This is a genomic window from Burkholderia sp. Ac-20345 (assembly GCF_017104825.1).
GTDB classification, from domain to species: domain Bacteria; phylum Pseudomonadota; class Gammaproteobacteria; order Burkholderiales; family Burkholderiaceae; genus Burkholderia; species Burkholderia lata_B.
The window spans coordinates 1-54,734 of sequence record NZ_JAAGPO010000061.1; the positions used below are offsets into that span (position 1 = coordinate 1).

Here is a 54,734-nt window from a genome sequence, read left to right on the forward strand (position 1 = left end):
TCTCGACGCGCGCCTCACCGACCTGCTCGCAACGCCGGCCGGCACGGTCGCGCCGACCGAGGACCAACTGAAGCGCGCGCTGCGGCAACTGCGCGCAGAGGCATTCGGCGCGGTCGCGGAACGCGACCTGCGCGGGCGGGCGGACGTCGCCGAGGTGACGGGCGCGATGACCGATCTCGCGGAAGTGGCCGTGCAGCGCTCGCTCGCGCTGCTGTCGGCCGAGCTCGAGGCGCAGTACGGCGAGCCGCGCGGCGCCGACGGCCAGCGCGTCGTGCTCGGCGTGGTCGGGATGGGCAAGCTCGGCGGCCGCGAGCTGAACGTGTCGTCGGACATCGACCTGATCTTCGTCTACGAGGACGACGGCGAGACGACCGGCGGCGCGCGTTCGCCGCTGTCCACGCAGGAATACTTCACGCGGCTCGGCCGGCGGCTGATCGGCGTGCTGTCCGAGGTCACGGCCGATGGCTACGTGTTTCGCGTCGACATGCGGCTGCGCCCGAACGGCGATTCGGGGCCGCTCGTCTGCAGCCTCGGGATGCTCGAGGAATATTTCTATGTGCAGGGGCGCGAGTGGGAGCGCTATGCATGGATCAAGGGGCGGCTCGTGTCGGAGGGCGACAGCGAAGCGGCGCAGCGGCTGGAGTCGCAGCTCGAATCGATCGTCAAGCCGTTCGTGTACCGCCGTTATCTCGATTACGGCGTGATCGGCGCGATCCGCTCGCTGCACCAGCAGATCCGGCAGGAAGCCGCGCGCCGCGCGTCGATGCGGCCCGACAAGGCCGACGACATCAAGCTCGGGCGTGGCGGGATCCGCGAGATCGAGTTCAGCGCGCAGGTCTTCCAGCTGATCCGCGGCGGTCAGGATGCCGAGTTTCGCGTGCGGCCGACGCTCGCGGTGCTGCGTCACGCGCAGGCCCGCGGGTTGATCGGCGAGGACGTGCGCACGCAGCTGACCGACGCTTACAACTTCCTGCGTACGCTCGAGCACCGACTGCAGTACCGCAACGACGCGCAGACCCACGCGATGCCGGTCGAACCGGACGAGCGCGCGGCGCTGGCCGAGTCGCTCGGCTTTGCCGACTATGCGGCGCTGATGACGGTGCTGGACGGCCACCGGACCTTCGTCGAGGCGCAGTTTCACCAGATCTTCGCGGACAAGGTGAAAGGCAGCCCCTGCGCGGCCGGCGACGACACGGCGGCCGCGTGGATCTGGAGCGGCGCGCTGGCCGACGACGGCGAGGACGACGCACTGGTCGCGCGCCTCGACGGCTTAGGCTTCGCCGATCCGGCCACCGTGCTCGCGCGGCTGCGCGCGATCTGGCAGTCGTCCCGCTACACGGGCCTGCCGGAAAAGAGCCGGCAGCGTTTCGACAGCGTCGCGCAGCGGGCGCTCGAGGCTGCGCCGAACATCGACGCCGCGCGCCGCGACGACACGATCGTGCGCTTGTTCGACCTGCTCGAGACGGTCAGCCGGCGCGGTGTCTATCTCGCGCTGCTGACCGAATATCCGGCCGCGCTCGACCGCGTGCTGTCGGTGCTCGGGGCGACGCGCTGGGGCGGCGGCTACCTGATCCGCCACCCGCAACTGCTCGACGAGCTGCTCGACGACGAGGCGATCGCGAGCCCGTTCGACTGGCCCGCGTTCAAGGACGCACTGCGCGCGCGCCTCGCCGCGGCCGACGGCCCCGAGCAACAGATGGACCTGCTGCGGCACGCGCAGCACGCGGAGGTGTTCCGGATCCTGCTGATCGATCTGGCCGGGCAACTGTCGGTCGAGCATGTGAGCGACCGGCTGTCCGAGCTGGCCGACGCGGTGCTCGACGTGACGATCGAAGTCGTCTGGTCGCAACTCGCGAAGCGTCATCGCGACGTGCCGAAGTTCGCGGTGATCGCGTACGGCAAGCTGGGCGGCAAGGAGCTCGGCTACGCATCGGATCTCGACCTGATCTTCCTGTACGACGACGCCGACGAGCGCTCGGCGGACGTCTACACGACCTTCACGAGGCGCCTGATCACGTGGCTCACCACGGCGACCGGGGCGGGCGCGCTGTTCGACATCGACCTGCGGCTGCGGCCGAACGGCGAGGCCGGGCTGCTCGTCACCGATCTCGACGCGTTCCGCCGCTACCAGCTGCGCGAGGGCGATGCCGCGAATACCGCGTGGGTGTGGGAGCACCAGGCGCTGACGCGTGCCCGCTACAGCGCGGGCGACGCGCAGGTCGGCGCGGACTTCGAGGCGATCCGCCAGCAGGTGCTGACGACGCCGCGCGACGGCGGCGTGCTCGCGAAGGAAATCGTCGACATGCGCGGCAAGGTGTTTGCCGGCCACCCGAACCAGACCGAGCTGTTCGACCTGAAGCACGATCGCGGCGGGATGGTCGATATCGAGTTCATCGTCCAGTACTGGGTGCTGCTGCACGCGTCGAGCGACGCCGAGCTGATCCGCAACACGGGCAACATCGCGCTGCTGCGCGAGGTCGCGCGCTTCGGGCTGATGGGCGAGGACGAGGCCGAGCGCGTCGGCGCGGCGTACCGCAAGTACCGGAAGCTGCAACACAAGCTGCGGCTCGACGGGATGGAGAAGGCGCGGGTCGATCCGGCCGTGGTGGCCGACGAGCGTGAGGCCGTGACGGCGCTGTGGACGCGCGTGTTCGGGGCGGTTGAAACGGACAGTTGAAACGGCCGTTCGATGCGGTGCGGCAGGGTGGACGCGATTGCGCCACCGTGCCAAAAAAAGACCGGCGCGTGCGCCGGTCTTTTTGCGTTCGGTGAACGGATAACGGGTGGCCGGCGTCAGGCCGCCAGCATTTCCTTCGCGTGCTTGCGCGTCGTGGCCGTGATCTCGAGGCCGCCGAGCATCCGCGCGACTTCCTCGATCCGGTTGGCGCGGTCGAGTGCGACGACGGTCGACACCGTACCGCCACGGTCGTCGGCGCCTTTTGCGACCTGGAAGTGATGGTCGCCGCGCGCGGCGACCTGCGGCAGGTGCGTCACGCACAGCACCTGGCGATCGCGCCCGAGCTGGTGCAGCAGGCGGCCGACCACTTCGGCGACGCCGCCGCCGATCCCCGTATCGACTTCGTCGAAGATCAGCGTCGGCGTCGGGCTCGCCGCGCTGGCGATCACCGCGAGCGCGAGGCTGATCCGCGCGAGCTCGCCGCCCGACGCCACCTTCGCGAGCGGCCGCAGCGGCACGCCAGGGTGCCCGGCGACCCGGAATTCGACCTGCTCGAGCCCGTGCGGGCCGCCATCGGCGAGCGGCACGAGCGCGACTTCGAAGCTCCCGCCCGCCATCGACAGTTCCTGCATGCCGGTCGTGACGGCCGTGCCGAGCGTCCTGGCGGCCTGCGTGCGTGCCTTGGACAGGTGTTTTGCGTCGGCGAGATAGGCTTCCCGCGCCTTGGCCTGCACCGCTTCGAGCGCGCCAAGATCGGCCGCCGCATCCAGCGCGGCGAGCTGCGCGCGGCGTGCCGCGTGTTCTTCGTGCAGCGTGTCGGGCGGCAAGCGGAACTTGCGGGCTGTCGAGTGCAGCGCATCGAGGCGTGTTTCGACCTGCGCGAGCCGTTCGGGGTCGAGATCGACGCGCTGCGCATAGTGCGACAGCGAATAGACGGCTTCCTGCAACTGGATCTCGGCCGGCTCCAGCGACGCGAGCGCATCGCCGAGCGTGGTGTCGTAGTCGGCGAGGCTGCGCAGCTTCGACACGATCGCGCCGAGTTGCGCGAGCATCGCGTCGTCGGACTCGGACAGCGCGTTGAGCGCACCGCGCACGCCTTCGATCAGGTTCGCGGAATGCGACAGGCGCTTGTGCTCGTTGCTGACTTCGTCCCATTCGCCGGGCTGTGGCGCGAGCTTGTCGAGCTCGGCGAGCTGCCAGGCGAGCTTTTCGCGTTCGAGCTGCAACTCGCGCTCGTGCGCTTTTGCCACCTCGATCGCCTGCGTCGCGTCGCGCCACACGCGCCATGCGCGCGCGACGTTCGCCGCATCGGCGACGAGCCCCGCGTGCGTATCGAACAGCTCGCGCTGCGCGTCGGGCCGCATCAGCAGCTGGTGCGCATGCTGGCCGTGGATGTCGACGAGCATTTCGCCGAGCTCGCGCAGTTGCGCGAGCGTCGCGCTGGTGCCGTTGATGAACGCGCGCGACCGGCCGCTCACATCGATCACGCGGCGCAGCATCACGGTGTCCTCGGTGTCGAACGCGTGTTCGTCGAGCCAGCGCGCGACGCGGTCGTGCGGCGTGAATTCGGCGGTGATGTCGGCGCGGCCGCAGCCAGTGCGCACGACGCTCGCGTCGGAACGTTCGCCGAGGGCGAGGGCGAGGGCGTCGATCAGGATCGATTTCCCGGCGCCGGTTTCGCCGGAAAAGACGGAAAAGCCGCTGTCGAATTCGAGATCGAGCGCGGCGACGATGACGAAGTCGCGGATCGAGAGGTGGCGGAGCATGGTGTCGGGCGGAGCGGCGTCAGGACGCCTTGTCGTCTTCGTTCGAGGCGTGTTCGTTCCAGTGCAGCTTCTTGCGCAGCGTCGCGTAGTAGCTGTAGCCGATCGGGTGCAGGAACGGCACCGTGTGCTTCGAGCGGCGCACCTCGATCGTGTCGTTCAGCTCGAGCGCGGTGAACGACTGCATGTCGAAGTTCACGTTGACGTCGCGCCCGCCGACGATCTGGATCGCGATTTTCGAATCGTCGGGCAGCACGATCGGCCGGTTCGACAGCGCGTGCGGCGCGATCGGCACGAGCACGATGCCCGCCAGCTGCGGATGGAGGATCGGGCCGGCCGACGACAGCGCGTAAGCGGTCGAGCCGGTCGGCGTGGCGACGATCAGGCCGTCCGAACGCTGGTTGTACATGTACCGGCCGTCGACCGATGCGCGCAGCTCGACCATCCCGGAGAAGCCGCTGCGGTTCACGACGACGTCGTTGAAGGCGATCGCGTGGTAGATCGGTTCGCCGTCGCGCATGATCCGGGCTTCGAGCAGCGCGCGCTCCTCGCGCTCGAACTTGCCCGACAGGATCACCGGGACGAGCGCCTGCATGTCGGCCGCCGCGATATCGGTGATGAAGCCGAGCCGCCCGTGGTTGATCCCGATCAGCGGTGTCTTGTACGGCGCGAGCTGACGGCCGATGCCGAGCATCGTGCCGTCGCCGCCCAGCACGACCGCCACGTCGGCGCGCGCCCCGATTTCGGCCGGGGTCAGCGCCGGGTAGCCGGTGATGCCGATCTCGCGCGCGGTCTCGGCTTCGAAGACGACCTCGAAGCCGCGCTTGGCGATGCAGGCGGCCAGCGTGGCGAGCGGCTCGGCGATGTTGGGCGTGTTGCTCCGGCCGACGAGCGCGACAGTGTTGAACTGATTACCGGTTTTCATGCCGGCATTACACCATAGCTCGTTGACGAAAAGAACCGGCTGTGCGGAGACGGGGCCGGATCGGGCCGGGCCGCGCATCGGTGGCCGCGCCACTCGCCGCGGTCGCGCGGTTGCGCTAAAATTTTCCACCATGCTAGATCCTCGCGCACGAACCCTCCTGAAAACCCTGATCGAACGGTATATCGCCGACGGTCAGCCAGTCGGATCGCGCACGTTGTCCCGTTACTCCGGGCTTGAGCTGAGCCCGGCGACGATCCGCAACGTGATGTCCGACCTGGAGGAGCTCGGCCTCGTGTCGAGCCCGCACACGTCGGCCGGCCGCGTGCCGACACCGCGGGGCTACCGGCTGTTCGTCGACACGATGCTGACGGTCGAGGCACCGATCGACGCCGAAGCCGTCGCGCGGCAGGTGCAGAACACGCTGCAGGCCGGCGAGCCGCAGCAGCGGGTCGTGGCGGCCGCCGCAAGCGTGCTGTCGAACCTGTCGCAGTTCGCGGGTGTCGTGCTCACGCCGCGCCGCAGCCACGTGTTCAAGCAGATCGAGTTCATGCGCCTGTCGGACAAGCGCATCCTGCTGATCATCGTCACGCCCGAGGGCGACGTGCAGAACCGGATGCTCGCGACGCCGCGCGACTACTCGCCGTCGCAGCTGACCGAGGCGTCCAATTACATCAACGCGCATTTCGCCGGGCTGTCGTTCGACGAGGTACGCCGCCGCCTGCGCGACGAGATCGACCAGTTGCGCGGCGACATGACCGCGCTGATGCATCTGGCGGTGACGGCCAGTACCGAGGTGCCCGACACCGAGGACACCGTGCTGATTTCCGGCGAGCGCAACCTGCTCGAGGTGGCGGATCTTTCCTCCGACATGGCTCGGCTGCGCAAGCTGTTCGACGTATTCGACCAAAAGACGGGCCTCCTGCAACTGCTCGACGTGTCGAGCCACGCCCAGGGCGTGCAGATCTTCATCGGCGGTGAATCGACGCTCGTGCCGATCGAGGAAATGAGCGTCGTCACCGCGCCTTACGAGGTGAACGGGCAGATCGTCGGCACGCTCGGCGTGATCGGCCCGACCCGCATGGCGTACAACCGCGTGATACCGATCGTCGACATCACCGCGCGCCTGCTGTCGCTCACGCTGAGCCAGCAGTAGCCTGCGATCGCCAGCCCGATCCCGCCCCGTCATCGTGCCGCGGCACCGCGCATGCCGGCAGTCGGCCGAACGGCCAGCCGACCGGCGCGAAGCGGCCCGCTATAATTGAGAGCCGTCCGGTCCCGTGCCCCGAGCACGTAATTGCCCATGCGTTTCGATCTTGAGCCGCCTTCGAGCATCGCGGCTGCCCATCGCATCGGCGTGCTGCTGATCAATCTCGGCACGCCCGACGCCCCTACGCCGCGCGCGGTGCGGCGCTACCTGGCCGAATTCCTGTCGGATCCGCGGGTCGTCGAGATTCCGCAGGCTGTCTGGCAGGTGCTGCTGCGCACGCTGATCCTGCCGCTGCGCGGCCGCGCGTCCGCGAAGAAATACGCTGCGGTCTGGATGCCCGAGGGCTCGCCGCTGCGCGTGTACACGGAGCGCCAGACCGACAGCGTGCGGCATCTGCTCACGTCGAACGGCTATCACGTGATGGTCGACTACGCGATGCGCTACGGCAGCCCGAACATTTCGCACGCGCTCGCGCAGTTCAAGCGCGCGGGCGTCGAGCGCGTGCTGCTGATGCCGATGTATCCCCAATACTCGGCGTCGACCACGGCCACCGCCTTCGACGCCGCCTTCGACGCGCTCGCACGCATGCGCAACCAGCCGGAAGTACGCACGGTGCGGCATTACGCCGACCATCCGGCCTATATCCACGCGCTGGCCGAGCAGGTGCGCCAGTACTGGGCGCAGCACGGCCGGCCCGACTTTGCGTCCGGCGACAAGCTCGTGCTGAGCTTTCACGGCGTGCCGAAGCGCACGCTCGACCTTGGCGACCCCTATCACGATCAGTGCCAGCAGACGGGCGCGCTGCTGATGGCCGCGCTCGGGCTGTCGACGACCGAGTGCCGCGTCACCTTCCAGTCGCGCTTCGGCAAGGCCGAATGGCTGCAGCCTTACACCGCGCCGACGCTGCGCGAGTTCGGCGAGGCCGGCGTGCGGCGGGCCGACGTGTTCTGTCCCGGTTTCACGGCCGACTGCCTGGAGACGATCGAGGAGATCGGCATGGAAGTGCGCGACGAGTTCCTCGCCGGCGGCGGCAAGGCGTTCCACCGCATTCCTTGCCTGAACGGCGCGCCCGCGTGGATCGGCGCGCTCGGCGAGATCGTCGCCGAGAATCTGCAGGGCTGGCCGGTCAGGGCCGCGCAGCCCGAAACGGTGAGTTGAGATGAAACGATCCCCACGCTCACTTCGTTCACTGCCCCCCGAGGGGGCGGTCAGCCTCCTTGGGGCGGCCCGGCGGAGGCTGCGATGAATTTCAAGATTTCGACCGAACCGGGCGCGAAGCTGCGCATCGACAAATGGCTGTGGGCGGCCCGGTTTTTCAAGACGCGCTCGCTCGCGACCGATGCGGTCGACAAGGGGCACGTGAAGATCGGCGGCGCGGCGGTCAAGCCGGCGAAGGAAGTGCGTGTGGGAGACGAGGTCGAGATTGCGATCGACGGCATCGTCTGGCACATTGCCGTGCTCGGCGTGTGCGACGTGCGCGGGCCGGCGAGCGTCGCGCAGACGCTTTACGCGGAAACGGAAGCGGGGCGGGCCGCGCGGCTCGCCGAACTGGAGCGGCGCCGCACGTATCGCGAGCCGGCGGCTGAATTGCACGGCCGGCCGACGAAGCGCGACCGGCGCATCATCGACAGATTTTCTGGTGGGAGCTGAACATCTGGTCGAACGTCGCCCGCGCGCTCCCGTATTCGGTCGTGCGGTCGGTGACGGCTCCCGACAGGCAGATGGTGGTGGTGCCGGCAATGAGTACCAGCGCGACCACCGATATCGCAAAGGTCAGTTTCACGGTACTCCCCTCGAGAAGACGGGTGAAAGTGGCGCCAGGTGGATGTCAGGCGACGGTCAGCTAGGGGTAAACACGCTTTTCCGACGCTTGAGTGGAGTGTAGTGCAGCGGGCCTGTGCCAAGCTAGTACTTGCCAGGTAAGCGTTGTTACAGCCCGTTTCGCCCGAACTGGCGGACTATGCGGGCGATGCCCCGGCGTGAAGCGCGGTTGTTTCGCGGCATTGGAGAATGCCGGCGAATAACCCTCTTGAAATCGTAGTTTTCACCCTTATTTGCACCAGCAATGTGCGGTGCTGCCGGGTATACGGTCCGGCGGTTGCCGATTTGGCTTCAACCTCTAATCGACTTTCAGCGACATGGAAAACACGCAAGAGAACCCGGCTACCCAATCGGCCGAAGACATCGGCAGCGAGAAGCAGGCGGCGCAAGGCGCCGCTCCCGCCGCCGAAGCAGCCGACGCGGCGCTCGCGGAGGCTCAAGCCAAGGTCGCCGAGCTGCAGGAGAGCTTCCTGCGGGCGAAGGCCGAGACCGAGAACGTCCGCCGTCGCGCGCAGGACGACGTCTCGAAGGCGCACAAGTTCGCGATCGAGAGCTTCGCGGAGCACCTGCTGCCCGTGCTGGACAGCCTGGAAGCGGCCGTCAGCGATACGTCCGGCGACATCACGAAGGTGCGCGAAGGCGTCGAACTGACGCTGCGCCAGCTGACGAGCGCGCTCGAGAAGGGCCGCGTCGTCGCGCTGAACCCGGTCGGCGAGAAATTCGATCCGCATCAGCACCAGGCGATTTCGATGGTACCGGCCGATCAGGAGCCGAACACCGTCGTTGCAGTGCTGCAAAAGGGCTACACGATCGCCGACCGCGTGCTGCGTCCGGCGCTCGTCACCGTCGCGCAGCCGAAGTAAGGCCGTCGCAATGGTGCCTGCCGGCGTCGATCCGGCCGCGTTTGACGCGTTCGACATGCAGGCGCTGGACGCCGGCACGTTCGACGCGGCGATCGACGGCGCGGGCGACGCACTCGCGGTGGTGTTCTTCTGGGGCGTCGACTGCTTCAACTGCGAGATCGCGAAGAAGGCGATGCTCGCGCAGCCCGACGCGATCCGCGCGCTGGACCTGAAGTGGTTCCATTGCAACGTGTACGAACACCACCAGCTGGGGCGCCGCTTCGGGCTGCACGGCGTGCCGACGTGGTTCTTCTTCCACCGCGGCAAGCGGCTCGGCCGCGCGACGGGCTGGCATGGCCTCGCGCAGTTCCAGGCAGCGGTGTCGGCGGCACGCGCGAAAATCGCCGCGGCGGGCGGCGATCCGCCGGGCGGCGATCCGCTAGCCGGCGGCGATTGAAAAAATTTAATATCCGCATCGCTCGTCGGGTCTTGAAAACGGACCGGACGGACGCATTTCGGGAACAGAGTTGAATTCTGGCGCGCGAAACCGCCCCAAAACGCGGGGTTTTGCGCAGCAAACAAGCATTTCTGGAGATTAGGAAAAAATGGGAAAGATCATCGGTATTGACCTCGGCACCACGAACTCGTGCGTCGCCATCATGGAAGGCAACCAGGTCAAGGTCATCGAGAACTCGGAAGGCACGCGCACCACGCCGTCGATCATCGCCTACATGGACGACAACGAAGTGCTCGTCGGCGCGCCGGCCAAGCGTCAGTCGGTGACCAACCCGAAGAACACGCTGTTCGCGGTGAAGCGCCTGATCGGCCGCCGCTTCGAAGAGAAGGAAGTCCAGAAGGACATCGGCCTGATGCCGTACACCATCGTCAAGGCCGACAACGGCGACGCATGGGTCGAAGCACATGGCGAAAAGCTCGCGCCGCCGCAGGTTTCGGCGGAAGTGCTGCGCAAGATGAAGAAGACGGCCGAAGACTACCTCGGCGAGCCGGTCACGGAAGCCGTGATCACGGTGCCGGCGTACTTCAACGACAGCCAGCGCCAGGCAACCAAGGATGCCGGCCGTATCGCGGGCCTCGAAGTCAAGCGGATCATCAACGAGCCGACCGCAGCCGCGCTCGCGTTCGGCCTCGACAAGGTCGAGAAGGGCGACCGCAAGATCGCCGTGTATGACCTCGGCGGCGGTACGTTCGACGTGTCGATCATCGAAATCGCGGACGTCGACGGCGAAATGCAGTTCGAAGTGCTGTCGACCAACGGCGACACGTTCCTCGGCGGCGAGGACTTCGACCAGCGCATCATCGATTACATCATCGGCGAGTTCAAGAAGGAGCAGGGCGTCGACCTGTCGAAGGACGTGCTCGCGCTGCAGCGCCTGAAGGAAGCCGCTGAAAAGGCGAAGATCGAGCTGTCGTCGAGCCAGCAGACCGAAATCAACCTGCCGTACATCACGGCGGACGCGTCGGGCCCGAAGCACTTGAACCTGAAGATCACCCGCGCGAAGCTGGAAGCGCTGGTGGAAGACCTCGTCGAGCGCACGATCGAACCGTGCCGCATCGCGATCAAGGACGCAGGCGTCAAGGTGTCGGACATCGACGACGTGATCCTGGTCGGCGGCCAGACGCGCATGCCGAAGGTGCTGGAGAAGGTGAAGGAGTTCTTCGGCAAGGATCCGCGCCGTGACGTGAACCCGGACGAAGCCGTCGCAGTCGGCGCGGCGATCCAGGGCCAGGTCCTGTCGGGCGACCGCAAGGACGTGCTGCTGCTCGACGTGACCCCGCTGTCGCTCGGCATCGAGACGCTCGGCGGCGTGATGACGAAGATGATCAGCAAGAACACGACGATCCCGACGAAGCACGCTCAGGTGTACTCGACGGCGGACGACAACCAGGGCGCCGTGACGATCAAGGTGTTCCAGGGCGAACGCGAAATGGCAGCCGGCAACAAGCTGCTCGGCGAGTTCAACCTCGAAGGCATCCCGCCCGCACCGCGTGGCGTGCCGCAGATCGAAGTGACCTTCGACATCGACGCGAACGGCATCCTGCACGTCGGCGCGAAGGACAAGGCGACCGGCAAGGAAAACAAGATCACGATCAAGGCGAACTCGGGTCTGTCCGAAGCTGAAATCGACCAGATGATCAAGGACGCGGAAGCGAACGCAGCGGAAGACCACAAGCTGCGCGAGCTGGCTGATTCGCGCAACCAGGGCGACGCGCTGGTCCACAGCACGAAGAAGGCGCTGACCGAGTACGGCGACAAGCTGGACGCGGGCGAGAAGGAAGCAATCGAAGCGTCGCTGAAGTCGCTCGAGGAAGTGCTGAAGGACACGTCGGCCGACAAGGCCGCGATCGACGCGAAGGTCGAGGAACTCGGCAAGGTTTCGCAGAAGCTCGGCGAAAAGATGTACGCCGACATGCAGGCCCAGCAAGCGGGTGCGGCCGGCGCAGCGGGTGCGGCGGAAGGCGCGGCCCACGCGGGCGGTGCGCAGCAGGCTGCCGACGACGTCGTCGACGCCGAATTCAAGGAAGTGAAGAAGGACTAAGCCGGGTTGCCCCGGTGCCGCAAGCCGCGCGCAACACGCGCGCGGCGCGGCTGACGGGTTGGCTGACAAGCGGTCTGTCTTTCCTTCCGGATGGCCGGATCGACTCCACGCCTGGCGGGCTTCGCGGCCCTCCGGGCACATTTGTTTTTTGGCGGGTGCTGCACGAGCCGTCCGCGGACGGGCGCAGCGCCAGACGAGTCGAGAGACTTTACTGCAGGCGAAAGGAGCCGCCGCGTGCGCGATGCGTGGCGGCACAGTGAATCGATATGGCGAAACGGGATTACTACGAGGTTCTGGGCGTCGCGAAGAATGCGGGCGACGACGAAATCAAGAAGGCGTATCGCAAGCTTGCGATGAAGTATCACCCTGACCGCAATCCGGACAACAAGGATGCGGAAGAGCATTTCAAGGAGGTGAAGGAAGCCTATGAAATGCTGTCGGACGGCCAGAAGCGGGCAGCGTACGACCAGTACGGCCACGCGGGCGTCGATCCGAACATGGGCGGTGCGGGCGCACAGGGCTTCGGCGGTTTCGCGGACGCGTTCGGCGACATCTTCGGCGACATCTTCGGCCAGGCCGCGGGCGGCGCCGCGCGCGGCGGCCGTGGCGGCCCGCAGGTGTATCGCGGTGCCGACCTGCGCTACAGCATGGAAATCACGCTCGAGCAGGCCGCACACGGCTACGACACGCAGATCCGCGTGCCGAGCTGGGTGTCGTGCGAGGTTTGCCACGGGTCGGGCGCGAAGCCCGGCACGAAGCCGGAAACCTGCCCGACCTGCCATGGCCAGGGCACGGTGCGCATGTCGCAGGGCTTCTTCAGCATCCAGCAGACCTGCCCGAAGTGCCACGGCACGGGCACCTACATCCCCGAGCCGTGCGTGCATTGCCACGGGTCGGGCAAGGTGAAGGAAACCAAGACGCTCGAAGTGAAGATCCCGGCCGGGATCGACGACGGGATGCGGATCCGCTCGGCCGGCAACGGCGAGCCGGGCATCAACGGCGGGCCGCCGGGCGACCTGTACGTCGAGATCCACATCAAGCCGCACTCGGTGTTCGAGCGCGACGGCGACGATCTCCACTGCCAGATGCCGATCCCGTTCACGACCGCCGCGCTCGGCGGCGAGATCGAGGTGCCGACGCTGGCCGGCCGTGCGTCGTTCCCGGTGCCGGAAGGTACGCAGTCGGGCAAGACGTTCCGCCTGCGCGGCAAGGGCATCAAGGGGCTGCGTTCGAGCATCGCGGGCGATCTGTACGTCCACGTGCAGGTCGAGACGCCGGTGAAGCTGACCGACAACCAGCGCGACCTGCTCAAGCAGTTCGAGAAATCGCTGGCCGAGGGCGGCGCGCGTCACAGCCCGCAGAGCAAGAGCTGGTTCGATCGTGTGAAGAGCTTCTTCGAGTAACTCGAGTAACAGCATGACTGAAGGCAACGAGAGCGCGTCGTTCGCGCTCTTGGACGATTGCGACTCGACCGCGCTCGCGCGGTCGAGTCGTTTGTATTCGGGGTTCGTGCGCGAACGTGTGTGCACGGATCCGGCTCGGCTCGACGAAGTCGACGCGGCCGTGGCGCAGGATCTGCGCGACGGGCTGCATGCGGTCGTCGTCGGCGATTACGAATTCGGACGCAACCTGCAACGAGCGCAGCCGGGCCATGCCCCGTTGCGCTTTTTGCTGTATGCGCGCTGCGAGCGCCTGTCGCGCGACGAAGTCGACGCGTGGCTCGCGCAGCAGGATGGCGGCGGCACGCCGTCGATCGCGGGCGTCGCGCATGTCGAAAAGAGCGTGTCGCGCGATGCGTTCGACGCGGCGATCGCCGCGGTGCACGACGCGCTGCGCGCGGGCGATTCGTACCAGGTCAACTACACGTACCGGCTGAACTTCGACGTGTTCGGCACGCCGCTCGCGCTGTACCGGCGCCTGCGTGCGCGCCAGCCCGTGCGCTACGGCGCGCTGATCGCGTTGCCCGACAGGACGTGGGTCGTGTCGTGCTCGCCCGAGCTGTTCGTCGAGAAGCACGGCGACGTGCTGCGCGCGCGGCCGATGAAGGGCACCGCGCCACGTTCGGCCGACCCCCGCGACGATGCGGCGGCGGCCGTGTTCCTCGCGAACGATCCGAAGAACCGCGCGGAAAACGTGATGATCGTCGACCTGCTGCGCAACGACGTGTCGCGGATCGCGCGCACCGGGACGGTCCGCGTGCCGGCGCTGTTCTCCGTCGAGCCGTATGCGTCGGTGTGGCAGATGACGTCGACGGTCGAGGCCGGCTGGCGCGACGGGACGACGTTCGCGCAGATGCTGCGTGCGTTGTTTCCGTGCGGATCGATCACGGGCGCGCCGAAACACAAGACGATGCAGCTGATCGATGCGATCGAGTCGACGCCGCGCGGGCTCTATACGGGCGCGATCGGCTGGCTTGACGCTGCGAAGCAAGGTGCCGAATCCGAGGCACCGGGTGATCGCCCGGCCGGTTGCGGCGATTTCTGCCTGTCGGTCGCGATCCGTACGCTGACGCTCGACGCAGCCTGCGAAGGCGATGACAGCGCCGGTGCGGCCGATGCTGAGGCACGTAATCCGGCAACGGCAATCGCCGGCCGGCGCCGCGGCACGATGGGCGTCGGCGCGGGCATCGTGCTCGACAGTGTCGCGGCCGACGAATATGCGGAGTGCGAATTGAAAGCGCGATTCCTGACGGACGCCGATCCCGGCTTCCAGCTGTTCGAAACGACCGCCGCCACGCGTGCGGAAGGCATCCGGTATCTCGATCGCCATCTTGTGCGGCTGCAGCGTAGCGCGGATGCGTTCGGCTTCCGCTGCGATACCGACGCGTTGCGTCGCGAAATCGACGCGCGCTGCGCGGCGCTCGACGGCGACGGCGCGTACCGGATGAAGCTCGCGCTCGCGAAGGACGGCACGGTCGAGATCATCTCGGCACCGCTCAAGCCGCTGGCGGCGGGGCCGGTCGGCGTGCTGCTGGCATCCGCGCACGGCTTCGCACCGACCCGTGCGAGCGATGCACTGCTGCTGCACAAGACGACACACCGCGCCGAATACGATCGCGCATGGCAGGCAGCGGAGGTGCTTGGCGGCTTCGACATGCTGTTCGTCAACGAACGCGGCGAAGTGACGGAAGGCGGGCGCTCGAACCTGTTCGTGAAGCTCGACGGTCAGTGGGTGACGCCGCCGCTCGAGTCTGGCGTGCTGCCGGGCGTGATGCGCGGTGTGCTGCTCGACGATCGTGCGTTCGGCGCGACGGAGCGGGTCGTGACCCGCGACGATCTCGCGCGTGCGGAGGCACTATTGCTGACCAACGCGCTGCGCGGCGCGCTCGATGCGGTACTGAAGTAGCCAGCAGATAATCGACCGTTGCCGGCAGCGTGTGAAAGAAAAAGCGCGGCGCCCCGCAAAGGGCGCCGCGCTTTTTTCATCGAGGAGCCGGCGAACCCATCGCCAGCCCCGCGTTGGACGTCAGAACGAATGCTCGGGGCCGGGGAACGAGCCGTCCTTTACCGCGCGCACGTACGCTTCGACGGCCGCCTGGATGTTCGGCTCGCCCTGCATGAAATCCTTCACGAAGCGCGGCCGCTTGCCGGGGAACACACCGAGCATGTCGTGCAGCACGAGCACCTGGCCCGAGCAGTCGGCGCCCGCGCCGATGCCGATCGTCGGCACGCGCAGCATGTGCGTGACCTCGGACCCGATCAGCGTCGGCACGGCTTCGAGCAGGACGACCTGCGCACCGGCCGCTTCGACCGCGCGCGCGTCGCGCAGCAGTTGCGCGGCGCCGGCTTCGGTCTTGCCCTGCACCTTGAAGCCGCCGAACGCGTGCACCGACTGCGGCGTGAGGCCCACGTGAGCACACACGGGCACCGCGCGCTCGACGAGGAAGCGGATCGTTTCGGCGAGCCATTCGCCGCCTTCGAGCTTGACCATCTGCGCGCCGGCGCGCATCAGCTTGACGCTGCTTGCGAATGCCTCGGCCGGCGTGCCGTACGTGCCGAACGGCAGATCGGCCATGATGAGCGCGCGCGGCTGCGCGCGGGCGACACAGGCGGTGTGATACGCGATGTCGTCGAGCGACACGGGCAGCGTGGTCGTGTGGCCCTGCAGCACGTTGCCGAGCGAATCGCCGATCAGCAGCACGTCGACGCCCGAACGGTCGAGCAGAGCGGAAAAGCTCGCGTCGTAGCAGGTGAGCATCGCGATTTTCTCGCCGGCGTCGCGCATTGCCTGCAGCTTGGGCACCGTGACGGCAGGCCGGCTCGATTCCTGGAGATAGGTCATGGGAAATCCGGTTCGAATGGGTGAGGAACGACAGGCGAGGACGCGTCAGCGCGTCGTCTCGCCCTTGACGAAGAATTCCTTGCGGCCGCGCATCGTCTCGATGCGCTCGACCAGCAGGGCGAGATCTTCGGGGGAGTCCAGCGGGTTCAGGTGTTCCGCGGCGACCGTCAGCACCGGCGTGCGGTCGTAGTGGTAGAAGAATTCGTTGTACGCGTCGACGAGCGAGCGCAGGTACGCATCGCTGATCTGCAGTTCCATCGGCAGCCCGCGCTTCTGGATGCGCGAGAACAGCACTTCGGGGCTCGCCTGCAGGTAGACGACGAGGTCGGGCGACGGCGCCTGCGGCACGTCCACGTGCGTCGCGACCGAGCGGTAGAGCTGCCACTCGTCTTCCGGCAGGTTCAGCCGCGCGAAGATGTCGTTCTTCTGCGGCATGAAATCGGCGATGACCGGGCGGCCCGTTTCGAGCGCACCGATCAGCTCGCGTGCCTGCTGCGCGCGCTGCAGCGCGAACGACAGCTGCACGGGCAGCGCATAGCGCGCGGTGTCGCGATAGAAGCGTTCGAGGAACGGGTTGTCCTGCGGGCGCTCGAGCAGCGTCTGCATCGACCAGCGCTCGGCGAGCAGGCGCGCGAGCGTCGTCTTGCCGACGCCGATCGGGCCTTCGATCACGAGATAGCGGTGCGGGGCGCGCAGGTCGGGCGCGGTGACGGTGAGGGGAGTCGGGGTCATCGGCAGCGGTTCTTGTCGGCGTCTTCGCTGGCAGCGAGTGCCTTCTGCATCGGGCACTGGCAGGTCTGCACCCTCTCGACACGCTGATCCGCGACGGCGGCGAGGAAGGCATCGGCACGGCCGCGCGCGGGGATGTCGAGTGCCGGCTCGATCTCGACGAGCGGCACGAGCGCGAACGCACGGTCGGTGAGGCGCGGATGCGGGACGATCAGGTCAGGCTCGTCGATCGAATCGGCGCCGAACAGCAGGATGTCGAGATCGAGCGTGCGCGGCGCGTTGCGATACGGGCGCTCGCGACCGAAGTGATGTTCAATCTTCTGGCAAAGCGCGAGCAGCTCGCGGGCCGACAGCGTCGTGTCGAGCTTGACGACGCAGTTGTAGTAGTCGTCGCCGCCCGCTTCGAAGGGCGCCGTGCGATACAGGCTCGATTTGCCGAGGATCGAGATGGTGCGCTGCTGAGCGAGGCACACCACCGCGTCCTTCAGGGTCTGGCGCGCATCGCCGAGATTCGCCCCCAGCCCGATATATGCAACCGTCATGGCATCACTTCCTACGTCGTTCGCCGGCAAGCGCGTCAGTCGTCGGAACCGTCCGAGGTGTCCGGTGCCTGCTCGGCGGCACCTTCACCCGGCTTGCGGTTTCGCACACCGCCGCGGCGGCGCCGCTTGCGGGGCGATTTTTCCTTCGTGCCGCCCTGCGTGAGCAATGCCTCGCGAGCGGCCGCGTCGCCTTCGATGAAATCCGTCCACCACTGTCCGACTTCCGCATCGAGCTCGCCGGATTCGCAGCGTAACAGGAGGAAATCATACCCCGCTCTAAACCTTTGGTGTTCCAGCAGCCGCATCGCGCTGCGGCCCGAGCGTTTCTCGAGGCGCAGCTGCAGGCCCCAGATCTCGCGCATGTCGGCCGAAAAACGCTTGTGGATCGCGAGTTTCTCGGTCTGCATGTCGAGCACGTCGTCCATCGCGCGATGGAGCGCCGGCACCGGGATTTCGCCTTCCGCCGTGTATTGCTCGAAGCGCTGGCGCATGTCGTGCCACAGCAGCGTCGCGAACAGGAAGCCCGGCGATACCGGCTTGCCGGCGCGCACGCGTGCATCGGTGTTGTTCAGCGCGAGCGTGATGAACTTCTCGCCCTGCGGCTGTTCGAGCACGACGTCGAGCAGCGGCAGCAGCCCGTGGTGCAGGCCTTCCTTGCGCAACTGCTTCAGGCATGCGAGCGCGTGGCCCGACAGCAGCAGCTTCAGCATTTCGTCGAACAGGCGCGCGGCCGGCACGTTGTTGATCAGATCGGCGAGTGCGTTGATCGGCTCGCGCGTATGCGGCTCGATTTCGAAACCGAGCTTCGCCGCAAAGCGCACGACGCGCAGCATCCGCACCGGATCCTCGCGGAAGCGCGTGGCCGGGTCGCCGATCATCCGCAACAGGCGGGCGCGCACGTCGGCCATCCCGTCGTGGTAGTCGAGCACCGTCTGCGTCGACGGGTCGTAGTACATCGCGTTGATCGTGAAGTCGCGGCGCGCGGCGTCTTCGTGCTGCTCGCCCCACACGTTGTCGCGCAGCACGCGGCCGCTCGCGTCGACCGCGTGCGTGCGGCGATCGAGTTCGTCGCGCTTCAGGCGCTTCGGCGGCTCGGCGGCGGCCGCCTCGGGCGGTGCGTCGACCAGTGCGCGGAACGTCGACACCTCGATCAGCTCCTGGCCGAACTGCACGTGGACGATCTGGAAACGGCGGCCGATCAGGCGCGCGCGGCGGAACAGGCGCTGCACCTCGGTCGGCGTTGCATCGGTCGCGACGTCGAAGTCCTTCGGCGCGATGCCGAGCAGCAGGTCGCGTACCGCACCGCCGACGATGAATGCACGGAAGCCCGCCTGCTGCAGCGTGTCGGTCACGCGCACGGCATTCTTCGAGATCAGCGCCGGGTTGATGCCGTGCACGCTGGCCGGCACGACGGTCGGCTCATGGTTGCTGCGCGGTTTCTTCGCGCCGCCGCCTCGGGCGCCCTTCGGGGCGCGCGGGGTAGCAGGGGCCGCTTCGTCGGCCGGGGCCGTTGCGGGAGACGTTTGCTCGGTTTCGTCCTGACCGAGCAGCTTGCGGATGAATTTTTTGATCACGACGTTCAGAAGAGATCGAGGATGCGCCAGCCGCGGTTGCTTGCATGCGCACGCAGCGTGTCGTCAGGGTTGGTCGCGATCGGGTCGGTGACTTTCTCGAGCAACGGGATGTCGTTGTGCGAGTCGCTGTAGAAATAGGTGTGCGTGAAGTCGCTCCATTGCTTGCCGAGCGACGCGAGCCACGCTTCGGTTCGCACGATCTTGCCTTCGCGATAGCTCGGAGTGCCGGTCGGCCGGCCCGTGTACGGCGAATCGGGATGCCCGTCGGTCGTTTCGACCTCGCAGGCGATCAGCGTGTCGACGCCGAACGCGGATGCGATCGGGCGCGTGATGAATTCGTTGGTCGCCGTCACGACGCAGCACAGGTCGCCCGCATCGAGGTGCTTGCGCACGAGCTCGAGCGCGGCGGGTGTCATTGCGGGCCGGATCACCTCGTGCATGTACTGCGCGTGCCATTCGGCGAGCTGCGCGCGCGAATATTTCGCGAGCGGCGTGAGCATCGCCGTGAGGTACGCGTGGATGTCGAGCTTGCCGGCCTTGTAGTCGGCGAAGAACTGATCGTTCTGACGCGAGAAGCTTTCCGCGTCGACGATGCCGAGCTTCACCATGAAGCGGCCCCATTCGTGGTCGCTATCGGTCGTGATCAGCGTGTGATCGAGGTCAAAGAGTGCCAGATTAGTCATGGAAGCGCATTTTACTCGAAGCGGTTCGGGCCCGTGCCCGGTGGTGTGATGTCGTCGCCGGGACGCGCCAGCATACGGCGCAGCAGCGGCAGCGTGACGGCGCGTTTCTGCTCGAGCGAAAAGCGGTCGAGCGCGTCGAGCAGCGCCATCAGGCTCGGCATGTCGCGGCGGAAATGGGTTAGCAGGTAGGCGGCGATGTCGTCGGTGAGCGCGATCCCGCGCTCCTTCGCCGCGAGCTTGAGCACGGCGATCTTGCCGGCGTCGGACGGCGGCGACAGGTGGAACACGAGCCCCCAGCCGAGGCGCGTGCGGAGATCCTCGCGCACGTCGAGCGCGAGCGGCGCCGCGGGGCCTGCCGCGACGAACGCGCTCGACGGGTGCGCGCGCACTTCGTTGAACAGGTTGAACAGCGCGACCTGCTGCGTGTCGCTCATCCGGTCGCAGTCGTCGATCGCGTAGATGCCGATGCGCGGGTCGAACGTGAACGCGCCGAGCGGGCTCTGCGGCGTCAGGTAGCGCGCATAGCCGTACGACGCATCGCTCACGAGCGCCTGCAGCAGGTGGGTGCGGCCGCAGCCGGGCTCGCCCCAGATATAGAACGACCGATCCGGCACGGGGCCCGCCGCGAGCGCGAGGTCGAGCTTCTGCAGGCGCGAGATGAGCTCGTCGTTCTCCTCGTTCATGATGAAGTTGTCGAACGTGGCGGGCGGCGGCGTGCCGAGATCGAGCGTCAGTTGACGGGACACAACAGTCACAATGCGGGTCGGTTGAAAATACGCGCGCCGTACGCCGGGCACGCGCCGGGAACTGCGTCTTCACGGGCTTCACGCGCGACCGCACGCACGGCGCCACGCCGGTTTCGGCGCGGTTCGCTGGGCGATGAAAACGGGGACGTGTTGACCAAGATGCAATCCCTGACGATTCGGTGCTGGGAATTCCGGCCAACGGGCCGGCTTCGGGTAAAATCGCATTTTACCGACCTTCTCGCATTCCCCCATGAATCCTCCGAAATCCGCTCCTGACGCTCAGGGTCTGTCCTATCGCGACGCAGGCGTCGACATCGACGCGGGCGACGCGCTCATCGACAAGATCAAGCCTTTTGCGAAGAAAACCCTGCGCGACGGCGTGCTCGGCGGCATCGGCGGGTTCGGCGCGCTGTTCGAAGTGCCGAAGAAGTACAAGGAGCCCGTGCTCGTGTCGGGCACCGACGGCGTGGGCACCAAGCTCAAGCTGGCGTTTCATCTGAACAAACACGACACGGTCGGCCAGGATCTCGTCGCGATGAGCGTGAACGACATCCTCGTGCAGGGCGCCGAGCCGCTGTTCTTCCTCGACTACTTCGCGTGCGGCAAGCTCGACGTCGATACCGCTGCAACGGTCGTCAAGGGCATCGCGCAGGGTTGCGAACTGTCGGGCTGCGCGCTGATCGGCGGTGAAACGGCCGAAATGCCGGGCATGTACCCGGACGGCGAATACGACCTGGCCGGCTTCGCGGTCGGCGCGGTCGAGAAGAGCAAGATCATCGACGGCAGCACGATCGCCGAAGGCGACGTGGTGCTGGGCCTCGCATCGAGCGGCATCCACTCGAACGGCTTCTCGCTCGTGCGCAAGATCATCGAGCGCGCGAACCCCGACCTGTCGGCCGATTTCCACGGTCGCTCGCTGGCCGACGCGCTGATGGCGCCGACCCGCATCTACGTGAAGCCGCTGCTCGCGCTGATGCAGAAGCTGTCGGTGAAGGGCATGGCGCACATCACGGGCGGCGGTCTCGTCGAGAACATTCCGCGCGTGCTGCGCGAAGGCCTCACTGCCGAGCTCGACCAGAACGCGTGGCCGCTGCCGCCGCTGTTCAAGTGGCTGCAGGAGCACGGCGGCGTCGCCGACGCGGAAATGCACCGCGTGTTCAACTGCGGCATTGGCATGGCCGTGATCGTTTCGGCGGCCGATGCCGACGCGGCGATCGCCGACCTGACCGCCGCCGGCGAGCAGGTGTGGAAGATCGGCACCGTGCGTGCGACCCGCGAAGGCGAGGCGCAGACGGTCGTGGTCTGACGCACTTCCGCAGCAGATGCAGCAAGGAAAGCCGCCCGGAGTCGATCCGGGCGGTTTTTTTTCATGCCGATGGGCGCGGTGCGCCTGAGTTCGCGGCGCGCGCACCGGCCAGCAACGGCGGGACGAGCAGATAAAGCAGCGCGGCCGCGGCCCAGACGAGCCCCGGCCACGTCGAGCGTGTCGCCGCGTAGGTCGCGGTGACGACCAGCGGCCCCGCGACGCCGATCAGGCTCGCCACGCTCGCGAGCGAGCCTTGCAGTTCACCCTGGCGCGCATCGTCGACCTGCCGCGCGAGCATCGCCTGCAGTGCGGGCAGCGTCATGCCGCCCGCCGCGAACAGCGGCAGCAGTACGAACGGCACCCACGCGGCGGTCGCGAACGCAATTGTCGCGAGCCCGAGCGCGTCGCCCGCGAGGCCCAGCGCGAGCGCACGGCGCTCGCCGAGCCGCGCGATCAGCGGCCCGATCGCGAATGCCTGCGCGAGTGCGTGACACGCGCCGTAGCCCGCCAGCGACAGCCCTGCAATCGGCGTCGACCAGCCGAAATGTTCCTGGCCGTACAGGATCCACAGCGTCGCGGGTGCCTGCGACACCAGCGCCACGATCACGTAAATGCCGATCAGCGGCACGAGCGCCGGTGCGCCGCTCAGCCGGCGCAGGCTGGCGAACGGGTTGAGCGCGCCGACCGCATGGCCTTCGCGGGCCGAACGCGGCCGAGATTCCGGCAGCGCGCGCCAGACGAGCACGAGATTGAGCGCGTTGAGTACGGCGGCCGCGACGAACGGCGCGCGCACATGCAGCGCGCCGAGTAGGCCGCCGATCAACGGGCCCGCGATGAAGCCGATGCCCATCATCGCGCCGAGCTGGCCGAAGCGTCGTGCGCGGTCGGGTTCGGCGGTGACGTCGGTCATGTACGCAGTCGCGACCGCGACGTTCGCGCCGGTGATGCCCGCGATCAGCCGCCCGACGTAAAGCCAGGCGAGCGTCGGCGCGAGCGCCATCAGCAGGTAGTCGAGCGCGGCGCCGGCGAGCGACACGAGCAGGACGGGCCGGCGGCCGAAGCGGTCGCTCAGCGCGCCGAGCAGCGGTGCGCACAGGAACTGCGCGAACGCGTACAGCGCGAGCAGTATCCCGTAGTGGGTGTCGGTGCTGCCTGCGTCGGCCAGCGAACGCAGCAACCCGGGCAGGATCGGCATCACGATCCCGACGCCGATCGCGTCGAGCAGGACCGTGGCCAGGATGGCAATCAGGGACGGATTCAAGAACGTAACTCTATCGGTGATAGAGTGGCGATTATTCCACAGCTTTCCCTATCGGTGATAGAGATGAAGGACACAGGGGCGCGGCTGACGCGCGACACGGTACTGCGCGCGGCGCTCGAACTGCTCGACGAAGTCGGCATCGACGGGCTGTCGACGCGGAAGCTCGCCGAGCGGCTCGGCGTGCAGTCGCCGACGCTTTACTGGCATTTCCGGAACAAGGCCGAACTGCTCGACGCGATGGCCGAGGCGATCATGCTCGAGCGTCACGATGCGTCGCTGCCGCAGCCGGGTGAGGCGTGGGATGTGTGGCTTTTCGACAACGCGCGCAGTTTCCGCCGTGCGCTGCTGGCCTATCGCGACGGCGCTCGCCTGCATGCCGGTACGCGGCCGCGCGCGCTGCACTTCAGCTCGATCGAACGCAAGGTCGCGCTGCTCGGCGACGCGGGTTTCGCGCCGGACGAGGCGGTCGACGTGATGTATGCGTTGGGCCGCTTCGTGGTCGGATGGGTGCTGGAAGAGCAGGCGGAACCGGACGGCGACGCCGATGCGCCGCTGCCCGACGCGGCCGAGTATCCGCTGCTCGCGAAGGGCTGGGCCGCGCTGCGCGCGCGCGGCGGCGACGAAGCGTTCGAGCGAGGCGTCGCGTTGATCGTCGATGGCGCCCGTGCGCATCTGGCCGCGCGCGAGCACGGCTGACGCGGTCAGCCCGGCGTGCTGCCGTCGAGCACGCGTTCGAGCGCGTCGAGTGCGCGGGCCGTCGAGTCCGGCGTGATGCAGTCGACGACGATCCGCTCCGGCATCGCGCGCAGCCAGGTGATCTGGCGCTTGCAGAGCTGGCGCGTCGCGAAGATGCCCTTGTCGCGCATCGTCCGGTAGTCGGTGTCGCCGTCGAGGAATTCCCACGCCTGCCGGTAGCCGACGCAGCGCATCGACGGCAGATCGGGATGGAGGTCCTCGCGACGGCGCAGCCGCTCGACTTCATCGATGAAGCCTGCGTCGAGCATCGCGTCGAAGCGCTGCGCGATCCGTTTGTGCAATACCGCGCGATCCGACGGTTCGAGCGCGACCGGCACGAAGCGGTAAGCGGCGGCCGCATCGTCCGTGCGCCGCGGCGCGGCGAGCAGCACCGACATCGGCTGCCCGCTCAGCATGAACACTTCGAGTGCCCGCTGGATCCGTTGCGAATCGTTCGGCGCGAGCCGCGCGGCCGTGTCGGGATCGACCTGCGCAAGCCGCGCGTGCAGCGCGGGCCAGCCGTCACGCTCGGCTTCGGCATCGAGTGTCGTGCGCACGTCCGGATCGGCGCCCGGCAGGTCGTTGAGCCCCTGCGTCAGCGCCTTGTAGTACAGCATGGTGCCGCCCGCGAGCAGCGGCGTGCGGCCGCGCGCGGTGATCTCGCCGATCAGGCGCAGCGTATCCGCGCGGAAACTCGCGGCCGAATACGCGTCGGCCGGATCGATGATGTCGATCAGGTGATGCGGCACGCTCGCGCGCTCGTCGCGCGACGGCTTCGCGGTGCCGATATCCATGTCGCGGTAGACGAGCGCCGAATCGACGCTGACGATCTCGATCGGGCGGCGCGCGGCGAGCCCCAGCGCCGCGGCCGTCTTGCCCGAAGCGGTGGGGCCGAGCAGGCAGGCGATCGTCGTCGGGCTGGCGTGCGGTGCCGCGCTCATTGGCCGCGCATGAAGAGGCGGTCGAGATCGTTCAGCGTGAGCTGATACCACGTCGGCCGGCCGTGATTGCACTGGTCCGCGCGTTCGGTCGCCTCCATCTGCCGCAGCAGCGCGTTCATCTCGTCGAGCGTCAGGCGCCGGTTCGCGCGTACTGCATGGTGGCAGGCGAGCGTGCCCAGCAGTTCGTGCTGGCGCTCGGTGAGCACGCGCGAGCCGCCGAACGCATGCAGGTCGGCGAGCACCGCGCGCGCGAGCGACTGCAGGTCGGCGTCCTTCAGCAGCGCCGGGACCGCGCGGATCGCGAGCGTCGTCGGCGACAGTACCGCCAGGTCGAAGCCGAGCGATTCGAGCGTGTCGCGTTCTTCCTCGACCGTGCCGATCTCGACCGGCGTGGCCGTCATCGATATCGGCAGCAGCAGCGCCTGCACGGCGACCGAGCGGTCGGCCAGCGCGTTCTTGAACTGTTCGTACAGGATCCGCTCGTGTGCCGCGTGCATGTCGACGATCACGAGGCCGTGCGCGTTCTGCGCGAGCACGTAAATGCCGTGAATCTGGCCCAGTGCGAAGCCGAGCGGCTGCTCGTCGTGCGCGGTGGCGGCGATCGGCGAAGCCGGGAAGCCAGCCGAGAAGCCCGGCAGCGGCGCGACCGGCGCGTCGGCCGAATCGCGGGCGATGGTCGTCGTGCCGTCCGGCGTACCCGCGCCCGTGTCCTTGCGACCGAACAGCGCGTCATAGAGCGCGAGCGGCTGCGCGACGGGCAGCGTGCCCTGGGTCATCCGTGCCTGACGCATCCAGGTGTTGCCCGACGATGAGGACGACGACGGCGAGAAGCCGCTGCCGCCGATCGCGTTGCCCTGCTGGCTCTGGCCGAGCGGTGTATCCAGGAATGAAGCGGGCCCGCGCGGCGCCGGTGAGAGTTGCGCGGCATGGCCGCCCGCCGTGGTTTCCGGCGACGCGCCCGCGTGGCGCGCCAGCGCGCGCTGGACCGCATGGAACACGTACTGGTGGATCGAACGCGAATCGCGGAAGCGCACCTCGATCTTCGACGGGTGCACGTTCACGTCGACGGCTTCGGGCGGAAGATCAAGAAACAGCACATACGACGGGTAGCGGTCGCCGTGCAGCACGTCCTCGTAGGCCGCGCGCACGGCGTGCGTCAGCAGCTTGTCGCGCACGAAGCGGCCGTTGACGAAGAAGTATTGCTGGTCGGCGCGGCCGCGGCTCGCGGTCGGCAGGCCGGCGCAGCCGTAGACCGCAAGCGGGCCGGCCTGCTCGTCGAGCGGCAGGTGCGCGGTCGCGAAGCTGTCGCCGAGGATCTTCGCGACGCGCTGCGCGGGCTCGGTCGCATTCCAGTGCTCGACCGCCTTGCCGTTGTGCAGCACCGAGATCGCGACGTCCGGCCGCGCGAGCGCTGCGCGGCGAATCATTTCCAGGCAGTGGCCGAACTCCGTCTGCTCGCTCTTCAGGAACTTGCGCCGCGCGGGCGTGTTGAAGTACAGCTCGCGCACCTCGATCGTCGTGCCGGTCGCGCCGGCGGCGGGCGACAGCACGCCCGTCTGTGCGTCGATCTTCATCGCATGCGCGGCGTCGGCCGTCCGGCTCGTGATCGACATCTCGGCGACCGACGCGATCGATGCGAGCGCTTCGCCGCGGAACCCGAGCGTGGCGACCGCTTCGAGCTCCTCGAGCGAGCGAATCTTGCTGGTGGCGTGGCGCATCAGCGCGAGCGCCAACTCGTCCGGCGGAATCCCGCAGCCGTCGTCGGTGATCGAGATGCGCTTGACGCCGCCTTCTTCCAGCACAATGCGCAGCGTGCTGGCGCCGGCGTCCATCGCGTTCTCGAGCAGTTCCTTGACGACCGACGCCGGGCGTTCGACGACCTCGCCGGCGGCGATCTGGCTGATCAGCTGGTCGGGCAGGGGCTGGATCGCGCGCAGCGGGCGCGGAGCAGGGGCGGGCGCGGCGCCCGCGGCCGTTTCGGTGATATCGGACATGGCCGAATTATAGCGAGGCGGCGAATGCGTGCCGGGGCGACCGGAGGTTACGTTTTTTCACGGAGCCTTAAGGTAGTTTCGGTATCATGGGTCCGTAACACGCCCGGCCTTGACCGGTGGGCGCTTCAGCCTTTTTCGGCCGTTCCGGCCCTATCGCCATCGAGGAATCGCATTTGGATACGCTGCTTCATTTCGTCAATCTTGTCCTGCATATCGACGCCTTCCTCGGCGATTTCATCCGGCAGTACGGAGCTTGGGTCTATCTCGTGCTGTTCCTGATCGTATTCTGCGAGACGGGGCTCGTCGTGTTCCCGTTCCTGCCGGGCGATTCGCTGCTGTTCATCGGCGGCGCGTTTGCGGCGACGGGCGAGATGAACGTCGGCCTGCTGATCGTGCTGCTGCTGGTCGCGGCGATATCCGGCAACACGGTGAACTACATGATCGGCCGCTGGGTCGGCCCGAAGGTGTTCAATACGCATATCCCGGTGCTCGAGCGCTTCCTCGATCGCGCCGCGCTGCAGAAGACCCACTCGTTCTACGACAAGCACGGCGGCAAGACGATCGTGCTCGCGCGCTTCATTCCGGTCGTGCGTACGTTCGCGCCGTTCGTCGCGGGGGCGTCGTCGATGAGCGCCGCGCGCTTCCAACTGTTCAACGTGGTTGGCGCGCTGGTGTGGGTGCTGTTGCTCGTACTGCTCGGCTATTTCTTCGGCAACATCCCGTTCATTCGTCAGTACCTGAACGTGATCGTGCTGGTCGGGATCGGGGCGGCGGTCGTGCCGGTTGCGCTTGGTGCCGTGTGGAAGCTGGTGCGCGGGCGGCAGTCGGATAATGCGCAGAATACGGGCGGGCGTTGAGCGGGAGCGTTTCGTTTTCTTTTCGGTGCAATAAAAAAAGCGTGGCGGATGCCACGCTTTTTTTTCGTCCGGTGCCGCCGTTATGCGCTGCGATGCGAGACCGGGGTTTCGGGCGTCGGATATTGCGCGTCGCGGAACGTGTCGAGGATCACCCGGTTGGTGTCGCAGTACACCTGCCAGTAGTTCTCGGGTGCCGTGGACGGGCGCACGAACAGCAGCGGGCCTTCCGGCGTGAACTGCAGCACGCCGACGTCCGGCGCCGGGGTGGTCAGCACGTTCGGGATCTGCTGGATCGACGTCTTCAGGCGGTTGATCGCGTCGACCGCATCGACGCCGTTCGCGATCTTCGCGGTCAGGTCGACGCGACGGTACGACGTTGCGCTGTAGTTGGCGATGTTGTCCGAGAAGATCTTGTTGTTGCCGACGATCGTCACGATGTTGTCGGGCGTGACGATCGTCGTGCCGAACAGGCCGAGCTCCTTCACGGTGCCCGTGACGCCGCCCGCATTGATCACGTCGCCGATCTTGAACGGACGCAGCACCTGCATGAACACGCCTGCGGCGAAATGAGCGAGCAGGCCGCCCCAGGCGGTACCGATCGCGAGGCCGAGGCCGGCGAGCAGGGCGGCGAACGAGGTCGTCTGCACGCCGAAGATCTGCAGGATCGCGAGGATCAGCAGGACCGTCAGCAGCACGCCGACGACGGAAGTCAGGTAGTCGGTCAGTGTCGGGTCGACCTTGCCGCTGCGGCGCACGACCTTGCCGAGCAGTCGGGTGCCGATGCGGATCGCCCAGCGGCCGACGAACCACAACACGATCGCGGCGAGGAGGTTGAGGCCGAAGTCGAGACCGCGGGTCATCAGGAATTGCTGGGCTGTGGCGAGATCGATCATGCGTTCTCCGAAGTCAGGGGTAGAAAGGGCGGCGCATGCACCGGATGGGTGGCGCTTTTATAACCTGACCTGTGCGAGGCGGGCAACCTGCCTGACATTGCTTGACGTAATGAAAAACGGGCAGGACGCGGTAGCGTGCTGCCCGTTGGGGGGGCCGGATCGAGGCCAGTCGTGGTGCGCGACCCGGAATTGCGTTGCTTACTTCGGTGCGCGGCCGTAGGTATCTTCGAAGCGGACGATGTCGTCCTCGCCAAGATACGCGCCCGATTGAACTTCGATCAGTTCGAGCGGAATCTTGCCGGGGTTGCTCAGACGGTGTGTCGCACCCAGCGGAATGTAGGTCGACTGGTTCTCCGTCAGCATGATCTCCTTGTCGCCGTTCGTGACCAGTGCCGTGCCCTTCACGACGATCCAGTGCTCGGCGCGATGGTGGTGCATCTGGAGGCTGAGCTGTGCGCCTGGTTTGACGACGATGCGCTTGACCTGGAAACGGTCGCCCTGGTCGAGGCCTTCGTAATCGCCCCACGGACGTACTACGCGGCGGTGCGTGATCGATTCGTGACGGCCCGATGCATTGAGCCATTCGACGATTTTCTTGACGTCCTGCGTCTTGTCGCGATGCGCGACGAGAACGGCGTCGGCCGTCTCGACGATGACCAGATTGTCGACACCGATAGTGGCGACCATGCGGTGATCGGCACGGACATAGGAGTTGGTGGTCTCGTGCGAGAACACGTCGCCGATCTTGGCATTGAGGTCGGTGTCGCGCACGGCGATATCGGCGAGGGCAGTCCAGGAGCCGATATCGTTCCAGCCCAGGTTCGCGGCTTCGACGACTGCGGCGAATTCGGTCCTTTCCATCACCGCATAGTCGATCGAAATGTTCGGGCAGGCGCCGAACACGTCGGGGTCGAGGCGGATGAAATCTGCATCCTGACGTGATGTCTCGACCGCGAGTTCCGCGTGGCGGGCGACTTCCGGCGCATGGCGCTTGAGTTCGTCGAGATAGCTCGCCGCCTTCAGCATGAACATGCCGCTGTTCCAGTAGTAGCTGCCCTCATTGAGGAAGCGCTCGGCGGTTTGCGCATCAGGCTTTTCGACGAATGCGTCGACGCGGTAGACGGATTTGCCGTCTGCCGCTGCGTGGCCGCGGCGGATGTAGCCGTAGCCCGTGTGAGCTTCGGTCGGCGTAATGCCGAACGTCACGAGATGACGATCGGCCGCGATCGGCGCCGCTTCGAGCACCGCGTCGATAAAGGCCTTTTCGTTCTGGACGACATGATCGGACGGCAGCACTAGCAGCACGGCGTCCGGGGATTCGCGCAGCGCCAGCAATGCCGCAATGGCGATGGCCGGGGCCGTATTGCGCCCGACGGGTTCGAGCACGACGGACGACGGCGTAATGCCGACCTGACGCAGTTGTTCCGCGACGAGGAAGCGTTGATCGTTATTGGTGACGACGATCGGGTTGGCGACATTCGGAATATGGCTGGCGCGCAGCGCCGTTTGCTGAACCAGCGTATCTTCACCCGCAAGCTTCAGATATTGCTTGGGATAGCCGCCGCGAGACATCGGCCAAAGACGCGTGCCACTTCCACCGCACAGAATTACAGGGTAAATCATTGCGTTGCTCCAAGATATAAACGTCGACACCATTCGTTGAATGCAGGCGAATCGGCAGTTCTAGTGATTCGGATCCAGTTGTAACGATTTTTCAGAATTGATTTTCGTGTCCGTGCGTCAAGCCAAGCGTAGTCTCCACGCGAGATGATCCAGCGCGTTGCGCGTCCAGCGGACCGCCTTGACGAGAAATCGAATGTGCCGCGAGCGGACCCTGGCGAGCGGGCGGTTCGCCGTTGCGGCGAGCCGGTTCACCACGGCTTCCGCCGACGTGAAGCGTTTGAGTCGCCAGTCCCAGTAAACCGGATAGCGCAGCAATACGGCCGCGACTAGCATGTCGAGCGTCAGCGTTCGTTCGCGCCAGCGTTGCGGGACGGCATCCGCCGTCAGTCCCCAGCCGGCATAAAACGGCAATCCGTACGTGTGAACTTCCTTGCCGCGCAACAGTGCTTCGAAACCGGACAGCGACGACAGCGTGTGCACTTCGTCGGCGACTTCGATCAGCGAGATCAGGTCTGACGTGGCATCGACGATATTGGCCACCGCGGTTGTACCGAGATGGCCGATGCGATTGCCCGACAGCACGTCCGGATGCGGCTTGTAGACGATGAATGCGTCGGGGCGGCGCGCGCGGACCTCGTCCAGCAGCGCTTCCGTCGTCGTGATGCCTTGTGTGCCAAGCCGAATTGACGCATCGTCCGCCACCTGGCCGGAAACGAGTATGACCCGCGCGCCGGCAGGGGCGACCCAATCCGGTTTGCGTCGCCCGAGGTTGTATTTTGTCAGCCCGTATGTAGCGATTGCCTCGCGCAACGCGGCCGCGCGTTGCAGTTCGGATTCGGTGAATTCGGCAGTATTCAGGATGGCCGTCAATTCATTTGGGCGGCTGGAATCGAAATACATGCCGAGACGGTCGATCACCTGGCTGTACGGCGCGACCATGTCGGAGCCCAACCCGGTCGAATGCAGGAACCCGTCTTCGATCCTGACGTGTCGAATACCGTCACGCAGGCCCGCGGCCGACCGCCCGCCCCAGATCGCGGCGATTTCCCCGGCCTCGACGTCGGACGCGTGTTTTGCCCAGCGGAGGCGGCCGCCGCCCGCGGTCAGATAGGGCGTTGCGAAAGGGCGTTTCCACCACTGAAAGGCAACGCCTGCGACCGCGTTCAGATCCGAAAAGCGCCGGGCGACCGAATGCTGGAGCTCGATGAAGCTCAGGACTGCATCCAGTGTCCCACGGCCGTGCGTCACGGGGTCGAGGTAGCTGGCGGCTTTCAGGAAGGTCGTCTCGAACAGCCTGTCAACGGAATCGCATTGCCGTCGTGGAGACAATGCCAAGCGGTCGTGAGTCAGGCCCCATCCGGCATAGTAGGGGGCGCCGAAAACATGCAACGGAACGCCCGCGAGCAGCGCACCCATGCCTTCCGAGGCCGCGACGACGTAAGCGGCATCCGACGTCGCGAGGACCTCGTGCAGCGAGTGTTCGACCTCGAGTCGTTGCGTTCCGGGAGGCAGTTTCGTCAGGGTCGACATCCAGTGTCCGCTGCCGCCGTCCGCAGAAGGGAGCAGCCAGAAATCCGCGTCGGGGTGGGCCGTCTGTGCGGCCTGCACCATGGATTCGAAGCCGACGCGCCGCTGTCGTCGATTCGAGCATGAATCTGCGTGCGATACCGACCGTTCGTCGATGAGCACGATGCGCGGCCGGCCGGTCGCACCACGCCAGGCGTCGGGAAGTGGCTGAATGCGAGACCGGACATGCAGCGCATCGGATGTCAGCACGCGTTCCATCAGTGCCCGCGTCCGGGGCTGGGCCGTGGATCCGGTGCTGGCGTACATCAGCGATTCGAGCGTCGCGACGAGGCTCGGTTCGCAGGTTGGGGCGGGCTCGACGATAAACCAGGACAGTGGCGGTACATGGCGATTGCACTCGGACAGTACGGGGCCGGCGTAAACAGGGCCCTGGCCGGAGCCGATCGTGACGCCGGCATCCGCGAGTGCCGCGCGATACGTCGCGCAACGCCGGCGAAATGCGTAGCTTGCTTCCTCTGCCGGGCGGTGCTCACGGAACCTGCCGCCGGGCGCAACGTGCGACGCGGAGCTTTCGGCGGATGTGGTTCGATGGCGCGTGACGCGTGTCATTGGGACAGCGAATCGATGAATGGGTCCACGCGCTCGAAATGGCCAGCCCAGGTGGGTTCGCGGAAGCCGGCAATCCGGGCTACCTGCTCGTTTCTTTCCACGCCGTCGGTGCGGGTGTAGGCGAGGATGTGCGCTATCCAGGCGGGACCGTCCAGCGGGTCCAGGTAGTCGGGGATATCGGCCGCGATTTCACGAAAAACGGCCAGATTGCTGGCGAGAACGGGCACTTTCAGGCTTAGTGCTTCCACGAGCGGCATGCCGTAGCCTTCGACGAACGACGGAAACAGCAGCGCGCGGGCATGCTGAAGCCATGCGTGCAACTGCGCGTCGGTGCAGTCCGGAAGCTCGATCACCGCGTCCTTCAACGGGGCGCAGCGCTCGAGCATGTCGACGACGTTTTCGCATTCCCAGCCTCGCCGTCCGATAATCACGAGCTTGGGCGACGCGTCACCCAATTGCTCGACGAGGCGCCGCCAGACATGCAGCATGAACCAATGGTTCTTGCGCGGCTCGATGGTGCCGAGCATGACGAAATATGGCGCCTGAATCGGTGGCTGCGTGGGTTCGATCGAGCGATATCCGGCCGCGAGCGGTGCGACGATGCATGGCGGCATCGAGAGGCTGGCGCGGCGTGCCTCTTCCTTGATCGCGGCGTGGGTATCTTCCGAGTTCGCAATCAGTCCGTCCGCGTGGCGCAACGCGGTATGAATGCGGCGGCGATGACTCTCTTCGACACCCGGGCGGCAATATTCGGCGTGCGTGAGCGGAATGAGGTCGTGAATCATGAACACCGCACGGACGTTACGTTGGTGCATTGCCCGGTAATAACGGACATGCTCCATGCCGTTGTGACTCGTGTGAAGCAGTACGGCCCGGTCCGGGCGGACTCGCCGGGGATCGAGGTAGGCTCTGGCAATCGCACTGCGAATGCTGAATCGGTGCTGATTCGATCCGGTTAGGAGATTAAAGGCGCGTGAGGATTCGCTTTCATTCAGAATTCTCGGGAATCCCGCCCGGCTGATGACCGCGTGAGCACGGGCGCGATAGTGTTCGAGGTAGGCGAGACCAACCCGGTCAACCCCGGTGGGCAGCAAGCCCGCCGAACGGCGAGTAAGCAGGCGCGTAATATCCAGGCAAATATTTAACACGGATGCAATGTTCGTGTGGCATGCATAGTGGCACGCGTGCCGTGCGGAAATGCCGAGGTGTAGGAAATTGCGCTAACTATACGCAAATTTATTCCGCATCGTGCGACAATTGCCGCCGCCTCTACCCGGTGGCAGCATTGTGTAAATCGCAAGTATACGCAAATTTATTCTGCGTCGTGCGACAATTGTCGCCGCCTCTATCCTTGGATGACCGGATTGTATAAATGGCAAGTGTGAAACGCGGAGTGCAGTTGGCAATGGTAGTGGTTGGCTTGATCGGATTGGGGGCCTGCTCGGCCATTCCGACATCCGGGCCGAGCCGCTCGCAGGTCGATGCAGCGGCAACGAAAGGCAATCCGCAAGGTATTCAAATCATCGATGTAACCGACTCGGTTGCACGTCAACTGTACGCCAAGCGCGCGCACGCGGACTTCGCGACCCTGCTCGGCGACGACCGGTCGTTCCGCCAGCAGCTGGGCGTGGGTGATTCCGTCGAAGTCTCGATCTGGGAGGCTCCGCCCGCAACCCTGTTCGGCGGCGGCATCTCCGACAGCGGTGCAAGCAGCGCGCCGAGCGGCTCGCGGGTGACGACGCTGCCGCTTCAGGTGATCGATGGAGACGGAAATATCAACGTTCCTTTCGTCGGGGCGGTGAAGGCGTCGGGGCAGACGCCGACGCAGCTGCAGCGCTATATTGCCGGGCGGCTGAAGAATATCGCGCATGACCCGCAGGTACTGGTGCGGCTGGCGCGCAACGAGACGTCCTACATTACCGTGGTCGGTGACGTGGGGAGCAGCAAGCGGATGGAATTGAGCGCTCGCGGTGAGCGTCTGCTCGACGCGCTCGCGGCGGCCGGTGGCGTGCGCCAGTCGGTGGACAAGATCACGATCCAGATCACGCGAGGCAATGAAGTTGCGTCGTTGCCGCTGCAGGCCATCATTCGCGATCCGCGCCAGAACGTTCCGTTGCGGGCGGGTGACGTTGTCACGGCGTTGTACCAGCCTTACAGCTTTATTGCGCTGGGCGCGACGGGGAAGAACGAAGAGGTCAATTTCGAGGCGCAGGGCATCTCGCTGGCGCAGGCTATCGCGCGCTCCGGCGGCCTGCAGGATTCGCGTTCGGATGCAAAGGGCGTATTCATCTTCCGCCTCGAGGATCCTAAGGCGCTGAGCTGGCCGGACCAACCGGTCAGGACGACCGCCGATGGCAAGGTGCCGGTCGTTTATCGGGTCGACCTGCGTGACCCGAACGCATTTTTTGCCGTCCAGAGTTTCATGATGGACAACAAGGACGTGTTGTACGTCTCGAACGCGCCGATCACCGAAATCCAGAAGGTCCTGAATCTGGTATTCACGGTTGTCTACCCGGTGGTGACAGGGGTCCAGTCGTTCAAGTAACACAGGGCGCGATGTGGGCCAGGATTTGAGTCGGTTGGATCCGGAAGATCGTTTTTGAGATGCTTCCGGGTTCGTTTGATTCGATGTTCCTGGCGATTCTCGGCGAAATCACGTGGCGCCACCGCTTGTCCGGGCTGCGTATGCTTGTAATTGGCGAATTATTTACGTTGAATTAGGGAAGAATATGAAGACGGCTCTTATTACCGGTATCACTGGGCAGGATGGCGCATATCTGGCGGAGTTTCTGCTGGAAAAGGGCTATCGTGTCTACGGTTCATATCGTCGGAACAGTTCGGTCAACTTCTGGCGTATCGAAGAGCTGGGCATTCTCAATCATCCGAATCTGAGCCTGGTCGAATACGACCTGACCGATCTGGGCTCGAGTATTCGATTGCTGCAGAAGACTGAGGCGACCGAGGTTTATAACCTTGCGGCGCTGAGCTTCGTGGGTGTTTCATTCGACCAGCCCCTGACGACCGCCAATATCACCGGCCTGGGCGCGGTGAACCTGCTCGAAGCAATCCGGATCGTCAATCCGAAGATTCGCTTTTATCAAGCAAGCACGTCGGAAATGTTCGGCAAGGTGCAATCGATTCCGCAAACGGAAGCCACGCCGTTCTATCCGCGCAGTCCGTATGGTGTCGCCAAGCTGTATGCGCACTGGATGACGATCAACTATCGCGAAAGCTACGATATTTTCGCGTCGAGCGGAATTCTGTTCAATCACGAGTCGCCGCTTCGTGGGCAGGAGTTCGTGACGCGCAAGATTACCGACACGCTGGCAAAAATCCGCCTGGACAAGGCGAGCGTCCTCGAACTCGGCAACATGAACGCGCTGCGTGACTGGGGCTACGCCAAGGAGTATGTCGACGGTATGTGGCGCATGCTGCAGGCCGAGCAGCCCGACACCTACGTGCTGGCCACGAATCGTACGACGGCGGTGCGCGATTTCGTCTCGCTTGCGGCCCGTGCCTGCGATTTCGATCTCGAGTGGCATGGCAAGGACGAGAACGAAGTGGCCGTCGATCGCAAGTCCGGCAAGACCATCGTTCGCGTGAATCCCAAGTTCTACCGGGCAGCTGAAGTCGACCTGCTGATCGGCGATCCCGCCAAGGCGAAGCAGGATCTCGACTGGCAACCGAAAACGACGCTGGAAGAGCTCTGCCAGATGATGGTCGAGGCCGATCTGCGTCGTAACAAGATCGGTTTCTCGTTCTGAGAAACCGGGTTTGTTTGACGAGCCGCCCGTCGTTGCCGGTACGGCGTCGGGCGGATCGGGAGCGCGCTGTTTTCCGGTCGCAGCCCGCGGCTTCGCGAGGCGGGCATTAGGGACGGGAGCCGGTTCGCGCGTGGGGTCGCGCGGACGGTTGCGGCGGCTTTCCGATAATGGTTTTCAGAATTCGGCTGGTGCGGCTATTGTGGATATTATAGATATGTCTCTTACGGAAATTAAGAAGACCGTTGCTGTTGTGGATTATTGGCCCACCATCGAAAATGCTGAAACAGAATGCATTTTGCGGATCAAGTCGGCACTGCAGGAACTGGGTTACGAAACCGTTTCGATCAACCGTCATGGTTTTCTCGTTGACGATGCGTTGACGCATGTCGACGAACTCAAGATCGAATTCGTACTCGCATTGCATTTCGATTCGGCGAAGGCGTGGAGCGCATTTACCTATTATGCGCTGTGGAATCCGCTCGATTTTTATTTCCAGTGGAGCTACCGGGAAAAATCGGAAAACGCGCTGTCCAACGACGCTTTCCTGTCATGCGGTTCGCGTGTGGCCGACGATCACGCCCGGCGGCTGCTGAAGGGCTCGGGCCGGGCAGCAACGGCACCCTTTCTGACGTTGTTTCACGCCGTGCATGAACCGGTGGTGCCTCCCGCGCTCGGACACGGCAAGCTGTTCTACTGCGGCATCAACTGGGAGGCGCTGAGCGGTCGCGGCGGTCGCCACCACGAGCTGATGAAGTTGCTGGATCAGCGCGGCATGCTGGATATCTACGGTCCCGAGGTCTTCCAGAACGTGCGAGTCTGGGACGGCTACGCGTCGTACCAGGGATCGATTCCGTTCGACGGCAAGACCCTGATCAAGCGCGTCGCGCAATCGGGCATCGGCCTTGTCCTTTCGTCGGATGCGCACATCAAGTCCGGGCTGATGTCGAGCCGGCTGTTCGAGTGCCTGTCTGCAGGCGTGCCGATCATTTGCGATCAAAACCGGTTCGCGAGCGACAACTTCGGCGATCTGCTTTTCTATATCGACACGACGGAGCCGGCCGCGACCGTCGCACGCAAGGTCGAAGAGCATGTCGAGTGGATTCGCGACAATCCGCAGCTCGCGATTGAACGGGCGACCCGTGCGCAGGAGATCTACAAGGAGCGCTTCAGTCTCGTCGAGAACTTCAAGCGGATCTTCGCGGCGGGGCCTCACCTTGACGTCGTCAAGACGGACGGGATCGGTCGCGCGCTTTCGACCGTCTTCATCGCGGACGAGTGCAATCCGGCATTCACGTCCAAAATCCGCTCCTATGCGATGCACATGGCCGGCAAGCGGAATGCCAAGTGCTACGCACTGATTCCCGAGACGAGCTCGGCCGCGCGCGAGGACGATATCCGGAAAGCCTGCGAAGGCGTGGAAATCATCCGTTTCAAGCGGGATGCGAAGGACTACATCGGGACGGCCGAGGAAGTCGTCGAAAAGATCGTCGCCGTTCTGCAGGCATTGCCCGAGGGCGATATCTTCCAGATCGTCCCCGCTTGGGAGCGTCCGGTCTGGCCGACGGTCGAGTCGATGTGGGAAGAACTCGATGCGGCGCCGGAAATGAGCTACGTGGCGGGCGGCTTTACCGTGCTCGAAAACACCGGCAAGCCGCATGAAGGGCGTGCAACGTTCACGAGGCAGACGCTGCTGACCTCGATGATGGACGCGAACGCTCCGTTCTCGTGCTCGTCGACGCTCTATCGCCGCATGGAATCGATGAGTGAAGTTTTCGAGACGTTCGCCTATGCTCCGTATTTCTGGCAGCGCTTGATGTCGATTGCCTATCAGCGGTTCAGCGAAGGGTTTGACGACGTGCGCGTCGCAGCGGTGGACGATCACGAGTACTACGTCTTCCACCACCGCATTTCCAATCACGATCAACTGATGCGCGAATCCGAGATCATGCGGGACGTGCTCGGTTTCGACTATATGGACAAGCATCTTCGCGCCGCCTCGGTCGTGCAGGGCCAGCTCGTCGAGCCGATGGCGTTCGTGAAGCAGGTCGATGCGGCCGCTGCGCGTGCGTTGCTGGTCAAGCTTTACGATTCGGTGAAGATACCTAAATTCATTTCTGCTCCCATCCAGTGGTTGTGGAAGAAAAAGGCTATTTAGGAGCATCCATGAACAAGTATTTCGTAACAGGCGGATATGGGCTCGTGGGATCGGCGGTTTGCCGGCAACTCGAGATGGCGGGTGCGTCGTTTGTCGCGCCGCGTCGCGCGGATCTGAACCTGCTCGATCGCGAGGCGGTCGAGGGCTTCATCGCCGACGAACGGCCGACTCACCTGATTCATCTGGCCTCGCAGGTTTTCGGACTGCAAGGCAACTTGCGCAATCAGCTTTCGTCGCTGTCGCTGAATACGCGGATCAACGAAAACCTGCTGACGGGGCTTGCGGGCAGTTCCGTCAAGAAGGTGTTCTTCGCAGGCACCGTCGCTTCGTATCCGTTCCCCTATATCAGTCTTCCGCTGCGCGAAGAGGACATGTTCAAGGGGTTGCCGCATTTCGGCGAATACGGCTACGCGAACTCGAAGATTCACGCGTTCCACTATCTGGAATTGCTGAAGAAGTACAACGACATCGACTACGTGTACGGTGTTTTCACCAACATGTACGGGCCGAACGACCGGTTCGACGTGGAAAACGGTCATGTAGTGCCGTCGCTGATTCGCAAGGCCGAGCAGGCGATGGCAAACGGCACGTCGCTGGAAGTCTGGGGGCGACCGGATACGACGCGTGATTTCATGTACGTCGACGATGCCGCGCGCGCGGCGATTCACCTGCTCGATCGTGCTTCCGGTGTGGTTAATATCGCATCGGGGATCGAAAGCTCGATGGGAGATCTTGCCGACGCGGTGTGCACGGCGGCAGGCATTTCGGCGCCGATCAAGTGGCTGTCCGACAAGCCTGTCGGGATTCCGCGTCGTTCGGTCGACGTCGCGCGGCTTGCCGACACGGGTTTTACCGCGCACACGAGCCTGAAGGACGGTGTCGGCAAGACCTATAGCTGGTTCAAGGAAAACCTCGCATCGGCGCGACTGACGTAAACGCGCCTGGGTCGGATGAGGCCGCAGTGGACGATTGCTCGTCCATTGCCTGATGAACGCGCGCCCCGGGGCGCGCGTTCATCTTATCCGGCTGGCTGATCCATTGAATGCTTGTTTGATTGACGGAACATGGACGTATTGGGCAACGAGGGGCTGGCAGGCGCATGGCGGAAGATGCGTCTTTGCGTGTATGAATCGGTGCACCGGTCTCTTCTGCGATGGCTGGATCGCTGGTGGGTCCCTGGCGGCGCCGTGACGATGCGTCGCGCAATCGCCGAATCAAACGCCCGTCCTCAAGCCCAGGCGCAGTGGCCCGCGCAGCGCAATCTTTTCATTGATGTCTCGATCATTGCGGTCAACGACGCAGGAACCGGTATTCAGCGCGTCGTCCGCTCCATCGCGCAGTGCCTGCTGGCGAATCCGCCGGCAGGCATGACGGTCCATCTCGTGCGGGCCACGCGCAAGCAACCCTATCGATATGCGACGCAATACCAGGCGCGCCTGACCGGGCAGGACGGGGCGGGCGATGAGCGCCTGCTCGAAGTGCGGCGTGGCGATGTGTTTCTGGGTCTCGACCTGGCAAGCCGCCCGCTGGTCATGAGGCAAAAGGAGTTGCGTCGCTGGCGCGAAGTCGGGGCGAGTTGCGCTTTCGTTGTGTACGATCTGCTGCCTGCCGCGCATCCCGAATGGTTTACGCCCGTCGCATCGAAATCCTATCGCCGATGGCTGGACCTCCTGGTGATGCATGCCGATGCGCTGTTCTGCATTTCGAAGTCGGTTGCCGGAGAAGTCGATACCTGGCTGCAGGACAAATTTGGTCTCGAGCACAACGAAATTCGCGTCGACTGGTTTCATCTCGGCGCGGATTTCAACGCGAGCGAACCGGCCGCGATCGGCGAACCACAGTCCGCCGGCGCGCTCGCTGCAGTGCGCGCGTCGCGGCTCGTGCTGATGGTCGGCACCGTCGAGCCGCGCAAGGGACACGCCGAGATGCTGACTGCGTTCGAATCAGCATGGCGCGATGGTATAAACGTCACGCTGGTGATCGTCGGCAAGGCCGGGTGGCGAGTCGATGCGCTGGTCGAGCGGCTCAAGAATCTGCAGGGCGCCACCGATAATCTCGTCTGGCTCACGGATGCGAGCGACGGTGACCTGACGGCGCTGTACGAACGCGCGGACGGATTGATCATGGCGTCGGAGGCCGAGGGATTCGGCCTGCCGATCATCGAGGCAGCGCTGCGCGACATCCCGTTGTTCCTGCGAGACATACCCGTGTTCAGGGAGGTCGCGCACGAGCACGCCACCTACTTCCGCGGGGACTCTCCGGCCGAGGTTGCGGCGAGCCTCGAGCGCTGGCTACGGGATCTCGAGTGCGATCGCGCCGTCGGAAGCGGGAACATGGTGACGCTGACCTGGGAGCAGAGCGCGCATCGGCTGGGCAAGCTGGTTGAGGCGCTCGCGTAGTTTCCGGGCGCACAGGAATCGAGGTCGGGCCGGCGGCGTCGCGGGCACGAACAGGAATGTTGGGGCAGGGAAACGAAGATGACCTGTCTAATGGAAATTGGGGAGTGATCGAATGGATAGTTCTTATCTGGTAAGTAATTTCCGGGCAGTCGACAACGATGGCGAGTCACGAAAGAGATCTGCGCTGGAATATGCTTACCAAGTGAGCGGACTCATTTGCACGTTCGATCAATTTCTGAGCAAGAATTCCGAGTTCGTCAAGAACTATGTGTTTGGCGGTGAGGCCGACGACTACTATTTCACGTCGATGCTGGCCACGTTCGAGCAGCATGAAACCGATCTCGATGCATTCTTTGCGGCCGTACTCAACAAGATCGTCCTGCAACTCGAGTTCCAGACCCGGCACTTCACGTCCGGCTATGGCCCCGAGCTGTTCGTCTGCGACGCGCCCAAGAGCCACTTTCGCGTTGCGGTAGCCAACGCCAGCACGACGGCCGGCCTGCTGTTCGGCGACCCGGCCCAGCAGGTGCTGCCGGAGTGGGCCGGCAATCTCCCGCATATCGAATACAACTTCCACAACATTCATTGCCGTCAGCTCCACGACCTGGGCCAGTTCGTCGAATCCATTCGTCGCAAGGTCGGCGCGCTGGCGCTGTCGTTGCCGGCCGACGTCGATCAGTTGAAGATCGCCGAACGATATGCGGCGCTGGCCGGTTGGGTCGACGAGAACACGACCTACGTGTTCTGCGGCAAGAAATCCGTTCTGCAGAACGTCAAGCGGAAGCTGGAAGAGAAGTATCCGCACGCTGTCGTGCAGAGTCGCGAATACACGTTGAACTCGTCGGCGGCCCGCGAGGAAAAGGCGATCGTCCTGGTGGACGGATTGAGTGGCCTGCCCGACATCGAGATCGATTGCTTCGACATTCTCGACTGCAGCTTCACGACGGCGGCAGCCAGCAGCAACGCCGATTTCCGCAATCTCAGTTTTGCCGAGACAGAATTCTTCAAGCCCGTCGAACCCAGGAAGGTCATCAGTTTCGCGCCGGTTTCAACGGAAAATACGTTGAAGATGACATCGGAGATCCAGTTCTTCAACGATGTCGTGACGATCAAGAACGGCTCGATCGCGGCCCAGCGCGGTACGGTCGATTCGACCTACCTGCATTTTGCCGAGAGCGGCGAAATTGCAATGGATGCCGGCAACGAAATCGCCCGCACGGAGATGACCGAGCTTTACAGAAGCGGTGTCAACGTCGACGGCATCGTTACCGCGAAGCTGCGGCAGGCGCGCATCCTGAACGTCACGGGTCCGGCCATGCCGCTGGCGTTTACGCCTGACGTGCATACGTTCTTTTCCCATTTCATTCTCCAGTGCTTTCCCCGGATCCTGATCCTGAGGGAGCTCGGCATTCCGCACGCGAAGATCATCGTTCCGCACAACCTGCGTGCGAAGCAACTGGCGATGCTGCGACTCGCGGGTATTGCCGACGATCAGATCGTGAAGATGCCTCCCGGCGTGATCGTCAAGGCCGACGAGCTGATCGTGCCGCGTGCCTGGCCGCTGGCAATGTCCTCGTTCACGATTCGCATCTACGAAGAGCTGCTGGGGCGCGTCGTGAAAACGAAGCGGCGCCCGATCAAGAACTTGTTGATCAGCCGCGAAAGCCGCCGGACCTGGCGAAACATGGTCAATTACGATTCCGTGCGGAAAATTCTGGTCGACCGATACCGTTTCGAGGAGGTCAAGCCGGAGAAGCTGACGATCGAGGAAGAAATCGATCTGTTCAATCAGTCGAAAGTGCTGATCGGCGCGGAGGGGGCGGGGATGTACGCGTCCTGCTTCTCTCAGGAAAATTCGCACGTCGTCAGTATCTGCGACGAAGACTACATGATGCCGATCCTCGGCACCATCGGACGCCTGCGCGGGTTCAATCTCTACCACGTCTTTGGCGAAAGCTTCCGGTCCGCACGTGATGTCGATCGACGCTTGCCGTATGGTCATTGTGATTTTGCAGTCAACCCCCTCGATGTGGCGGGGTTGGTGGAACAGTTGATCTGAATTCTGCATTGAACTGTTTTGGATAACTGCCAGGTAAATACCGTGAATATGAGTAATTCTGAAAAACGTGCCGATGCTCCCTCACGACCGGATCGTGTCATCTTCGTCGGAGAGGTGCAGGCACTTGGCATGTATCGCCACTTTCAGCAGGTTTTCGAGAAGAGCAGGTCGGAAGCGTCGGACGTTCATTTCGTCGACACGAACGACGACGGCTGCCTGGGTTCGGTGAAGGCGCTGGTCGGCTCCGGCGCGCGGGTCGTGCTGCAGATCAATCCGAATCGCCGGGCTGTCTGCGCCGATATCGCGAATTTCCTCGAAGAGCACGGCACCTCGTTCGTCAAGGTGCCGATGCTGCTGTGTTCCGGCCTGTGGCCGTACGACACCTTCGACAGCGCATTGCTGCAATCCGGCTCGTCAATTGCCGGCACGCGCGGCGATTCGAAGCTCAAGGCCCTGGTGCAATCCGACGATGTGACCGAGGAAGAGGTCTTCGAGTACATCGGCGGCGAAGGTTTGAACGAGTCCGAGGTCGAGGCGGCATTCGAAGCGGACAAGGAGCAATGGAGCGTATTGCAGAGTGAGTGCGGATGGAATTTCCGCGACTACCTGGTCAGCAATTTCTCCAACAAGAAATTGTTTAATTCGCATACGCTTCCGTCGAACGCATCGTTCGGCTTGCTGATTCAGAAGATCGAGAGTTTTCTCGAGTTGAATGCCGCCGAGCGCACGGAATCGGAGCGGCTGATGTCGCTTGCCGAAATCCTGCAGCCGGATACGCCGATTCATCCGAGAATCGCAAAGGTCCTGAATCTTGCCTGGCTTCCGGCCGGCAAGAAGTTCGATATCTACGGACGCAAGATCGACTATCAGCGCTGGGTCACGGAGTATGCGAAGTTCTATGCGCCGATGCTCGAATTTCCCCGGAGCCGGTTCACCGAGCGGCCGCATGGCGTACCGAAAGCGACGGGCGACGGCGGTGCGCGGCATGGCGCTGCGAGGGCTTCCGTTGCCCAGGGGGCGTCGCATCAGGAGCCGCATTCGGCGAGCACCCTGCTCGGGCGAATGGACAAGCTTTTCGTGCTGTGCGTGATCGTGCCGTTCGTCGTGTCGGCCCTGTACTTTGGCTTGATGGCATCGGACATCTACGTATCGCAGTCGTCCTTCATCATCCGTACGCCCAGCAAGAGCAACCAGTCCGGCGGTTTCGTGGGCCAGTTGCTGCAGACCACGGGCATTTCCCGCGCGTCGGATGACACCTATGCCGTCAACAACTACCTGACGTCACGCGACGCACTGGCTTCGCTGAATGGGGGGGCGCGTTACGAGACCGCCTATAGTGGCGGGAAGGCCGACATCTTCAGCCGATTCGGCCTGTTGCCGCAGCGGCGCACGTTCGAAGACCTGTTCAAGTATTTCCAGGATCACGCCAACGTTCAGTTCGATTCGGATACCGGTATTTCCACGCTCGAGATTCATGCGTTCTCGGCGCCGGAGGCCAAGAACCTGAACGAGCATCTGCTTGAGCTCGGCGAGCAGCGCATCAACCAGATGAACGATCGGGCGCAGCAGGATCTCGTCACTTACGCGCAGCGCGAGGTGGTGCTGGCGGAAACGAATCTCAAGCAGGCGGCGACCGCGCTCTCGCAATATCGTGAGAAGCAGGCCGTGTTCGATCCGAATCTGCAGTCGTCGTTGATCCTGCAGAGCGTGACCAAACTCCAGAGCGAACTGGTGGCCAGCAAGATTCAGCTGGCGCAGTTGAAGGCGGTGTCGCCGAGCAACCCGCAAATCGGTGCACTGGAGGTGAAGATCAAGTCGCTGCAGGACCAGGTGGATGCCGCGTCGAAGAATGTGACCAACGGGCAGTCGTCACTGGCATACAAGAGCCCGGCCTATGAACGGCTGGAACTCGACAAGCAGTTTGCCGACAAGCAACTGGCGGCCGCGGTCATGTCGCTCGAGACGGCGCGTAGCGATGCGCAGCGCCAGCATCTGTATCTCGAGCGCATTTCGCAGCCGAACGAACCGGACAAGCCGCTGTTGCCGCGCCGCCTTAGAACCGTGCTGGCGATTCTCGCGATCGGATTCATCGTCTGGTGCACGCTGAAGCTGCTCATTGCCAGCATCAAAGAGCATCGCGACTGAGGTGGCTTAAATTGAATATCCATTTTCGAGAGCTGACCGGCTCGTTGAAAATTCAGGGGCGCGTCCTGTACGCGCTCCTGATGCGGGAGATCATTACCCGCTACGGACGACACAACATCGGTTTTGCATGGCTGTTTGCCGAGCCGATGCTGTTCTCGATCGGTGTGGTGATTCTGTGGAACGTCGCGCACAACGAGGGAACCAGTCACCACATCAGTGCGATCGCCTATTCGTTGACCGGTTATTCGACGATCCTGGTGTGGCGAAATACGATCGGCCGATGCGTGATGGCTGTCGAGCCGAACGCGTCGCTCCTGTATCACCGCAATGTGCGGGTCATCGACTTCTTCCTGGCTCGAATCATTCTCGAGCTGCTGGGTACGACGTTGTCGATGCTGATCCTGTTCCTCTTCTTCATGGTGATCGGACTCATCCCGTTCCCGTACGACGTGATGAGCATGATCATCGGGTGGGTCTTGCTGTGCTGGTACGCGGGCGCCATGGGCCTGCTGATAGGCGCGCTGGTGGAGTTCAGCGAGGTGGTCGAGCGACTGTGGCACCCGATTGCCTATTTTCAGCTGCCGGTATCCGGTGCGCTCGTGATGGCCGCGTGGCTGCCGGTGTCGGCCAGAAACATCGTGCTGATGTTTCCGGTCGCCAACTGCGTCGAGCTGTTTCGCTATGGATACTACGGGAACGAAGTCCGGACCTATTACGACACCTCGTATGTCGTTCTGTGCAACCTGGTCCTGACTTGCCTTGGTTTGTTTGTCGTTTCTGCGGCGTCTCGCCGAGTGGAGCCTGAATGATTGAGCTCGATGACGTCAGGAAATACTATTCGACCCGGAACGGACAGCGGCTGGTGCTCGATGGTGTGAATTTGACCATCAATCCCGGCGAGCGGATCGGCATCCTGGGCAGGAACGGCGCGGGCAAGTCGACCATCATCCGGCTGATCAGTGGCTCCGAGTTGCCGTCGTCCGGCCGGATTTCCCGAAGTATGAGCGTTTCCTGGCCGCTGGCATTTTCCGGCGGATTCCAGGGTAGCCTGACCGGGCTGGATAATCTGCGGTTCGTGTGCCGGGTATATCAGGCCTCCTTCGAAAACGCGTTGCCGTTCGTCGAGGAATTCTCTGAACTGGGCGAGTATCTGCGTGAGCCGGTGAAGAAGTACTCGAGCGGCATGCGTGCGCGCCTCGCATTTGCCATTTCGATGGCGGTCGAATTCGATTGCTTCCTCATCGATGAAGTGATCGCAGTGGGCGATCGACGATTCCACGAGAAGTGCAAATACGAGTTGTTCGAGAAACGCAAGGACCGAGCAATGATCCTGGTCTCGCACGATGCAATCACGGTGAAGGAGTACTGCGATCGCGCATGCGTGCTCGAAGGCGGCAGGTTGCATCATTTTGACGATGTTGACGATGCGTACGATTTTTACAATCACATCTGACGGCATTCCGGCTGCGCGTGTTCTTGATTGAGCGTCGGCCCGGGCGTGACGAGCGTGCGATGCGGCGTGGGATTGTGCTAGGCACGCCGTTGGCAGCGAGGCAGGAAGGGGACAGGTCTCATGCCTGAGTCTTCCAGGGCGACGAAGACCAGTACAAGGAAAACATGAAAATCAACAGGCGTGAATCAAGCAATCGAGCGGATCGTCTCGCGCTATATACATTGCTTTCGCATTCCTTCGTCAGTGAATCTGAAGGGAAGGAGGCGTGGATCGCGCACGCCAGGAACAATGTGGAGCTCTGCAGGTTTCTCGAGGGTCTGGATCGAAGAAATCTTTACCGCATCATTTTTGACCGTCCTCCCGAGAGTGTGTGGGGAATCGGCTCGGCGGCGGAGTTGAATCGGCAGGCCGACCTGGGGCTGCTTCATGACCTGGTTTTCTCCGAGGAAAACAAGGTCATGGGCGAGATCGTTTTTGCGAAGACGATCGAAAGCGCGGGTATGGATATTTTCATCCATATTCCAAAGACTGCGGGAACGACGGTCAACAATCTTCTCGAGGCCAATGCGACGCTTCTGCGCAATGCCTGCTTCGATATATCGACGCTCGTGGCTTTGTATCGGGAAAGCTCGCAGTCTCGCCGAATTATTTTTTCGGGTCACAGGACGCTGGAATTTTACGATCGATCCATCAATTTGAGTGATATCGGGGTGATTTTCACGTCTATCCGCGACCCGATCGACATAGCGATCTCGTATTTCAATTTCGCCTTTACGATGGTGCGCAACAATGATGAAGCATGGGGTGCGCAATGGCGGCCGTTCGTCGACGAGTGGCAGAGTTCTGGTGCCGGTCCTAGCGACTGGTTTGTGAATTACTGCGGGTCAGAATTTTTCCGGCGCAACGTTTCGAATATATATTTCGATTATCTTGGCGAACCCGGTAATTCTCCGGATGATGCGCGAGCGATCATCGATAACATGCTCCGGTTTGGCGTGTTCGCTGTCAGGTCGGATCGGGTGAATGATTTCGTGACCGATTCCGAGGGTGGTGAAAGGCTGGAAAAAAATAAATCCGATGCGGTCGTTACGCGCGATACGTTGAGCTTCGACATCCTTCTTCATTTGCGTCGGCTCATGCCGACCAACATGGAGTTCTACGCGTTGCTGGACAACTTCTCCACATGGAGAAAATCCGGGTACGTCGATTTCAGAGCAGTTTGATGGTCTTGCGCTGAGTGTCGTTTCGGGGTGCCGGCCGTGTCGCGTCGTTTCCCGGCCGATGTCCGGAAGCGGCATCGACCGGCCGGTGTCCTGTCCATCAGATCCGGCCGCTCATTGCGGCCACCAGGTCCAGTCAGGGCGAGATGAATAGTTGATTCGCAACGTATCGCCCGGTGCGATCGGAAAGGGCGCTTCAGGTGCCGAATTGAAAAGCGGATGGCCGTTCAGGTCGATCGACGAGATCTTCCCGCCCTGAATCGATACGAGCGCGCGTGATCCCAGCGGGTTCTTGAATTCCTTGCCGGACACCGGAAATTGCGGAGAAACCGTAGCCCGGTTTCCGCTAAAACCTGGACTGTCAGTGATCTGGTTGTTGCTTGCACCGGCATTCGACACGCCGTTGGTGGGCGACTGATTGCCGTTCAGGTCCACGGCGGTGACCGTCACGTTTCTGGACGCAGGCGAGATCGCGATGCCTTGAGCCTGGTTTCCGGTGCCCCGGCCATAAGCATCGCCACCGACGCGTCCACCGGATATGCGAACGCCAGCGGCATGCTGGCCGATGTCGATACCGTTGCCTTCGCCGACCTTCAGGAAACTGTTGCCGAATACGTTGGGCGAAGGGATGTTGATGTTCTGGCCGCCGGCCAGATTGATTCCGTGTCGACGCCATCCGCTCACTTGCGCCGGGGACAAGGTGGCATTGATGACGGTCTGCGGATAAGCGCCTCCCCGGTTGGTGCCATCGATGACAATGCCGTCGACGCCGGAGCCCGACTGGCCCTTGATCGTCGAGTAAATCGACAACTGGCCGATGTATTGGGAGCCGTTGCCCGATGGTCCGCCGACCCACACCCCGGCGCGACCGGCCCCGTCGATGTATCCGCCCGGCGCCAGCGTGGGCTCCAGGATCAGCTTGTTGTCGGCACGCTGTTCGATGTGCACGTTGTCGACCGTTGATTGCCCGATGTAGTAGGTGCCGTCGAGTGTGACGTGTTCCCCGGCAAAGATCGAAATGCCGTATTGCCAGCCCTTCAATAGCGGTCCATTGATGTATGGGCTTGAGATTTCGACTTCGGTCGGTAATTCGACAGCGCCGGTTGATGCTTTGTATCCGGATGCGGCGCTCAGCGGAAGCAACGAAATGGCCGTGTGTGAGTTGTGCGTCGGGCCGGCTTGCGGGTCATAGTTTCCGGGGGCAACGATTTGATCCAGTTTTATACCCTGTCCGCCATACAGGAATATTCCGTATGCGCCATTTGTAAATGACGCGCGAATCGTGGACTGGATTGGGGACAGCAGGACCACGTGCGGCTTCGTCTTGACGACGGCATTGGTGTGGAAAAAGCCGATGTCGATGATGTCGTTGCCGATCAGGGCAGTGACCGGGCTCGAGCCGACAACGATATCGACGATGTCCGAATCGGTTGCGATGACGGTCCCGGATTTGCCGGCGCCGCGTAGCCTGATGTGGGAGCGGGTTTCCCGCAGGGTCGACTTGATGAGGTACACACCGGATGGCAGATCGCAGGTGCCGCCGCGTCGCTTGCTGGATTGGTAATCGATGCAGGCCTGGATGGCTTTCGATACGTCGACGCTGGCGGTACCGGCTTTGACATCGGCGATTTGTGCCGGCGACATGAAGTCGAACACGTTGTCGCTATCGGATAGTTTGTCGGCGATCGAGCGGGGAACGCTTCCGGCGGCCGGTAACTGAAATACCCGAGCCGAATCGAAATGGGCGGTATTCGAGCCATTTTCAGCACGGGGAGCGAGATCGTCCGCGTATGACGGCACCAAACAGCTGCCGCCTGCAAGACCGAATCCCAGAAACCACGCGATTGCGGTTTTTCGGTGGTATTTCCGGATTTCAAATGCGTGGTTTCTTTCTCCATTCCGAATAGTGCGTCTCGTTGCTACCCGGGGAGGTCGGAGTGCCCGGACGAATATCGTTTCTATAATAATCGGCGTCGACAGTGCGGCCTTTATCGAGTTTTTACTTGACGCGACAGCAGTACATCGATATCGTTTGTTCCCTGTTTTCATGGCGTCCTTTCAATTCCTGCCCAGTCGCAGTGGAGTGTCGGCGGCTGCTTGCAGTCACGGGTGTGTTGGCGGTTGCCGTGATGCATATGACCGCTGCTTGCCCACGGGCGTTCTACCGGATCGACGCTCGCATGCCATATCGGCGGGAGTCATTTCCGCGAACTGCCGGTGGGTTTGTCACATTCGGAGTGATATATTTGTCGGCCGTCGTCGGGAGGCGGTGGCACGGTCTGGCACTGTAGTGCGCGCACGGCCAGGATCAACAAGAGCAGGCCATTTTTTCGAATAAGTCCGCGTTACCCATACCATGCCTCGCTCATTTCTTGTGCTGCAAGGCACGGCGTCGTCTTTCTTTGTCCGGCTTTCCGACGCGCTTCGCGCGCGTGGTCACGTCGTTCACCGAATCAATTTCTGCGGGGGAGACTGGTTCTACGACGGACGCGGCCCAAGCGTGAACTACAGCGGCAAGTCGTCGGATCTGCCTGCCTGGTACGCCGATTTCGTGCGTCGCGAGTGCATCACGGACGTCATCATGTTTGGCGATTGCAGGGAGATCAACCGGCACATGCATCCGATATCCGAGTCGCTCGGGTTGCGCGTGCATGTGTTCGAGGAGGGGTATGTTCGCCCTCACTGGATCACGCTCGAACGCCACGGTGTCAATGGCCGCTCGCTGATGCCGACGGATCCGGCCGAATATCTGCGTCAGCGGGATATCGTCCCGTCCGCCGAACCCGGCCAGCCGACCGGCTATAACCTCTATGAACGCGTCTTTCACGACATCACGTATCGCGTGGCCAACGCGCTGCTTGCGTGGCGCTTTCCCCGCTATCGCAGCCACCGGCCGCGCAACGGGGTCGTCGAATACGCAGGACTTGCGTTCCGCGCGCTGTTGCAGGGCCGCCATCACCGTCAGGCCGAAGCCGTCACGCGCGAATTGCTCGACGCTGGCCGGCCCTATTACCTGTTTCCGCTTCAGCTCAACTCCGATGCGCAGATTGTCGTGCATTCGCCCTTCGGCGGGGTACGCGATGCGATTGACCATGTCGTGCGTTCGTTTGCCCGGCACGCGCCGCAGGACGCGATACTGCTGATCAAGAACCACCCGCTCGACACCGGCATGATCGAATATCATCGCTTCGCGATGTCGATCGCGCGCGAGGCGGGTATCGGCGACCGGCTTCGCTTCATCAACTCGGGCCACTTGCCCACGCTGCTCGAGCATGCGCGCGGCGTGGTCGTGGTGAACAGCACGGTCGGCCTGTCGGCGCTGCACCATGAGCGCCCGCTAGTGGCGCTCGGGACCGCCATCTATAATATGCCCGGCTTGACTTGGCAGGGAAAACTCGACGATTTCTGGCATGGCGGCGAGCTGCCGGACATGCACCTCTATCACGCCTTCCTGGACTACGTGATGCATCACACGCAAATCAACGGCGACTTCTACACCCGAACCGGTATCGAGATGGCGGTTACGGGGGCGGTCGAGCGCCTGGATCGCGCGGATGCCTGATCAACTGCCGCGGTGCATCGTCATCACCGGCGCGAGTGCCGGCCTCGGCCGTGCGCTTGCGCTCGCCTATGCGAGACCGGATGCGATGCTCGGCCTTGTCGGTCGCAATCTCGCCGAGGTCGAGAAAACGGCCGCGGTCTGCCGAGCGCGGGGTGCCATCGTCGACACGGGCGCGATCGACGTGCGTGACGCTGCGTCGACTGCCGCATGGCTCGCCGAATTCGACACCCGCCACCCGATCGACCTGCTGATCGCGAACGCCGGCGTGGCGAGTACGATCGCCGACGCGAGCGACTGGGAAGACCTCGAGCGCACGGCTCGCGTCATCGACACGAATCTCTACGGTGCATTGCACACGGTCCTGCCGGTCGTCGACCGGATGCGCGCGCGCAGGCGCGGCCGGATCGCGATGGTCAGTTCGATCGCCGCGCTGCGCGGCATGGCGATCTCGCCAGCCTATTGCGCGAGCAAGGCCGCGATCAAGGCCTATGGCGATTCCGTGCGCCCGCTGCTGGCGCGCGACGGGGTGGGCGTCACGGTCATTCTGCCCGGCTTCGTGAAGACGGCGATGAGCGACGTGTTTCCCGGCGACAAGCCGTTCCTCTGGAGTGCCGAGCGCTCGGCCACTTACATCCGCCGGGGGCTCGATGCGGGCCGAAGCGAGATCGCATTTCCGGGATTGCTCGCGTTCGGCATGCGCCTCCTGCCGCTCCTGCCCGCCGCACTCGCCGACGCAATCCTCGACCGTCTGTCCTATCTGCCGTCGAAGGACCGGGTCAATTGAGCGCGCGTCTTGCCGTGACGCTGGCGGCCACCGTTGCGCTGTCGTTCGCGGTCGATGCGATCGCCGTCCCGCGAGCGCCGCTGCGGCGGCCGCTGCTGTCGTCAGTGCTTCACATTCTTTCCGTAGTCTTCCTGTTCGACTTGGTGTTCGCCGTCACGTTGCGGCCGCTATTTTCGGCCTGCGCGGCGCTTGCGCTCGTCGGTCTTGTCGCTGCAGTCAGCAATGCGAAGTACGAGTCGCTGCGCGAGCCGTTTGTATTTACCGATCTGAGCCTTTTCAGCCAGTTGTTTTCGCATCCTCGTCTTTACTTGCCGTTCCTGAGTATCGGCAAGGTCGTCGCGATCGGTGCCGGCATCGTGCTGGTAATCGCGGGCTTCGTCGTCGAGCGGCCCGTGTTGCCCGGTTCCCGCGCGCTGGCATGGTTCGTGGCGGTGCTGCCGTTCATGCTCGCGGTGCCCGTGGCTACCCGCGTGCCGCTCACGCTCGATCCCGATGCCGACCAGCGTCGGCATGGTTTTTTTGCCGTATTCATTGGCTATCTGCTCAACGGTCTGCGTCCTGCCACGTTTCGCCAGTTTCGTGAGGTCATGGCGGCCGGGCCGTTTGCAACCGGCAAGCCGGCGCGACGCCCCGACGTGATCCTGATCCAGAGCGAATCGTTCTTCGATGCGCGCCGACTGGGTGACGAGATCGAGCCGACACTCTTCAGGCGCTTCGACGACGCGCGTCGCGAGGCGGTCTGGCATGGCGAGATGACCGTGCCGGCCTGGGGGGCAAACACGATGCGAACGGAATTTGCGGTGCTGACCGGCATGGAATCCTTTTCGCTCGGGTATGCGCGTTTTTATCCTTACGCGTTCGTAAGAAACAAAATCGCGTCACTCGCTTCATGGTTCGGCCGTTGCGGTTACGATACAGTCGCGATTCATCCCTATTACGCCGATTTCTTCGGACGTCACCGGGTATTTCCGTTGCTCGGCTTTTCGCGCTTTCTCGATATCCGTCATTTTGCGTCGGCGTCCCGTGCGGGGCCGTACGTGGCGGACGCCGCCGTGTCCGACGCGATCGTCGCGGAACTCGAGGCGGCGAGCGGCGACCGCCCGCGCTTCGTTTTTGCAATGACGATGGAAAATCACGGCCCGCTGCATCTTGAGCAGGTTTTGCCTGGTGAATCGTCTTCACGGCATACTCTTGGCGAGGGCGCATCCTGGCGCGATCTGACCGCCTATCTGCGACACATTGAAAATGCAGACGCAATGATCGGGCGCTTGCTCGATTATTTGCGCACCAGCGATCGTGAAACGGTCGTTTGCTTTTACGGCGATCACGTTCCCGCTCTGCCTGACGTTTTCCAAAAGCTGGGCGTTACCCCGCAACGCAGCGATTACTTTATTTGGAGAAATTACGGCACAGTGACGGCGCAATGTCGGAATTTGGCTGCCGAGGAGTTAGGCGCGGCACTGCTGCGCGTGGTTCAAGAGGACGGAAATCGTGCGGAAGGGCCGCGCGCATCCGAGAAAGCGACATAAAAGATGAACAGTAAGATTGCAATAGTTGGGATAGCTTGTCGGTTTCCCGGGAGCGCGAACAATCTCGGCGACTTCTGGCAACTGCTGCGCGACGAACGCGACGCAGTGACCGAAATCCCCGCCGACCGCTTCGGCACCGACTTCTACCAGCACCCGTCCAAGCGCGAACCGGGCAAGAGCTATACGTTCTCGGCCGGCGTCCTCGACAACGTCGCCGGCTTCGACGCAGCGTTCTTCGGCATTTCCCCGCGTGAAGCGGCCCAGATGGACCCCCAGCAGCGCCTGCTGCTCGAACTCGCATGGGAAGCATTCGAGGACGCGGGCGTTCGCCCGGCCGACATGCGCGGCAGCAACTGCGGTGTCTTCGTCGGTGCCGCGAGCATGGATTACGGCAACCGCAACATGGACGATCTGAACGTGATCGATCCGTATTCGGCAACCGGCAACACCCTGAGCATCGCATCGAACCGCGTGTCCTACCTGTTCGACCTGCGCGGTCCGAGCATGTCGGTCGACACGGCCTGCTCGTCGTCGCTCGTCGCGCTCCACCAGGCCGTCAAGGCGCTGCAGTCCGGCGAAGCCGACGTGGCGCTCGCAGGCGGCGTCAACCTGCTGCTGCATCCGTTCGGTTTCGTCAGCTTCTCCAAGGCGTCGATGCTGTCGCCGCGCGGCCGTTGCCGCGCGTTCGATGCGACCGGCGACGGCTATGTTCGCTCGGAAGGCGGCGCGTTCGTGCTGCTCAAGCCGCTCGATCGCGCGCTCGCCGACGGCGATACGATCCATGCGGTGATCGCCGGCTCAGGCGTGAACTCGGTCGGCCACTCGCCGGGCGGCATCAGCGTGCCGGGCGCGGCCGCCCAGGCGTCGCTGCTGCGCAGCGTGTACGCGCGCGCGGGCATCGATCCGCAGTCGCTCGCGTACCTCGAGGCGCACGGCACCGGCACGGCGGTCGGCGATCCGATCGAGGCGCGCGCGCTGATCGACGTCGTGTCGGGCGAACGCCCGGCGGATCGTCCGCTGCTGATCGGTTCGGTCAAGACCAACATCGGCCATCTCGAGACGGCATCCGGCATGGCCGGGCTGCTGAAGGCGGTGCTGTGCCTGAAGCATCGCGCGGTACCTCGCTCGCTGCACTTCGTCACGCCCAATCCCGGGATCGATTTCGACGGCGGGCGTCTGCGCGTCGTCGATCGCTACATGCCGCTCGACGCGGGCGACGCGCCGCTGACGGTCGGTGTCAACTCGTTCGGCTTCGGCGGAACGAACGCACACGTCGTGCTGACCGAGGCGCCGGCTTCAAATGAGGCGTCGTCGGCCGCACCCGAGCCGACTCACGCGCAGCTGTCTCCACTCGTCCTGACCGCGCGTAACGCGAACGCGCTCGGCGCGCTCGCGGGCCGCTATCTGGCGACGCTCGACAACGGCGGCGACTGGCAGGCGCTTGCCGCCGCGGCCGCACGTCGCCGTCAATGGCTCGAACATCGCGCGATCGTCGCGCCCGCCGCCCGACCCGACGAGCGCCGTGTACGGCAAGGGGTGGCTCTCGTGGAGACGTTCCGGAGGGTCGCTT

General features: G+C 64.1%; 43 protein-coding genes. 26 read left to right on the forward strand and 17 right to left on the reverse strand.

Annotation, left to right across the window (positions count from 1 at the left end; all coding sequences use genetic code 11):
• Window positions 1-2,677, forward strand: a 2,677-nt coding sequence (gene glnE / locus G3O06_RS22030) for a bifunctional [glutamate--ammonia ligase]-adenylyl-L-tyrosine phosphorylase/[glutamate--ammonia-ligase] adenylyltransferase (RefSeq protein ID WP_241020186.1), incomplete at its 5' end; no start/stop codon positions are given.
• A gap of 116 nt (window positions 2,678-2,793) precedes the next feature.
• Here the strand turns inward: glnE and recN are convergent.
• Entirely contained in the window at window positions 2,794-4,443 is a 1,650-nt protein-coding gene (gene recN, locus G3O06_RS22035; protein ID WP_205817507.1) for a DNA repair protein RecN, read from the reverse strand.
• Between the two features lie 19 nt (window positions 4,444-4,462).
• Window positions 4,463-5,365, reverse strand: a complete 903-nt coding sequence (locus G3O06_RS22040) for an NAD kinase (protein ID WP_122944533.1) — start codon at window positions 5,363-5,365, stop codon at window positions 4,463-4,465.
• A 130-nt stretch (window positions 5,366-5,495) separates the two neighbouring features.
• On the opposite strand from G3O06_RS22040, the gene hrcA reads away from it, so the two are divergent.
• The 3 genes from hrcA (at window position 5,496) to G3O06_RS22055 (ending at window position 8,222) form a co-directional block, all read left to right on the forward strand.
• The gene (hrcA, locus tag G3O06_RS22045) at window positions 5,496-6,518 is read left to right on the forward strand and encodes a heat-inducible transcriptional repressor HrcA (protein ID WP_096472512.1); all 1,023 of its coding nucleotides are present in this window, start codon (window positions 5,496-5,498) and stop codon (window positions 6,516-6,518) included.
• A 147-nt stretch (window positions 6,519-6,665) separates the two neighbouring features.
• Window positions 6,666-7,730: a ferrochelatase gene (hemH, locus tag G3O06_RS22050; protein ID WP_205817508.1), complete on the forward strand. Its 1,065-nt coding sequence runs from the start codon at window positions 6,666-6,668 to the stop codon at window positions 7,728-7,730.
• An 84-nt stretch (window positions 7,731-7,814) separates the two neighbouring features.
• Window positions 7,815-8,222, forward strand: a complete 408-nt coding sequence (locus tag G3O06_RS22055) for an RNA-binding S4 domain-containing protein (RefSeq protein ID WP_205817509.1) — start codon at window positions 7,815-7,817, stop codon at window positions 8,220-8,222.
• Here the strand turns inward: G3O06_RS22055 and G3O06_RS22060 are convergent.
• The gene (locus G3O06_RS22060; RefSeq protein WP_006476841.1) at window positions 8,194-8,355 is read right to left on the reverse strand and encodes a hypothetical protein; all 162 of its coding nucleotides are present in this window, start codon (window positions 8,353-8,355) and stop codon (window positions 8,194-8,196) included. The two genes, G3O06_RS22055 and G3O06_RS22060, sit on opposite strands and share 29 nt — an antisense overlap.
• 355 nt (window positions 8,356-8,710) lie before the next feature.
• Here G3O06_RS22060 and grpE point away from each other — a divergent pair, with 355 nt between their 5' ends.
• The 5 genes from grpE to G3O06_RS22085 all read left to right on the forward strand — a co-directional run bounded on the left by grpE (window position 8,711) and on the right by G3O06_RS22085 (window position 15,138).
• Window positions 8,711-9,256, forward strand: a complete 546-nt coding sequence (grpE, locus tag G3O06_RS22065; protein ID WP_122944536.1) for a nucleotide exchange factor GrpE — start codon at window positions 8,711-8,713, stop codon at window positions 9,254-9,256.
• Between the two features lie 10 nt (window positions 9,257-9,266).
• The gene (locus G3O06_RS22070; RefSeq protein WP_205817510.1) at window positions 9,267-9,692 is read left to right on the forward strand and encodes a thioredoxin family protein; all 426 of its coding nucleotides are present in this window, start codon (window positions 9,267-9,269) and stop codon (window positions 9,690-9,692) included.
• A gap of 148 nt (window positions 9,693-9,840) precedes the next feature.
• Window positions 9,841-11,793: a molecular chaperone DnaK gene (gene dnaK / locus G3O06_RS22075; RefSeq protein ID WP_174913369.1), complete on the forward strand. Its 1,953-nt coding sequence runs from the start codon at window positions 9,841-9,843 to the stop codon at window positions 11,791-11,793.
• A gap of 266 nt (window positions 11,794-12,059) precedes the next feature.
• Window positions 12,060-13,196, forward strand: coding sequence for a molecular chaperone DnaJ (gene dnaJ / locus G3O06_RS22080; protein WP_011351025.1), 1,137 nt, complete (start codon window positions 12,060-12,062; stop codon window positions 13,194-13,196).
• 13 nt (window positions 13,197-13,209) lie between these two features.
• The gene (locus G3O06_RS22085) at window positions 13,210-15,138 is read left to right on the forward strand and encodes a bifunctional anthranilate synthase component I family protein/class IV aminotransferase (protein WP_205817511.1); all 1,929 of its coding nucleotides are present in this window, start codon (window positions 13,210-13,212) and stop codon (window positions 15,136-15,138) included.
• Window positions 15,139-15,258: 120 nt separating this feature from the next.
• Here G3O06_RS22085 and panB read toward each other — a convergent pair whose 3' ends face one another.
• The 6 genes from panB to hda are packed head-to-tail and all read right to left on the reverse strand — an operon-like array spanning window position 15,259 to window position 20,348.
• Entirely contained in the window at window positions 15,259-16,074 is an 816-nt protein-coding gene (panB, locus tag G3O06_RS22090; protein WP_011351027.1) for a 3-methyl-2-oxobutanoate hydroxymethyltransferase, read from the reverse strand.
• 45 nt (window positions 16,075-16,119) lie between these two features.
• Window positions 16,120-16,806, reverse strand: a complete 687-nt coding sequence (locus G3O06_RS22095; protein WP_085041792.1) for a deoxynucleoside kinase — start codon at window positions 16,804-16,806, stop codon at window positions 16,120-16,122.
• Window positions 16,803-17,345, reverse strand: a complete 543-nt coding sequence (folK, locus tag G3O06_RS22100) for a 2-amino-4-hydroxy-6-hydroxymethyldihydropteridine diphosphokinase (RefSeq protein ID WP_174913363.1) — start codon at window positions 17,343-17,345, stop codon at window positions 16,803-16,805. The genes G3O06_RS22095 and folK overlap by 4 nt, the downstream gene beginning before the upstream one ends.
• A 35-nt stretch (window positions 17,346-17,380) precedes the next feature.
• Window positions 17,381-18,919, reverse strand: coding sequence for a polynucleotide adenylyltransferase PcnB (gene pcnB, locus G3O06_RS22105; protein WP_174913359.1), 1,539 nt, complete (start codon window positions 18,917-18,919; stop codon window positions 17,381-17,383).
• A 5-nt stretch (window positions 18,920-18,924) separates the two neighbouring features.
• Entirely contained in the window at window positions 18,925-19,602 is a 678-nt protein-coding gene (locus G3O06_RS22110) for an HAD family hydrolase (RefSeq protein ID WP_174913356.1), read from the reverse strand.
• 11 nt (window positions 19,603-19,613) lie between these two features.
• Window positions 19,614-20,348: a DnaA regulatory inactivator Hda gene (hda, locus tag G3O06_RS22115; RefSeq protein ID WP_006484992.1), complete on the reverse strand. Its 735-nt coding sequence runs from the start codon at window positions 20,346-20,348 to the stop codon at window positions 19,614-19,616.
• Between the two features lie 250 nt (window positions 20,349-20,598).
• Between hda and purM the strand changes: the two genes are divergently transcribed.
• Window positions 20,599-21,654, forward strand: coding sequence for a phosphoribosylformylglycinamidine cyclo-ligase (gene purM, locus G3O06_RS22120; RefSeq protein WP_006484927.1), 1,056 nt, complete (start codon window positions 20,599-20,601; stop codon window positions 21,652-21,654).
• Window positions 21,655-21,715: 61 nt separating this feature from the next.
• Here the strand turns inward: purM and tet are convergent, their stop codons facing one another.
• Window positions 21,716-22,915 (reverse strand): Tet(A)/Tet(B)/Tet(C) family tetracycline efflux MFS transporter, encoded by a 1,200-nt coding sequence (gene tet / locus G3O06_RS22125; RefSeq protein WP_205817512.1) that lies wholly within the window; start codon window positions 22,913-22,915, stop codon window positions 21,716-21,718.
• Between the two features lie 63 nt (window positions 22,916-22,978).
• Between tet and tetR the strand changes: the two genes are divergently transcribed.
• Complete coding sequence (gene tetR, locus G3O06_RS22130) at window positions 22,979-23,611, forward strand: tetracycline resistance transcriptional repressor TetR (protein WP_174985189.1); 633 nt, start codon at window positions 22,979-22,981, stop codon at window positions 23,609-23,611.
• Window positions 23,612-23,616: 5 nt separating this feature from the next.
• Here tetR and miaA read toward each other — a convergent pair whose 3' ends face one another.
• A complete protein-coding gene (gene miaA, locus G3O06_RS22135) occupies window positions 23,617-24,591 on the reverse strand; it encodes a tRNA (adenosine(37)-N6)-dimethylallyltransferase MiaA (protein ID WP_205817513.1) in 975 nt (324 codons plus the stop codon).
• Window positions 24,588-26,585, reverse strand: a complete 1,998-nt coding sequence (gene mutL / locus G3O06_RS22140) for a DNA mismatch repair endonuclease MutL (RefSeq protein WP_205817514.1) — start codon at window positions 26,583-26,585, stop codon at window positions 24,588-24,590. Before mutL ends, miaA begins: the two co-directional genes overlap by 4 nt.
• Window positions 26,586-26,758: 173 nt before the next feature.
• On the opposite strand from mutL, the gene G3O06_RS22145 reads away from it, so the two are divergent.
• Window positions 26,759-27,442 (forward strand): DedA family protein, encoded by a 684-nt coding sequence (locus G3O06_RS22145; RefSeq protein ID WP_205817515.1) that lies wholly within the window; start codon window positions 26,759-26,761, stop codon window positions 27,440-27,442.
• Between the two features lie 80 nt (window positions 27,443-27,522).
• Here the strand turns inward: G3O06_RS22145 and G3O06_RS22150 are convergent, their stop codons facing one another.
• The 4 genes from G3O06_RS22150 to G3O06_RS22165 all read right to left on the reverse strand — a co-directional run bounded on the left by G3O06_RS22150 (window position 27,523) and on the right by G3O06_RS22165 (window position 33,242).
• A complete protein-coding gene (locus G3O06_RS22150) occupies window positions 27,523-28,335 on the reverse strand; it encodes a mechanosensitive ion channel family protein (protein ID WP_205817516.1) in 813 nt (270 codons plus the stop codon).
• Between the two features lie 198 nt (window positions 28,336-28,533).
• Entirely contained in the window at window positions 28,534-29,958 is a 1,425-nt protein-coding gene (locus tag G3O06_RS22155) for a mannose-1-phosphate guanylyltransferase/mannose-6-phosphate isomerase (protein ID WP_174913526.1), read from the reverse strand.
• Window positions 29,959-30,075: 117 nt separating this feature from the next.
• Window positions 30,076-32,094, reverse strand: coding sequence for a capsular biosynthesis protein (locus tag G3O06_RS22160; protein ID WP_205817517.1), 2,019 nt, complete (start codon window positions 32,092-32,094; stop codon window positions 30,076-30,078).
• Window positions 32,091-33,242 (reverse strand): glycosyltransferase family 1 protein, encoded by a 1,152-nt coding sequence (locus tag G3O06_RS22165; RefSeq protein WP_174913335.1) that lies wholly within the window; start codon window positions 33,240-33,242, stop codon window positions 32,091-32,093. Before G3O06_RS22165 ends, G3O06_RS22160 begins: the two co-directional genes overlap by 4 nt.
• Window positions 33,243-33,466: 224 nt before the next feature.
• On the opposite strand from G3O06_RS22165, the gene G3O06_RS22170 reads away from it, so the two are divergent.
• The 10 genes from G3O06_RS22170 (at window position 33,467) to G3O06_RS22215 (ending at window position 47,292) form a co-directional block, all read left to right on the forward strand.
• A complete protein-coding gene (locus G3O06_RS22170) occupies window positions 33,467-34,639 on the forward strand; it encodes a polysaccharide biosynthesis/export family protein (protein WP_174913332.1) in 1,173 nt (390 codons plus the stop codon).
• Window positions 34,640-34,823: 184 nt separating this feature from the next.
• Entirely contained in the window at window positions 34,824-35,858 is a 1,035-nt protein-coding gene (gene gmd, locus G3O06_RS22175; protein WP_174913329.1) for a GDP-mannose 4,6-dehydratase, read from the forward strand.
• A 10-nt stretch (window positions 35,859-35,868) separates the two neighbouring features.
• Window positions 35,869-38,013, forward strand: coding sequence for a hypothetical protein (locus tag G3O06_RS22180; RefSeq protein ID WP_205817518.1), 2,145 nt, complete (start codon window positions 35,869-35,871; stop codon window positions 38,011-38,013).
• Between the two features lie 8 nt (window positions 38,014-38,021).
• Entirely contained in the window at window positions 38,022-38,948 is a 927-nt protein-coding gene (locus G3O06_RS22185) for an NAD-dependent epimerase/dehydratase family protein (protein ID WP_174913323.1), read from the forward strand.
• A gap of 129 nt (window positions 38,949-39,077) precedes the next feature.
• Window positions 39,078-40,412, forward strand: a complete 1,335-nt coding sequence (locus G3O06_RS22190; RefSeq protein ID WP_241020187.1) for a glycosyltransferase family 1 protein — start codon at window positions 39,078-39,080, stop codon at window positions 40,410-40,412.
• Window positions 40,413-40,524: 112 nt separating this feature from the next.
• Window positions 40,525-42,471, forward strand: coding sequence for a glycosyltransferase family 61 protein (locus G3O06_RS22195; RefSeq protein WP_205817519.1), 1,947 nt, complete (start codon window positions 40,525-40,527; stop codon window positions 42,469-42,471).
• An 18-nt stretch (window positions 42,472-42,489) separates the two neighbouring features.
• Window positions 42,490-44,616: a hypothetical protein gene (locus G3O06_RS22200; protein WP_205817520.1), complete on the forward strand. Its 2,127-nt coding sequence runs from the start codon at window positions 42,490-42,492 to the stop codon at window positions 44,614-44,616.
• An 11-nt stretch (window positions 44,617-44,627) separates the two neighbouring features.
• The gene (locus G3O06_RS22205) at window positions 44,628-45,425 is read left to right on the forward strand and encodes an ABC transporter permease (protein WP_241020188.1); all 798 of its coding nucleotides are present in this window, start codon (window positions 44,628-44,630) and stop codon (window positions 45,423-45,425) included.
• Window positions 45,422-46,069, forward strand: coding sequence for an ABC transporter ATP-binding protein (locus G3O06_RS22210; protein ID WP_174913314.1), 648 nt, complete (start codon window positions 45,422-45,424; stop codon window positions 46,067-46,069). Before G3O06_RS22205 ends, G3O06_RS22210 begins: the two co-directional genes overlap by 4 nt.
• A gap of 164 nt (window positions 46,070-46,233) precedes the next feature.
• Window positions 46,234-47,292 (forward strand): sulfotransferase family 2 domain-containing protein, encoded by a 1,059-nt coding sequence (locus G3O06_RS22215; RefSeq protein ID WP_174913311.1) that lies wholly within the window; start codon window positions 46,234-46,236, stop codon window positions 47,290-47,292.
• 111 nt (window positions 47,293-47,403) lie between these two features.
• On the opposite strand, the gene G3O06_RS22220 is transcribed toward G3O06_RS22215, so the two are convergent.
• A complete protein-coding gene (locus G3O06_RS22220) occupies window positions 47,404-49,338 on the reverse strand; it encodes a glycosyl hydrolase family 28-related protein (protein WP_205817521.1) in 1,935 nt (644 codons plus the stop codon).
• 307 nt (window positions 49,339-49,645) lie between these two features.
• Here G3O06_RS22220 and G3O06_RS22225 point away from each other — a divergent pair, with 307 nt between their 5' ends.
• The 4 genes from G3O06_RS22225 to G3O06_RS22240 form a co-directional block, all read left to right on the forward strand.
• Window positions 49,646-50,851, forward strand: a complete 1,206-nt coding sequence (locus tag G3O06_RS22225) for a capsular biosynthesis protein (protein ID WP_205817522.1) — start codon at window positions 49,646-49,648, stop codon at window positions 50,849-50,851.
• On the forward strand, window positions 50,844-51,635 hold the full coding sequence (locus G3O06_RS22230) for an SDR family NAD(P)-dependent oxidoreductase (protein WP_174913301.1): 792 nt from the start codon (window positions 50,844-50,846) through the stop codon (window positions 51,633-51,635). The genes G3O06_RS22225 and G3O06_RS22230 overlap by 8 nt, the downstream gene beginning before the upstream one ends.
• A complete protein-coding gene (locus G3O06_RS22235) occupies window positions 51,632-53,164 on the forward strand; it encodes an LTA synthase family protein (RefSeq protein ID WP_205817523.1) in 1,533 nt (510 codons plus the stop codon). Before G3O06_RS22230 ends, G3O06_RS22235 begins: the two co-directional genes overlap by 4 nt.
• A 3-nt stretch (window positions 53,165-53,167) precedes the next feature.
• A partial coding sequence (locus tag G3O06_RS22240; RefSeq protein WP_241020189.1) for a polyketide synthase occupies window positions 53,168-54,734 on the forward strand: 1,567 nt, incomplete at its 3' end.

Bases quoted from the DNA above. Each gene is read 5' to 3' on its own strand.
- recN (WP_205817507.1), bottom strand. From the start codon at position 4,443: ATGCTCCGCCACCTCTCGATCCGCGACTTCGTCATCGTCGCCGCGCTC.
- G3O06_RS22040 (WP_122944533.1), bottom strand. From the start codon at position 5,365: ATGAAAACCGGTAATCAGTTCAACACTGTCGCGCTCGTCGGCCGGAGC.
- hrcA (WP_096472512.1), top strand. From the start codon at position 5,496: ATGCTAGATCCTCGCGCACGAACCCTCCTGAAAACCCTGATCGAACGG.
- hemH (WP_205817508.1), top strand. From the start codon at position 6,666: ATGCGTTTCGATCTTGAGCCGCCTTCGAGCATCGCGGCTGCCCATCGC.
- G3O06_RS22055 (WP_205817509.1), top strand. From the start codon at position 7,815: ATGAATTTCAAGATTTCGACCGAACCGGGCGCGAAGCTGCGCATCGAC.
- grpE (WP_122944536.1), top strand. From the start codon at position 8,711: ATGGAAAACACGCAAGAGAACCCGGCTACCCAATCGGCCGAAGACATC.
- G3O06_RS22070 (WP_205817510.1), top strand. From the start codon at position 9,267: ATGGTGCCTGCCGGCGTCGATCCGGCCGCGTTTGACGCGTTCGACATG.
- dnaK (WP_174913369.1), top strand. From the start codon at position 9,841: ATGGGAAAGATCATCGGTATTGACCTCGGCACCACGAACTCGTGCGTC.
- dnaJ (WP_011351025.1), top strand. From the start codon at position 12,060: ATGGCGAAACGGGATTACTACGAGGTTCTGGGCGTCGCGAAGAATGCG.
- G3O06_RS22085 (WP_205817511.1), top strand. From the start codon at position 13,210: ATGACTGAAGGCAACGAGAGCGCGTCGTTCGCGCTCTTGGACGATTGC.
- panB (WP_011351027.1), bottom strand. From the start codon at position 16,074: ATGACCTATCTCCAGGAATCGAGCCGGCCTGCCGTCACGGTGCCCAAG.
- G3O06_RS22095 (WP_085041792.1), bottom strand. From the start codon at position 16,806: ATGACCCCGACTCCCCTCACCGTCACCGCGCCCGACCTGCGCGCCCCG.
- folK (WP_174913363.1), bottom strand. From the start codon at position 17,345: ATGACGGTTGCATATATCGGGCTGGGGGCGAATCTCGGCGATGCGCGC.
- G3O06_RS22110 (WP_174913356.1), bottom strand. From the start codon at position 19,602: ATGACTAATCTGGCACTCTTTGACCTCGATCACACGCTGATCACGACC.
- purM (WP_006484927.1), top strand. From the start codon at position 20,599: ATGAATCCTCCGAAATCCGCTCCTGACGCTCAGGGTCTGTCCTATCGC.
- tetR (WP_174985189.1), top strand. From the start codon at position 22,979: ATGAAGGACACAGGGGCGCGGCTGACGCGCGACACGGTACTGCGCGCG.
- miaA (WP_205817513.1), bottom strand. From the start codon at position 24,591: ATGAGCGCGGCACCGCACGCCAGCCCGACGACGATCGCCTGCCTGCTC.
- mutL (WP_205817514.1), bottom strand. From the start codon at position 26,585: ATGTCCGATATCACCGAAACGGCCGCGGGCGCCGCGCCCGCCCCTGCT.
- G3O06_RS22150 (WP_205817516.1), bottom strand. From the start codon at position 28,335: ATGATCGATCTCGCCACAGCCCAGCAATTCCTGATGACCCGCGGTCTC.
- G3O06_RS22155 (WP_174913526.1), bottom strand. From the start codon at position 29,958: ATGATTTACCCTGTAATTCTGTGCGGTGGAAGTGGCACGCGTCTTTGG.
- G3O06_RS22160 (WP_205817517.1), bottom strand. From the start codon at position 32,094: ATGACACGCGTCACGCGCCATCGAACCACATCCGCCGAAAGCTCCGCG.
- G3O06_RS22170 (WP_174913332.1), top strand. From the start codon at position 33,467: ATGGCAAGTGTGAAACGCGGAGTGCAGTTGGCAATGGTAGTGGTTGGC.
- gmd (WP_174913329.1), top strand. From the start codon at position 34,824: ATGAAGACGGCTCTTATTACCGGTATCACTGGGCAGGATGGCGCATAT.
- G3O06_RS22185 (WP_174913323.1), top strand. From the start codon at position 38,022: ATGAACAAGTATTTCGTAACAGGCGGATATGGGCTCGTGGGATCGGCG.
- G3O06_RS22190 (WP_241020187.1), top strand. From the start codon at position 39,078: ATGGACGTATTGGGCAACGAGGGGCTGGCAGGCGCATGGCGGAAGATG.
- G3O06_RS22195 (WP_205817519.1), top strand. From the start codon at position 40,525: ATGGATAGTTCTTATCTGGTAAGTAATTTCCGGGCAGTCGACAACGAT.
- G3O06_RS22210 (WP_174913314.1), top strand. From the start codon at position 45,422: ATGATTGAGCTCGATGACGTCAGGAAATACTATTCGACCCGGAACGGA.
- G3O06_RS22215 (WP_174913311.1), top strand. From the start codon at position 46,234: ATGAAAATCAACAGGCGTGAATCAAGCAATCGAGCGGATCGTCTCGCG.
- G3O06_RS22220 (WP_205817521.1), bottom strand. From the start codon at position 49,338: ATGAAAACAGGGAACAAACGATATCGATGTACTGCTGTCGCGTCAAGT.
- G3O06_RS22225 (WP_205817522.1), top strand. From the start codon at position 49,646: ATGCCTCGCTCATTTCTTGTGCTGCAAGGCACGGCGTCGTCTTTCTTT.
- G3O06_RS22230 (WP_174913301.1), top strand. From the start codon at position 50,844: ATGCCTGATCAACTGCCGCGGTGCATCGTCATCACCGGCGCGAGTGCC.